Here is a 56672-nt window from a genome sequence, read left to right as displayed (position 1 = left end):
GGGAGTTGCCCGACCTTCCGGTCGCCGCCGACGCCGGATACGGCGACGCCACCGGCTTTCGCGAGGGCCTGACCGAGCGCGGCCTGACCTACGCGGTCGCGGTCAAAGCCACCACGACCGCGCACCCCGGCAATGCCACACCCCAACGCCCGCCGTACTCCGGGCAGGGCCGCCCTCCCGTGTCCGCCTACCCCCAACCGCACACCACCCTGCGCGCCCTGGCCCTGGCCGTCGGCCGAGCGGCCACCCGCACCGTCACCTGGCGCCAGGGCAGCAAGGCCACCAGACGCAACCCGAACGCCGAGATGCGCTCGCAGTTCCTGGCCCTGCGGGTCCGACCGGCCAACCGCACCATCCGCCGCGCCGCCGACGGCTCCCTGCCCGACTGCTGGCTGCTCGTCGAGTGGCCACCCGACTCCGCCGAGCCAACCGACTACTGGCTCTCGACGCTTCCCGCCGACACCCCACTGCGCGAACTGGTACGAATCGCCAAGATCCGATGGCGAGTTGAGCACGACTACCGCGAGCTCAAGGACGGTCTGGGCCTGGACCACTTCGAGGGCCGCAACTACCTCGGCTGGCACCGCCACGTCACCCTCGCGTCCCTCGCCCAGGCCTTCTGCACCATGCTCAGGCTCGACCCAAAAGCCCCTGCGCCGGCCTGACCCTCTACGCGGTCCTCCGCGAACTCCAGGCCCTCCTGGCCACCTGGACCGGCGCCTGCTCGATATGCGGCCAACCCGCACCAGCACCCGAACCCCACCACAGGACCTAACAAAGCCCTACTAGTAGGGCTTTGTTAGGTACCCCGATTGATCATCGTCAGGTAGATTGTGATGTTCTGTCAGGTGTGACACCTGAGGAGATGGAGACGGTCCGCCCGCGCCTGGAGGCGTTCGCGGCGGAGATGCTCGGTTCGCTGGCGCGTCGGGACCAGCGGGCCAAGGGCGAGCTGTATCTGCGCGGGCTGATGCTGGACGGCAAGCGCAAGTCCATGCAGCCGATGGCCGAGCGCCTGGGCGTGGACCACCAGCAGCTGCAGCAGTTCGTCTCATCGTCCACCTGGGACTACTCCAAGGTCCGTGAGCGGCTGGCCCGTTGGGCTGCCGCGCACATTTCTCCCGAGGCGTACGCGATCGATGATGTCGGCTTCCCCAAGGACGGCTACGACTCACCGGGGGTGGCGCGGATGTACTGCGGCGCCCTGGGTAAGCGCGGCAACTGCCAGGTCGGCGTCAGTGTGAACCTGGTCAGTGACCGTGCGTCATCGGCTGTCGACTGGCGCCTGTTCCTGCCCGAGAGCTGGGACGACACCAAGTACGGCGAGGACGCGCTGATGGCCGAGGCGATCCGGCGCCGCCGCGCCAAGGCGGGAATCCCGGACACCGAGCGGCACCGGGAGAAGTGGCGCCTGGCGCTGGACATGCTCGACGAGGTGCGCGACAACTGGGAGTTGCCCGACCTTCCGGTCGCCGCCGACGCCGGATACGGCGACGCCACCGGCTTTCGCGAGGGCCTGACCGAGCGCGGCCTGACCTACGCGGTCGCGGTCAAAGCCACCACGACCGCGCACCCCGGCAATGCCACACCCCAACGCCCGCCGTACTCCGGGCAGGGCCGCCCTCCCGTGTCCGCCTACCCCCAACCGCACACCACCCTGCGCGCCCTGGCCCTGGCCGTCGGCCGAGCGGCCACCCGCACCGTCACCTGGCGCCAGGGCAGCAAGGCCACCAGACGCAACCCGAACGCCGAGATGCGCTCGCAGTTCCTGGCCCTGCGGGTCCGACCGGCCAACCGCACCATCCGCCGCGCCGCCGACGGCTCCCTGCCCGACTGCTGGCTGCTCGTCGAGTGGCCACCCGACTCCGCCGAGCCAACCGACTACTGGCTCTCGACGCTTCCCGCCGACACCCCACTGCGCGAACTGGTACGAATCGCCAAGATCCGATGGCGAGTTGAGCACGACTACCGCGAGCTCAAGGACGGTCTGGGCCTGGACCACTTCGAGGGCCGCAACTACCTCGGCTGGCACCGCCACGTCACCCTCGCGTCCCTCGCCCAGGCCTTCTGCACCATGCTCAGGCTCGACCCAAAAGCCCCTGCGCCGGCCTGACCCTCTACGCGGTCCTCCGCGAACTCCAGGCCCTCCTGGCCACCTGGACCGGCGCCTGCTCGATATGCGGCCAACCCGCACCAGCACCCGAACCCCACCACAGGACCTAACAAAGCCCTACTAGTGCTGTGACCGCATAGGTTCGCCGTGTTGGTCGTCGTTGATTGAGTTCCCTGGAGATCCCTTCCAGGGTGTGGAGCGTCGGCATGCGCTCGGGCGCCGCAGCCCCAGATGCCCGGCCCCTGGCTGGCGAGCAATCCGGGGCGGACCCTTCCTATTCCGGGCCCTCCGCGTCGGGTGCGGCGCGGCTGGCCAGTCGTTCGTATCGCTGTCTGGCTGCTTGCGGAGTGCCAAGCCCGAGACCGAAGGCGATCTCTTGCCAAGTCATGCCGCGGCCACGTGCCATCTCGAGGAGTCCGGTTTCCAGTTCGTCCATCTCCCCGCGAACCAGCGGGACGAGGCTCAACGCGGCGGTGATGTCGGCGTGGTCCACCTCCGGCTCAGCGTCGTCGAGCTGTGCGGCCCCACTGAGCAGGAACGACACGAGCCTGACGGCTTCGTGCGGCCCGATGACCGAGGGATGAACCTGTCGGTGGCGTTGCTCGTCGGTAGTCGCGTGTCGCTCGGCGATGCGAAACAGGGACGCGTAGACGCGGTGCACTCGCGCCTGCTCCGGCTGTGGGGGCGTGAACGGGTCGGTGTGCTGTTCAGGAGTCGACGGCATAAGAAGGTGGATCGCCGAGGTAAGCCCGAAAGGGGCCACAGGATGATCTTGAAGCCGTGAGGCGGTGCGGGTGGTTGCAGGGTCGGCCCCGGACTCCCAGCTCTGTCCCCAAGGGCAAAGTAACCGACAGGTAGCTTTCGGGTAGTCAGATGACTCGTTTCCTCGCTCTCGGGCGCTTCGTTGGGCCGTCCGAGTGAAGCCCGAGACCCGCAGCGTGGCCGGCATTCCGGGCGGCATCTCGGAGTTCGACTACTTCGGTACGACGGTGCGCCTGCGCGACGGCAACCGGGACGGCTACGCCGACCTGTACGTGGTGGGCCGCATGGGCGGCAACCTGCGGCTGCTGGGCTCCAAGGCGGGCATCACGACGGCAGGCATCACGACCGTGGACTGGGCGACCATCGAGGGGATGGGTCAGTAGCGGCCGATCCAGTCACGCGGGCCGGGGGCAGGGTGGGGTAACGACACACCAGCCCCACACCCCAAAAGTTCACCGAACTCCCGTACAACCCTCCCGCCCCTCCAGTGGTCTCCTGCTCGCACACCCTTACGGCAGTTGGGCCCGCGCCCCACTCGGCGCGGGGCCCTCCCCCCTCCTGGAGACGCCTTGCGCACACGCCCGCTCCTGATGGCCGCTTGCCTCCTCGCCTCCGGCCTGACTCCGCTCGCTCTGGCGGTGCCCGCCGCCCACGCGGCGACCCCAGCGGCTCCGTACGACTTCAACGGCGACGGGTACCGCGACCTCGCGGTCGGCGCGCCGGGTGCCACGGTCGGCGGCAAGACGAAGGCGGGGGCGGTGTCCGTCGTCTACGGCTCGTCCACCGGCCTGAGGACGACGAAGTACCAGACCATCACCCAGAACTCGACCGGTGTCCCCGGCAGCGCGGAGACCGCGGACGTCTTCGGCAAGGCGGTCACGTCGGCGGACCTGGACCGCGACGGCTACGCGGACCTGGTCGTCGGCGCCCCGGGCGAGGACATCGGCTACGAGGTCAATCCCGACCCCGACGACGGCACGGTCGTGATCGTCTGGGGCGGCTCGGCGGGGCTGTCCGGCGCCTCGACCGTCGAGAACATCATCTCCAACGACCGCGACCACTACGGACAGGCCCTGACCGCTGGGGACTTCGACGGCGACGGGGACGACGACGTCGCGGTGGGCGCCACAGGGAACTCCAACATCCAGATCATGAAGGGCCCGTTCGCCCGGTCCGGCGAGCATATGAGCGGTTCCACGTCCGCGGGCATGGGCCACGGGTCGCGGCCGTTCGACGACACGTACGGCGTCGAGTACCTGTCCTCGGGCGATGTGCTGGGCGCCGGCTTCGACAGTCTCATCGTCCACGGCCGCGCCAAGGGCACCGACGACGCGATCACGGCCTGGGCCGACGGCCGGATCACCAACTTCACCGACTGGCTGGAGTACCTCCCGGGCGGCTACGTCTCCTCGGTCGCCGACGTCAACAAGGACGGTTACGCCGACATCGTGGCCGGCAACCACCGGGAGAGCGCGGCCGATCCCTCGGGCGCACTCGGCGGCAAGGTCACCCTCGTGTACGGCGCTCCGGAGGCCCAGTTCACCGAGACCCGCAAGACCGCCTCGTACACCCAGGCCACGACGGGCGTCCCCGGCACCTCGGAGTCCGGCGACGGCTTCGGCGGAGGTGTCTCGCTCGGCGACATCAACGCCGACGGACACGCAGACCTCGCGGTCGGGGCGACGTACGAGTCCTTCGGCACCTCGGAGGACACCGGCACGGTGACGATCCTCTACGGCAGCAAGACCGGATTCTCGGCGACCGGCGCGCTCACCCTCTCCCAGTCCACGTCAGGCGTCTCCGGCACCTCGGAGGACAACGACCGCTTCGGCGGCCGCGTCCTGCTCGCCGACACGGTCAAGGACGGCAAGGCGGACCTCACGGTCGCGGGCCCGGGCGAGGACGGGGGCGACGGCGCGGTCTGGTTCTTCAAGGGCCTGACGAACGGTTCGGTGTTCGGCCCGTCCGCCACCGGTGTCTCCACCTCGGGCGCCCCGGCGTTCGGCACGACCCTGGGCAGCTGAGCCCTCTGGCAGCGCAGGCAATTCCTTTTGATCCAGTGCCGGCGCGCCACCTGCTCGTGCCGCATCGGCGGCGGCGTCCCCAGCGCAGGAGCAGGACGGGCGGTCTGCGCTGGCGGCCTGCTGATGTCGGCCCTGTAGTCCTAGCTCAGACACCAGGGAGCAAGTAACCCACCGGTAGGTTCTGGAGGTTCACCGACTACGTCGGGCGGCGGGGTCGCGTTCGGCGACGTGCCGGGCGACGGCGTCGACACCGGGGCGAGCGTATCGCTCCAGGGAGCGGACGGAGGCGTGGCGGGAGCGCGCCAGCAGCATCGGGGTGGAGGTGCCGCCCTCGGCGTCGTGTGTGAGGGCGCTGTGGCGAAGCCGGTGGAGGGTCCAGCCATCCAGGTCCTCGATGTCCTCGGGTGAGGCGAGCGGGTTGGCCAGCAGCCGGGTGTTCTCCTCGAAGATCTCCTCGGCCCGTCGGTAGGAGAGCCGGGCCCGGCCGGTCTCCGGGCACACGTCGAGCGTCGGTGTCCCGGCCGGGGCCTTGCGGTCGGTGAGGAACAGGGGCCCGCGGGTGCGGCGGGCGATGAGGCGGGGCAGGAGCTGGGCGGTGCCGGACTGCCAGTGGATCCACTCGGTTGCCCCGCCCTTGGCGGTGATCTTCCCACGCTTGTCCTGCGGGTACAGGTCCTCCACGTTCAGGCACAGCACCTCATCGGCCCTGGCCGCGGACTCGTAGAGCATCTTCCAGAACGTCTTCTCCCGCAGGGCGACGTCCAGGCGCCACAGGGCGGCGATCTGGTTCTCGGCCAGCGCCTTGGTGCGGTCGGGCGGTGCCGGCCGCCGCTCGATGCCGATCGTCGGGTCGCAGTCGATCCAGCCCTGGCGCTGCCACCAGCCGATCGCCTTGCGCGCGATGGACAGCTCCCGGTTGACGGTGTCGGCGTCCATCTCGTCCGCCCGCGCCGCCGCCAGTTCGGCCAGCACCTCGGGCAGCGCCGGGTCGTCGATCGCCGTGACAGGGAAGACGGGCGGCTTCGCGCCCCGGCGGGCGGGTCCGGTCGGCGCGGGCTCGCCGGCGAGCATCCACCCCCACGTCGTCAGCGAGATCCGGTAGATCCGCGCGGACGACTTCGCGATGCCCGCACCGGTGAGGTACCGCTCGACCGCCGCGGTGTACGACGACGGCGGGGCGGACAGCGGCACGACTCGGGCGCGCGGCAGGCGGAGCGCGCCCCCGCTCCCGAGTTCGGTCACCGGTTCGATCGCCACGTCCGCCCTGCCCTTCCGGCACTGCCGCAGTAAATGCGTACACCTCGCCTGCGGCGCCCGGAGAACCCGCCGCAGGTAAAGGCTCCGTCGCAGTAAATCCGGTATTTACTGCGGCAGTTGCGAACGCGTCTCCGCGGTCGAGCATCCGCCCGAATGTGGTTCTGCTATGGGGACTTGAGGGGAGGGGACTGTGAGTGCCCGACGCGGACCAGGCCTGGCGCCAGGCTGTTTGCCTGGGTCATGCCCGCAGATCTTCCGTCACGGGCAGGCACTCGGCGAGCAGGTCGACGACGTCGCGCCAGGCTCGCTGCGCGTGCTGTGGGTGGTAGCCGACGCCGGGGACCGTGGGGTGGTCGACCGGCGGGTGGTGGAAGGCGTGCAAGGCGCCGCCGTAGACCGCGAGGCGCCAATCGACGCCTGCGGCCTGCATCTCGGCGGTGAACGCGTTCCGTTGTGCGGGCGGCATGATCGGGTCTTCCGACCCGACGCCGGCCCACACCGGGCAGCGAATGCGCGCTGCCTCGCCCGGTCGGCCCGTGGTCAGTGCGTTGACTGTCCCGATCGCGCGCAGGTTGACGCCGTCGCGCCCGAGTTCCAGCCCGACGGCGCCTCCGGTGCCGTAGCCGATGGCGGCGATCCGGTCGGGGTCGGCCCGCGATTCGGTGCGCAACACGTCGAGCGCCGCATGGCCGATGCCCCGCATCCGGTCGGGATCAGCGAGCAGCGGCAGGCAACGGGCCAGCATCTCCTCGGGGTCGCCCAAATAGCGCCCGCCGTGAAGGTCGAAGGCCAGCGCTACGTATCCCAGCTCGGCGAGAGCATCGGCCCGGCGGCGCTCGACGTCGCTGAGCCCCATGCCCTCTGGTCCGAGCAGCACCGCGGGCCGCCGGTCGACACCGGCCGGGAGCGCGAGGTGCCCGATCATCGTCAAACCGTCGGCCGGATACTCGACCGTACGCGTCGTAATCGTCGTCATGAGACTGGACTGTAGTGATCGTCGAGCCCGGTCCGGCCGGTGTTCTGCCGCTGGCAGAACAGTGCGCGTGTCCCTCTGAAATACGGGGGCCGAGCGCTCAGGGCTTCAAGATCATCCCGTGGTCCCTTTGGCGCGTACCTCGGAACCGGCCTACGGCTGGGCCGCCGAGTGCGAGCGCCGTTTCGGTACTCATCCGATCCAGGTGTGTCACGAGTGGAACACCGCCGTGCACATGCAGGAGTGCGAGGCCGAGTCCCCGAAACGGGCCTTCACCCGGGATGAGTTGCAGGCGTTCTTCGACCACGCCGACGACGAGGTGAGCCGGGTCCGCGGACGCGGCCGCAAGGGATGGCTGCCCGCCTTCCGCGACGCAATGCTGTTCAAGACCGCGTACGCCTATGGGCTGCGGCGCAACGAGACGAGGATGCTGGATGTCGCCGACTTCGGCCGCAACCCCGAAGGGGCGGAGTTCGGCGAGTACGGCGTCTGCTACGTCCGCCACGGCAAGGCCAAGAAGGGCTCACCCCCCAAGCGCCGCAGCGTACTGACCGTGTGGGACTGGTCGGCCGAGATCCTTGACCAGTGGGTCAGCGAGGTGAGACCCGCCATGCGCCACGCGGACGGGCCCGCCCTGTGGCCGTCTGAACGCGGCCGTCGCGTCGGCCTGCAACGGCTGGACTCCCGCTTCGCCGCCTATCGCGACGACCTCGCTCTGGACCCGGTCCTGGACTTTCACTCGCTACGAAGGTCCTACGTCACCCACCTGATCGAAGACGGCTGGGACGCCCTATTTGTCCAGCAGCAAGCCGGTCACGACCATGCCAGCACGACCTCGATCTACACCTGCGTCTCCTCCGACTTCCGCACCCGCACGCTGCGGCGGGCGCTGGACGGCACGGTCGAGGCCGCGCTCAGACCCGTCAGGAGGGCGTGATGAAACGCCAGGTCAGCTACCAGTGGCGACTGCGGGAGCGGATGGCCGCCGCCGGTATGTTCACCACCAACGAGCTGGCCCCGCCGCTGGCCGAGCGGGGCATCAACCTGTCGCTCTCCCAGGTCCACCGGCTGGTCACCGGCACCCCCGAGCGGCTGTCGCTGCCGGTGCTGGCCGCACTCTGCGACATCTTCGAGTGCACCCCGGCCGACCTGATCGCCACCAAGGCCGAGAACGCCGCCATCCGCAAGGTCGCCACCGGCGACGCGGTCGTCGACCTGTCGGCGGTCCGTCCCAAGCGCGCCCGGATCCGGCCCGAAGGGTGAGCCGCACCCGAGTGCCGGCGAGCGCACGGTTCTGCGCCCGCTGCGGCCGGGCGGTGCGGCCCGAGGCGAACCACTGGCCGGAGGGCTACATCTGCCAAAGCTGCATGACCAGAGCCCTGGAGACCTACGGAACGTGCGTCGGCTGTGGCGTCGATCGGCTCACCCCTGGCCTCGCGCCGGACGGCGGCACGCTCTGCACTGACTGCGCAGGCGGGCTCGGTGACTTCACCTGTGAACGCTGCGGCCGGGAAGCCAGGCGCTACCGGCGCGGGATCTGCGGCCGATGCGTCCTGACCGAACGTCTCCATGACTTACTCGACGACGGCTCCGGCTCCGTCCGCACCGAACTGCTCCCGCTGTTCGATGCCTTGCGACTGATGCGCCGCCCCTGGGGCGGACTGACCTGGACGAGCCATTCCCACGTCCAGCGCAACCTGCGGGCCCTGGCCCGAGGTGAAGTCCCGCTCACCCACGACGGACTGAGCCAGCTCACACCCTGGCGGTCGGTCGCCTACCTGCGCGACCTGCTCATGCAGAGCGGCGTCCTGCCCCCGGCTGACCGGCAGCTACTGCTGTTCCAGCGGTGGCTCGCCGAAAAACTGTCCGCCATTGACGACCCCGGGCACCGGCGCCTGCTGGAGCTCTTCGCCACCTGGCACGTTCAGCGCCGCCTGCACACCCGGGCCGACCGCTGCCCGCTCACCAGCAAACAGATCCACCAGGCCCGCAACGAGATCCACCTCGCGACCGCCTTCCTCGCTCACCTCGCCGAGCGCGGACGAACCCTCGCCGACTGCACACAGGCCGATGTCGACGACTGGTACGCAGGCGGCTACACCGCCCGGCGCCTCACCCACGCCTTCCTGCGATGGGCGATGCGGTCCAGCCACATGCCCACGGTCACCATTCCGCACCGCTCCACCAACAACCCAACTCCGCTCGCTCAGCACCAACGGCTCACCCTGCTACGGCAGGCTGTCAACCGCGACGACATCCCTGTCCAGGACCGCGTGGCCGCCGCGCTCGTCCTCCTCTACGCGCAACCGCTCACCCGGATCGCGCGGCTCACCATCGACGATGTCCTGCGTGAGGACGGCGAGGTCCAGATCCGGCTCGGCGACCCACCGTCGCCCGTCCCTGAGCCCTTCGCCGGCATGCTGCTGGACTACCTGGGCCAGCGGCCGAACACCATGACCGCAACCAATCCGAGCGCCCGATGGCTCTTTCCAGGCCGCCGGGCCGGACAGCCCACGACCCCGGACACCCTCGAAATCCGCCTCCGCAATCTGGGCTTCCCCACCCAGCGAGGACGCACGTCGGCGATCCGCCACCTCGTGCTCCAGGCCCCCGCCCCCGTGGTCGCCCGCATGCTCGGCTACCACGACGACACGACCGCCCAACTCGCCGCCGAGGCCGGAGGAACCTGGAAACGCTATGCCCCCGGAGATCACGCGCGGTGACCCGCGCTCAGCGACGGATGCGGGAAGCCGGTCACGCACGACCTTCGCCGCCCGGCAGGTACGCTCCCGCACGCGCCGCAGCCGCGGCGGCCTCGGCAGCCTGGTCTGCGGCGGCTTCGTCGAGGCGGTCGCCGGTGGTCAACAGGCGGTAGTAAAGCGGGGCGGAGACAGCACGGATCACCTCGTGGACATCGGTGCCCTCGGGCACCTCGCCCCGGTCGATGGCCTGCTGGACGCAGGGCGCCCACTCCTTGATGCGGATGTCGTAGAAGCGATGCAGGGCCTCGGCCGTCTTCGCCTCACAGGTGGCGGCCGCGATCACTGCCTTGAACAGAGCCCCCTGCCGCGGGTCGGCCAAGGTGCGCTGCACGAGCCGAGCATTGGCCTTGAGGTCGCCGAGCAGCGAGCCGGTCTCGGTCCGTGGCAGTGACTGCTCGGCCATGTCCATCAGCAGGTCGGCCACCAGGCTGGTCACCGTTCCCCAGCGGCGGTAGACGGTGGTCTTGCCCACCTCGGCACGGCGCGCGATGTCGGCGAGGTCCAGGTGGGCAAAGCCATGCTCCGCCAAAGCGTCCCCAGCCGCTTGCAGCACCGACGCCCGCACCCGCGCCGTGCGCCCTCCAGGACGGACGGTCCCCGGATCCGCACCCTCAAACCCCATAACGGGACTCCAGTTTCGTTAACCACTCGCACCTGCTACGTTGAGGTCCACACTAACGGAACTCCAAGACCATTAGTTATGGCCGGGCGACGAGAGAGGAACAGCCATGGAACACAGGCGGCTGGGCACATCCGGACTCAGGGTCCCCGCACTGAGCTTCGGCGCCGGCACCTTCGGCGGCCAAGGGCCGCTGTTCGGCGCCTGGGGCAACACCGATGCGCGAGAGGCACGCCGTCTCGTGGACATCTGCCTGGACGCCGGGATCACGATGTTCGACACCGCCGACGTCTACTCCGGCGGCGCCTCTGAGCAGGTGCTGGGCGAAGCGATCAAAGGCCGCAGGGACCAGGTGATCGTGTCCACCAAGACCAGCCTGCCGATGGGTGACGGCCCAGGCGATGCGGGCTCCTCCCGTTCGCGCCTGATCACCGCATGCGAGGACGCCCTGCGCCGACTCGGCACCGACTACATCGATCTGTTCCAGCTGCACGCCTTTGACGCCGGCACGCCGATCGAGGAAGTCCTGTCCACACTCGACGACCTCGTACGAGCAGGGAAGGTCCGCTATCTCGGCATCTCCAACTTCTCCGGCTGGCAGGCGATGAAGTCCCTCGCGAACGCGGAGAGATATGGCCACCCGCGCTATGTCGCACATCAGGTCTACTACTCCCTCATCGGCCGCGACTACGAATGGGAGCTGATGCCCCTCGGGCTCGATCAGGGCCTCGGAGCCCTCGTCTGGAGCCCGCTCGGCTGGGGACGGCTCACCGGCAAAGTCCGCCGCGGCCAGCCGCTACCGGCCAACAGCCGACTGCACCACACCGCGGCCTACGGCCCGCCGGTCGAGGACGAACACCTCTACCGCGTGGTCGACGCCCTCGATGAGATCGCGCAGGAGACCGGCAAAAGCATTCCGCAGATCGCCATCAACTGGCTGCTGCAGCGACCGACCGTCTCCTCCGTCATCATCGGCGCCCGCGACGAGGACCAGCTTCGCCAGAACCTCGGTGCCGTCGGCTGGACGCTCACGCCCGACCAGATGGCGAAACTCGATGCGGCGAGCGGCAAGACAGCGCCCTACCCGTACTTCCCATACCAGCGCCAGGAAGGCTTCGCCCGCCTCAACCCACCAGTTGTCTCGCCTCCGCCTGCTGCATGAGACCGGCGTCAACTAGCAGGAGCGTATAGCCGCGTGTCCCGGACTCGGGCTGGCAGGGTGCTGCCTCGCCCAACGCCTGCCCGGGGCCTGGACAACTGCAGTGACAGCCTCTCCTCCCGTCCGTCAACTTGCCGGAACGACCACATACGGTCACCGCTGAACCACACGCACAGAGGAATAGGCGACAGTCGATTACGCGAGGTCGCCAGTTTCACACCCCTCCCCGGCGCGAAACGGCATCGTCGTGGTGCAGACCGGTCGCGCCAGGGAGCAACGGGGTTGTGGTCAAAGGCTGCTGTCCGGTGGGGGGGTCCTGGGGTCCCAGTAGTTCTCGCCGAAAAAGCAACGCTAAGGACTGAGCCGCAGGTCAGCGTGCGGGTTCCCCCGGGGGCGTAGCAGTCTGCGCGTCGTACTCGCGGAGCATCCGCATGATGGTGGCGGGTGAGGGGTGTTGGCCGCGCTTCTTGCCGGTGCGGATGACGAGTCGGGAGGCGATCTCCCGCAGAGACAGGTGTTCGGTGTCCCGCAGGCGCACGGCGGTGGCGAGCATGTCGTCGTCGGAGACTGGCACCCCGCCGATGGCCTTGCCCTTCGTACGGGCGGTCTCCTGCCCCTCCAGGGTCTTGTCGCGGATGTAGTCGCGCTCGGACTCCGCCATGGCGGCGAAGAATGCGAACAGGGCGGCGCCGTGCCCGGCCGGGTCGTGCCTGCCCGCGAGGGGACCGGTGAGGAACTCCAGCTCGATCCCGGCGTCGCGCAGTTCCTCGGCGGCCTTCAGCAGCTCCAGGGCGCCACGCCCGAGCCGCTTCATCTCGTGCACGACGAGGGTCACCTTCGCCCCCAGGGAGCGGTAGTCGCGGGCGGCGGCGAGGGCGGCCTTCATCTCGGGCCGTTCGCGCACGCGGGTGCTGATGCACTCCTGGAACAGCCGGTGCACGCCGGAGGCTTCGAGGGCGTCGACCTGGGACTGGATCTCCTGGCTCCGGCTGGAGACGCGGGCGTACCCGAGGCGGATCTCCATCGCGACGGCTGGCGCCGCGGTCTTCTGGACCGGCAGGGCCTGCCAGGTGGAGCCGGGGTGGCGTACGGCGGGGGTGGCGACGTGGAGTTCGGAGCGCAGGGCGGGGACGAGTTGGAAACGAGCGGTGTGGTACTTCGCCGTGACTTTGTTCGAGGTGGTGCGGCAGGGCGAGCCGGCTGGGGCCTGGCAGGTGGACATCGGGCAGACGTGCGATTCCACCAGCTTATGTGGGTCGTTGATCACGCCTCGACTGTTCCAGGAGTGCGTTTCATCGGTCAAGAGCAAGGAAACGACCTGTGAAACAAAATCACCTGCGCGGATGGCGCGGCGGCGCGGTGTTGAAACGGGGGCCACCTATGAAACGCGGGAGGGAAGAGTAACTACGCGCGCCCTCCAAGCTGCCGTGGCCGCTGCGCGGGAGACACCCGCGCCCTGGACCATGCCGCCCACGCGCTCTATGCAGGAGCCGGCGTGGCCGTGAGGACGACCTGCTGGCGCCGCTCCGACTGGGGCGACCCCTCCGGCGTGCACCGGAGGGGCTATGGAAGGACAAAGACTTGACGCGGTTCGGCCTCGTCTCGGCTGCGCTCAGTGGCGTGGGCGGCTGAACCAGGCCACGCCGTCCTTCTGAACCATGAAGACGATCAGCAGAACACCGGCAGCCAACTCTACGAGGGCTGCCATGACGATGGCCGCGGGGGCGGTGCTGGCAGTGAGGCCGAGGGTGAAGGTGCCGACGATGCAGTGCCAGGCGCCGTAGACGATTGTGCCGATGCGGAGGGCGTTGCCGCCCTTGCCGAATCGTGCGGCGAGCACGATCGCGATAAGGGCGTAGATGACACCCCCGACCATCCCGGACCGTGCGGCCTCTGCCTGCGCTGCCGCCTCCTGCTTCGCTTCATAGAAGACCGAGCCAAGGGGCCCCGAAGACCCGCTGTAGGGGCTGTAGGGGTCATTGAGGGCGATCTGCGCTGCCTCGGCCTGAACGAGCGCAGCCAGGCCCAAAATGATCAGGAAGCCCGCCAGCAGGAACAAGACGATGCGAGTCGCCTTGACCCGCTGCGGCATTTCCAGGGAGCCGCTGACGTAACCCGGCTGCTGCACGTATCCGAAGCTGGGCGACATCTGAGGTCGCGGAGGGTAACTCGGCGGGGGCGGCATGTGCGAGAAGCCGAATCCCGGCTGCTGGCCTGGGAGGTTGCTCTGCCCGGGCTCCGGGTGAGGCGACTCGTTCATGAGGACCGTTCTCCTTCGGTCTTGAAGTGGCGGGGTCAGATGTCAATCTGGTCGGCATGGCGGTCGAACCTCTACCAGGCCTGGGTGGGAGGGGGGAGGCTTCCGCCGGGTTCATCCGGCGGAAGCCTCGGCTGAGCTGGTCGCGGAGGTGGCGGTCAGCTGACGTGGAGTGTCTTGGGCCAGCCGACGGTGTCAAGTCGGTTGAACAGGTCCTTGATGTCCGGTGGGCTGAGCTTGATGCAACCGAGCGACTTGTAGTCGTCCTCGCCGTTCCACTGCGTGGGTTCGGAGCTGCCCCTGCCGCCGTTCACGGCCATCTCGCTGTGGACAAACAGCGCGCTGCGCAGGGTGCCGTTCGGGCTGCACCGCTTGTTGGAGAGGCCGATCGCGTAGCCCTTGATGATGCTGTTGCGGTTCTTTTGGTGGCCCGTGATCTGGTAGACGCCGTTGGGCAGCCAGCCCTTCTGGGAGGCGCAGGGGTTGGTGGTGACGCCGGAGCCGGCGCGGTACTTCTTGATCGCTTTGCCGTTCCGCATGATGTACAGGGTCGAGGCGGCCGGCTTGTGCTGGTTCTTGCTGAACAGGAGGTAGTAGCCGCCGGCGTTCGGCCTGGGGGTAGCCGCCGATGTCGCCATGAGGGCTCGCCATGTGTTGGGGCCGACGACGCCGTCCACGGCCAGGTGCCGGTCACGCTGGAACGCCTTGACGGCTGCGGTGGTGCGCGGACCGAAGACCCCGTCGGCAGCCGCGGGGTGGCCGTGGCCGGTCAGTAGGCGTTGCGCGGCGGTGACGGCCTGGCCGTGGCTGCCGGGGCGCAGGTTGAAGATGAGAGCGGACCACGTCTTGGGGCCGACGGTGCCGTCGGGGGCAAGACGGTGGGCGCGCTGGAACGCCTTGACGGCGTTCGTGGTGGCGGGGCCGAAGACGCCGTCAGCGGCCAGGCGGTGTCCGCGGGCGGCCAGCAAACTCTGGACCGCGGTAACGCGCACACCGCGCTGTCCGCGGCTGACCACGGGCCACCGTGCGGCCAAGGGGTTCCAACGTGTGGCCAGAGGGGTCCCGTGCTGGCCGTGGTGGGCTGACGACCCGCCAGTGGCCGTGGTGAGCTTGGCGGTCACGGGCGATGTCGACTGTGCGGAGTGCTCGGCGGGCGTGTAGGCGGTTCCGGCTACGAAGGCCAGCACAGTGCAGGCGATGGCGGCCGGTGCGAGCACGCGGCCCAGTCGACTGGCGTTTTCGGTGGTGTTCATGGGCGTCTGACTCCTTTTCGGGTGATGCTGTGGTGTTCTTCGGGCACGACGGCATGGCTCTTCGAGGACGAAGCGAGGGGTGAGCCGACGGTCGATCGCCTGCCGGCGGCAGAACCCTGCGTGCGCCGCAGGCGGTTGTGGACGGTGCGCTCTCGCCCGTCCCGCAGCCTGTGGCGCGCGGGACCGGCGGGCTGGAACGGTTCGGGGGCTAGCGGCTCGCTACTGGGTGATCACCAACCGAAGGTCGAGCCTTTGCCCTTGCAGGGGTGGCACACGCCATCCCCGCCGCAGGCATCGCAGTTGCGCCGGCCGAGGAAGCCGTGGAGCTCTCCGGTGCCGTCGCACTTGCGGCACTCACCGCTTCCGTCACAGGACTTGCATTGAGGCATCAGTACAGTTCCTTTCTCTAGATCCTTAGGTCCGTTGAACCAACCGCTCGCGGGTGACCGCGCCGCTAAGCTCGGCGGATGCCGATGCCGCGTGGCAGGGGGTTACCTGCGAGCTCAACAACCCCCGTGGGGGTTCGCGAGACCCAGGATTGAGGGACATCGGGCACCGTGACCAGAGCTGTCGGAGGGCACGGTTTCCCATGTGCGTCCCGCTCCGATCCCGCCAGCGTCACACGGCATTTACCTGCGGAAACGTCGGAATCTGGGATGACGGAGGGACAGTGGCGGGAAGCGGGGACACGCTCGACGGTGCGGACGTCGAACCGGGCGATGCGCCTGACGCGGCGAGGGTGGTGCTTGCTCAGAAGCTGCGCGCAGCGTGGGAAGCGTCGGAATCCAAGCTGCCGTTGGAGCGGCTCGAAGCGAAGCTCAAGGAAGTGCTGCACGGCCAGAACGTCAAAGGACTGGGCCGCTCGTCTATCGGCCGGTATATGGATCCGGAGCACACGACCCTGCCCGACAAGGCTGTGCTCGCGGCGCTGGCGAAGATCTTCGAGGTCAGCGACGAAGAACTGGCGGAGTGGCACAGGCTGCACACGGAGGCGAAGGCCGGCCAGAGGCGACGTCAGCTACAGCGTCCGGTTTCTGACCAGCCAGCCGCTGCCCCGGTTCATGACGCAGCTGCCGAAGGCCGGTCCCAGCAGGATGCCGCCGACACGTCCGAGACACTGGCCCACAGGCCACGAGTACTGTGGCGCCGCCCTACCCTCGTCGCTGTTGCTGCCGTGGGCCTTGCAGTGCTGGCGGTCACAGGGGTCACCACCTTGCTCGGCGACAGAGACAAAACGCCCTCTGCAGCCACCACGCCTGAGCCCCTCGCCCAGGAATGCCGCACCAATTGGGAGCCGGTGCGGCAAGCCTCTCTGTACGTGATGCCGTGCATCGGACACGACAACGACAGAGTCACGATCTCCGTCAAGTACAAGGCGATCCCGCAGGACGGAATTCCGGGCGAAGCAACCGTGTGGCTCTGGCTCATGAACACGGACCTGATCAAGAACCACACTTTCCAGATGACCCGGAACGAGTCGACGCTGCGCCGCTGCCGGATCCACCTTGACGACGGAGACCAGGTCAAGACCTGTGGCCCGTTCCCACTCGCCCCTCCGACCAAGGAAGGGGTGTACACGACCTCCAGCAGCGCCCGTATCAATGACTCCGTCTACCCGCCCGGCTGGGACGATCCTGGATTCGCCGGTACTCAGGGCGGCTCCCTGCCCTGGAAAGGGAAAAGCTGATCGGCGAAGTCGGTTGGTGCAAAGGCGCCCTGTGGCCCGGCTGGCTCCCAGGATGAAGGGGTCGTCTCCCCCCAGCTCGTAGCGGGGGAGACGACCCTTCGCCGTACAGGCGTACCCAACGCCCGCGGCCCGATGCTCTCGGTCCCGCCCTACAGCCCGTCTACGGGGTCGGCGGCGGCCGCCGTCCGCAACGGCCGGTGGCCCCGCTCGTCGAGCTGGGCGAGTTCGCGCTCGTAGTCGACGGTGATGGACCCGTAGTAGTTCACGGCCGAGCTGCGGGCCGGGGAGATGTGCGCCAGCACCTGGGCGTCTACCTTCCGGCCGGCCTCGCGCAGCTGGTCGACGGCCAGGCCCATGTGCGCTCCTTCCAGCGGGACCGCTCCCTTGCCGCCGACGGCATCGTCGGCCCCGACACATGGCACGCCCTCATCATCAACGTCCGCTCAGGAGACCGCCGCCCCGCAGTCACAGCTGTACAACGCCTGCTCACCACACACGGCCACCCCCGTCGACAACGACGGGATCTTCTTCGGTACGTCAACGGCGAAGGCGGTTGAAGCTCTTCAGCAAGAGCACCATCTGGCCACAGACAGCGTCGTGGGCCCGGACACCTGGGCAGCTCTCCTCAGTCGGGCATGACCCGCACCCGCCCTCGACTGGGTGGTCTCTGACAGAATCTCCGATCCCCGCACATTCGGCTCGCGGCCACACCGGTCGGCAGCTTTGGACAACGGCAGGAGACGCATGACCGCGCACGCCGGACTCGACCGCAGCGACCCGTCGAAGGTCGGTCCTTACCGCATCCGCGGGCGCCTCGGAGCAGGCGGCATGGGGGTCGTGTATGCCGCCGACGACACACAGAACCGCCGCCCTGTCGCCGTCAAGGTGGTCCGCAAGGAGTTCGCCGACGACCCTGCGTTCCGGGCCCGGTTCGCCCGCGAGGTCGCCGTCATGAGCCGGGTACACGGACCGTGCCTGCTGCCGCTGCTGGCCGCCGACACTCAGTCCGCTCAGCCCTGGCTAGCCACCCCGTACGCACCGGGGCCGACTCTGGCCAAGCACATCAGCATGTCCGGGCCGTTGCACGGTGCCAACCTGTATGGGCTTGCGGCGGGCGTCGCCGGCGCACTCCAGGCCGTGCACGCCGCTGGCATCATCCATCGCGACCTCAAGCCGTCGAACGTGATCCTCACGCCTGCCGGGCCTCGCGTGCTGGACTTCGGCATCGCGCATGCCCTGGACGAGACCGCCATCACGCGTACCGGAATGTGGTCAGGGACGCCGGGCTGGACCGCACCCGAGCAGTACAAGGGGATCTCCGCTAACTCCGCCTCCGACATCTTCGCCTGGGGCGCACTGCTCGCCTACGCCGCGACCGGGCGGCAGCCATTCGGCGTGGGGGCCCCCGACGTGGTGGCCTGGCAGATCATGGAGGGCGAGCCGGACCTTGAGGGGCTACCTGGCGAGTTGATGCCGCACGTGGTCGCCGCCCTCGCGAAGGATCCTGGCGACCGGCCAGATGCAGCCGACCTGGTTAGCCGCTTGGCGCCGCTGCTGGCTGACCAGCCCACGCTGGCCGGGCATCCTCCCACCTTGGTTGACGCGCCTTTGGAAGCCTCAGTTGCGGCGCACTGGACCGCATCACCCGCAGATGCACCGTCGTGGCCCACACCGCCGGCCCCACGTGCCCGACAGATGCGCACTGCCGTGATCGCCGCCGCGGCGGCAGTCGTGGCCATCGCGGGCGGCATCGCTGGCTACACCGCACTCCACCAGTCCGCAGCCAGGTCCGATCACACGCCGCCCCACAAGACCAGTACCAAGAAGAGTGTGGTCGCCGCCGGCGGGAGCCCCAGCTCCACCCCGAGCGCGAGTCCGAGTGCTCGCGCGACGTCATGGGCCACCGAGCCGGCGATGAGCATCGACACCGCCGCCGCCTACACGGCCACGATCAAGCTGCGCCAGGGCACGCTCGCCATCAAGCTGGACGCGCAGGACGCCCCGCGCACAGTCAACTCCCTGAAGTTCCTCGCCGACCAGGGCTACTTCAACAACACCACGTGCCACCGGATCACCACCCAAGGCATCTATGTGCTCCAGTGCGGCGACCCCACCGGCACCGGTTCCGGCGGCCCCGGCTACACCATCCCAGACGAAAACCTGAAAGCGGCATCCATTGCGAAGGGCACCTACCCAGCGGGCACAGTGGCGATGGCCAACGCAGGTCCAAACACCAACGGCTCCCAGTTCTTCCTCGTCTACAAGGACAGCGCCCTTCCGCCCAACTACACCCCCTTCGGAACCATGACCACCGGCCTCAACGTGGTCCGGGCCATCGCCGCCAAAGGCACGGCGAACGGCAGCGGCGACGGCACTCCGCGGGAACGCGTCGTCATACGATCGTTCACTGTCACGCGTCAGTGAACGCGGCGCCCACGACGAGCCTCCGCGTCCGACGGGGCTTTCGACCCCAACGCCCCGTCGGTACCATCGTCGAACAGCTGCTGGGGAGCGGGGGGACGTGGCGTGTGACCGCACTGAACGACGAGCCTGACGCGGGTTTCACCCCGGGCACGGTGCCGCTGCACGCCGACCGGCTCAAGCATCTTGAGTTCGTCCAGGCGGTCATCACCCGCCTGGGCAACAACTCGTTCCTTATCAAGGGCTGGGCGCTCACCCTGGCTGCCGGTTTCCTTGCACTGTCGGCAAACGAGAAGAGCTGGCAGGTGGCGGGGGCCGGTGTGGTGCCTCTGTTCGGTTTCTGGTTCCTCGACGGGTACTTCCTGCGGCAGGAGCGGCTGTACCGGCGGCTATACGACGCCGTACGCCGACCGGGCAGCACGGTCGATGTCCTGTCCATGAACGTGGGCCCGTTTCTCGCGGAGATCCCGCTGCGCGGCGCCGTCCTGTCGCAGACCCTCGTTCTGTTCTACGGGGCGCTGGTGGCGGCGGACCTTGTGCTCATCGTCCTTTGGCTCTGATCTGGCGGGCCAGCTCGTCCAGTGCGGCCTCGTCCCTGGCCGGCTCCCGCGGCGGCCAAATGTTGCCCACGGCATCCCCATCCCAACGCGGGACCAGATGCACGTGCGCGTGAAACACGGTCTGCGAAGCGGCCCGCCCCGCCGAGTGGATGATGTTCATGCCAGCGGGATCGAGGACCACGCGCAGCGTCCTGCCAACCGCCAGCAGGGAGCACATCAAGCGTTGTACTTCGGCGTCCTCCATGTCCCAGAGATCCGCGGCATGAGTCCTGGGCACGACCAGGGTGTGCCCCCAGGTGGCCGGGGTCAGCGGGAAGAAGGCGACCGTGTGGGCGTCCTCGTGGACGACACGCGCACGGCCGTGGTGCGCAACGATGTTGCAGAAGGCGCAGGTTTCCATAGGGTGCTCTCTCCTCGTTCGCCACGTGTAGCGCGGCGTCTTCTGATACGACCGTGCCATGGGTGGGGTCTTCATCAACTACCGCAGAGGCCAGCACGAAGGCGCAGTCTGGGCCGTGTACGAGCGCTTGGTCCAGCACTTCGGCGCCGACCAGGTGTTCCTCGACAAGCCGTCGATCGTGCCGGGCGAGCGGTATCCGAACGTGTTGCGCGAACGGGTGGCCGACTGCGACGTCCTGCTCGCCGTGATCCACGCAGGCTGGGCGGCCGAGAAGAAGAACGAACGCGGTGACCGGCTGCTGTACCGCGAGGACGACTGGGTCCGGCTGGAGATCGAGACGGCATTGCGGACCGGCAAAACCGTAATCCCTTTGGTACTGCACGGGGGGAAGCCGCCGTTGGCGAGTGAACTTCCTGAGTCTCTGCGCGAGTTCGCCCTCAAGAACGCTCACTTCATGACACGCATGGGCGACGAGCGATGGGTTCCCACGCTGGAAGAGCTGATCCGTGTGCTCGAAGCGCACGTCGCTCCCACCTGGCAGCCGTATCCGATGCCGGAGCCGGATCGGCGCCGGCACGGTGGTCACCTGCTGGCTGTAGCCACAGCCGTGGCGGCGGTCGCGTTGCCGCTAGTGGCCGCCTGGCTGACCCGGACCGGTGTGGGAAATGCCGGTCCCCTTCGCTCGCTCACCATGGGGTCGATCGGGTCGATGTCCGTCGTACTTCTTCTCAGCTGCGCTTTCTGCGGCCCACTGCGGCACCAGTTCAACCGCGCAGAGCAATGGCTACACCGCGCCTCGGAGCGGAAGTACCTCCTCCTGACGTCCGCTCTGCCCCTCCTGCTGATCCTCTTGGTGTTGTTCACCGCCTTCTCCCTGTGGAACGGCCGACTGAAATTCGGGGGCGTGGTCCTGATCATGGCCGTCGCTTGGGCCGTGATGCAGATGGCCGTGAGAATCCTGAAGGCCGACAAGAAGGAGCAGAACCTGCGGACCCGGTGGCCAGTCCTTCTGCCCAAACGGGTGCCCCGGCGGGTGCTGCGGCGCGCCATCGCCCGGCTGGAAGAGCGGGCGGACCAATGGAAACACCCGCTCACTCGCGAGCAGCGCGACAAAGCGACGCTGGAGCTCGAGCAATTCGAGCGGGCGGTGGCGACGATGAAGAAGGAAGCGGAGCGGTCACGGCTGCGATGGCTGTCCGAGGATATGCCCTTGCAGTTCAGCGTGTATGTGCTGTGGATCTCGGTGAACACTGCGCTGGCCTGGGTGTCCGCCCCCAGCACAACCGTACGGGTGGTGGTGGGGGTGAGCGCCTGCCTCGCGCTGGGGACGATGGAGACGCTCTACCGGCATCAGCGCTGGCTCCGGCAGACCGTGTCGACTGAGATCGCGCTGCAGAAAACCGCGCTTGGGAAGCAATTCGCTGAGCTGAGCTCCCCCGCCCGTACCAAGCCGTCTGAGCCCTCCGACGAAGGCGTCCGGTGAACTGTCTGCCCTGGCTGCCCTCCCCCGTAGGGCGTCGCGGGGCCGATGCGTCCTACAGCCCGGCTGCGGGGTCGTCGGCGGCCACGGTCCGCAGCGGCCGGTGTCCCTTCTCGTCGAGCTGGGCGAGTTCGTGCTCGTAGTCGACAGTGATGGAGCCGTAGTAGTTGACCACCGAGCTGCGGGCCGGGGAGATGTGCGCCAGGACCTCGGCGTCCACCTCGCGGCCGGCGCCGCGCAGTTCGCTGACGGCCAGGCCCATGTACTCGGTGTGCCAGCAGATCACCGCGTTCGTCACGACGGTCAGGCACCACGCCTGTTCGTTCTGCTGCTCGGGCTGACGGCGGGTGACCTTGCCTTCACGGGCGTAGTGGAGCTGGCGGCGCAGGGCATGGAGAGACTCGCCCTTGTTCAGTTGCCGGGCGATCTTGCGGCGGTAGCCCTCGTCCGACAGGTACTTATCAGTTACGTGGAATCTGACCGCAGCGGAGATCATCTCCCTGCGGTACGACCACGGACTGAGGAGATGTGTTGGGCACGGTGGTGCTGGACGAGAAGTGGCCGGTGCTCGGCAGGCACGAGCAGGCCGCCGGGTGGTTGCAGGTGTGGAGCGACCTGGGTCGGGCTCCCCGGACGATCGACGCCTATGCCCGGGGGCTGGCCGAGTACCTGGAGATGTGCGAGCGGGAGAATGTCGACCCACTGACTGCGAACCGGGCACACATCGCCGTCTACGTACGGGAGTTGACATCTCGGCCGAGCCGCCGGGGCGCGAATGTGGTCTCGATCGACTCGGGCTCGGGCCTGGCCAATGCCACGATTCAGCAGCGTCTGGTGCCGGTCCGGCTGTTCTACGACTTCCTTATGGAGGACGGTCAGCGCGACTCCAACCCGGTCGGCCGGGGCCGCTACACGCCCGGCCGCCGACACCGTGGCGGGCACGAGCGCGGCCTCGTTCCGAGGCTGACGAAGCTGCCGTGGATACCCACCGAGCAGCAGTGGCTGGACATCCTCGCGGTCGCCGCCGCGGAGCCGGTCCGCAACCGGGTCATGCTCGCTCTCGCCTACGACGCCGCACTGCGCCGCGAGGAGCTGTGCTCGCTGCGGACCGACGACCTCGACCCGGCCCACCGAACCTTGCGGGTACGGGCTGAGACGACCAAGAACCGGCTGGAGCGCGTCGTCCCGTACTCCGCGCCGACCGGCGTCCTGCTCTCGGGCTACCTCGCGCACCGGGCGACGATCAGCCGGGCCCGCGGACCGCTGTTCCTCTCGGAATCGCGGCGCAACCACGCCCAGCCGCTGAGCCTGTGGACCTGGTCGAAGGTCGTCCGCCGGATCGCATTGGCCGCCGATGTCCCGCGATTCTCCACGCACACGACGCGGCACCTCTGCTTGACCGACCTGGCCCGGATGGGCTGGGAACTGCACGCCATCGCCACCTTCGCCGGCCACCGGCACACCGACTCCACACTCACCTACATCCACCTGTCGGGCCGGGACCTGGCCGACAAGCTCAGCCGCGGCATGGAACAGATCCACGGCTGGCGGGTGCAGATGCTGGCCCGCCTCGGCGAGCAGGCGACCGGGACGGTCGCGCTGTGACCGCGGCGATATCGGCGGCCGCTTCCGAGACGGCCACGGCTCCTTCCTGGCCTTGGCCCATTGACCTGGCCCGATACGACCGTCGACCCGAACTCACCGAACGCGAGCGTGCAGCACTGACCAGTCTGGGCTGGGAAGTCCGCCGGCGCCGCGGCTATGCCCCGGACCGGGTCGAGTGGCGGGCGATCTCCCGTCTGCTCCGCCCGCTCGACGACGCACGAGCCGCGCTTCGGTGGTGCCCGTACACGCCCTCCCACCGCCGGGCCGTGACCGACGCCATCGGCCTCGTCCTGCGGCGCTGCCTGGAAGACGGCACGTCGTTCTGGTCGTGGTCGGCAGACGACTGGGTCCGCCTCATCGCCCCTGGCCACAAGGAGTTCGAGGACGCCTGGCCCGGGTGGATTGACGGCTCGGTCCGGCCCTACGTGGCCGCGTTCGCCTACCTGCTCGGCGACTTCACCGACTTCCACCGAATCGGCGGGTTCATCCGCCGCTCACTCGCCTGGCGCGTCTTCGGCCAGGAACCGGTCGAGGAGACGATCGCCCAGGTGGCGGCCACCCTCCAGGGCTGGGGCTACCACCCCTCGAACGGCGCCTTCGGCCAGTTCCGCACCGTGCTGGTCCAGATCATGCTGATCAACCGAAGCCCGCTCCTGCAGGACATGACCACCGATGCCCTGCAACGGGCCCGCGAGAGCCCCGCGCTCCCGTCCGGGGCCCGGCGCGGAAACCTCCACGGTGTTCACCGGGCGATCGCCGCCCTCGGCCACGCCGCCCCACCGCCCAAGCCCATCCACGCCGTGATGCCCGATCTCGAAGGCGTTCCCGAGCCCTGGGCCGCGATGGTGGAGCGCTGGCACGACACCTCAACGCTCACGCCGAAGGTCAGAGGCGGGTTCCGGTCCATCGTGGCCAAGGCAGGCCGGTGGCTGGCCGCCGAGCACCCCGAGATCGTCGAACCCGCCCAGTGGACCCGCGAGACCTGCGCGGCCTGGGTCGCGGCGCTGGACCGGATGACCGTCGGCGAGTACGTGCAGCGCCGGGCGGGACTCGACAAGCGCGGCGGCAAACCGCTGTCCCCTCGCACGAAGGCCGGCTACCTCACCGCGACCAGGACGTTCTTCAGGGACTGCCAGGAATGGGAGTGGATTCCCCGTCGCTTCGACCCCGTTCGCGCGCTGGCCACGCCCAGGAGCGTCGCGGCGCTGATCGGCCCCAACCCCCGGGTGATCGCCGACGACATATGGGCGAAGCTGCTGTGGGCCGGGCTCAACGTCGATCCCGAGGACTTCCCGACCAACACCTACGGACTGTGCTACCCGATCGAACTCATCCGGGCCGTCACCCTGACCTGGCTGTTCGGCGGCCTGCGCAGGGACGAGATATCCCGCCTCCGCACGGGCTGCATCCGCTGGCAGCACGACGGCTTCCCCATTCCTGGCGACTCCGACGAGGTGCTGGCGCGCGACGCCGTTTGCCTGCTGGACGTCCCCACCCACAAGACCGGTACCTCCTTCACCAAGCCCATCGATCCCCTGCTGGGCAAGGCGATCGAGGCATGGCAGGATGCACGGCCGCAGCAGCCGAAGATGCTGGACCGCAAGACGGGTGAGCAGGTGGACTTCCTGTTCGCGCACCGGGCCAAACGACTCGCGAACACCTACATCAACACCGCGGTCATCCCCTCGCTCTGCCGCAAGGCCGGCGTCCCGACCGCCGATGTCCGGGGCAACATCACCAGCCACCGGGCCCGGTCCACGATCGCCAGCCAGCTCTACAACGCCAAGGAGCCGATGACGCTGTTCGAGCTGCAAGCCTGGCTCGGTCACCGGAGCCCGGAGGCCACTCAGCATTACGCCAAGATCACCCCGAACACGCTGGCCAGGGCCTACAACGATGCCGGGTACTTCGAGCGCAACGTCCGGACAATCGAGGTCCTGGTCGACCGGGACGCGGTTACCTCCGGAGCGGCCGCGTCGGGTGAGCCGTGGCAGTACTACGACCTCGGTCACGGGTTCTGCACCTACACGTTCTTCGAGCAGTGCCCGCACCGGATGGCCTGCGCTCGCTGCGACTTCTACACACCGAAGGGCTCCAGCAAGGGTCAGCTTCTGGAAGCCAAGGACAACCTTCAGCGCATGCTGGCAAGCGTCCCGCTCAGCGACGAGGAACGCGCCGCTGTTGACGATGGTCAGGCTGCGCTTGACCAGCTGCTGGAACGGCTGGTCGACATCCCCACGCCAGCTGGGGCGACACCCCGAGAGATCGGCGTTCCGGCGACCGCGACGCTCCTACCGATCGTCGCCGTCAACCAGGGCAAAGGCTGAACTACTTGACAAATCAGATTCCACAGAATGCCGGTTTTTCGGTGCTCGAATCGGTGGCGGACGTGCGCTTCCTGACCAGTGACAGGCGAGACTCCGACGCCATGGTGTTCGGCCACAGAGCCTCCACAAAAACCCGTTGGCGGAACCACGGCAGCCACTGCTACGTTTCCGGAGGCCGTGCAAGAGAGCGAGGAGGTGGTACCCGTGAACGTATCGACATGGGTGCTCCCCTCCGGGGTCACGGTCGGGCGATAGGTCGTCCGGGAGCGCCGTTCAATGGCACTCCCGAAAGGCACGACCATGCACTTCACTTCTGAACAGCGTCTCGACGACGCTGTCCTCGAGCGCGAATTCACCCTCGGTGAGATCCCCGGCATCCTGTGGACGCCCGCATCCGCGTCCGCACCGGCGCCGCTGATCCTGCTCAGTCCCCCTCCTCTCGGGCTGCGCAAGACGTACCCCCGGCTGGTGGCCCGGGCCCGGCACGCTGCGGCGGACGGCTTCGCCACGGCTACCATCGAGCTCCCCGGAAGCGGCGACCGGCCCCGTTGGCCCGCCGCTGAGCAGGCCCGCGCCGACCTGCGCCGGGCCATGGAGGCCGGCGAGCCGGTCAGCGACGAGATCATCGACGCCCTCATCCTCCCGCTCGTCGACAAGTCGGTCCCGGAATGGCAGGCCGCCCTGGACGCCCTCCTGTCGCTGCCCGAGATCGGCGGCCCGGTCGGGTACTCGGGGGGGAGTGATCTCCATCGGGACCCGGCTGGCGGTGGTCGAGCCGCGCATCTCGGCCCCGTTCTGTTCGCCGGGAGTTTCGTCCCCCGGGCCATGTTCGAGGAGGCCCGCCAGGTCACCATTCCGCTGCACGTCCTGCTGCAGTGGGACGACGAAGGGAACGACCGGCAGGCGGCCCTGGACCTGTTCGACGCCTTCGGCTCCAAGGAGAAGACCCTGCACGCCAACATGGGCGGGCACACCGGCGTCCCGCAGTCCGCAGGCGACGAAGCGGCCGATTCCTCGCCCGGCACCTGAAGTGACGCCGGGCCGTCAAGCCACCAGCAGACGGTAAGCCGTGTCGGCCAGGATGCTGCCCATCTAGGGACAGGTCCCGGCCCTCCTCGGCTCTCTACACCACGGGCCCCTGCCAGACACCTCGGCAGGGGCCCGCGCTGCCCGAAGCCATGAACTGCTCGACGTCTGCAGAGCTTCGCAGGCTGCGCTCGACCAGCTGCTGGAACGGCTGGTCGATGTCCCCACGCCAGCCGGGAGGACACCTCGCGAGATCGGAGTCCCGGCGACCGCGACGCTCCTGCCGATCGTCGCCGTCAACCAGGGCAAAGGCTGAACTACTTGACAAATCTGATTCCACAGAAGAGCGGCGTAGATGGTGCGGCGAAGCGCCCCGTACTCCTTCAGTGCCGCCGCCAGAGTGTTCTGACGGGAGGAGGCGGACAGCTTGCCGACGATCAGGGAGGCGGTGGCGTGCCCGAACTTGATCGACCCGGCCAGCCGCAGCAGATCGTCCCAGTTCTCCTCGATCAGCCTCATATTGATCTTCTGGGTGAGCAGCGGTCCCGCCACCGGCCACAGGCTGTTGACGTCCCGCTGCGGGTCCATCCGGTACAGCGTGATCTTCCCCAGGTCGCGGATGCGCGGGGACAACTGCATGCCCACCAGGTCGAAGAGCGCGAAATTGACCAAGGTCACGCCGTGCGTGTCGGTGGCGTGCTCGGCGACGGGCAGGTCGGTCTTGTTGCCCATGATCTCGTCCAGCACGTAGTGCGCCTCGCGGCGGGTGACCACGATGACCTTCGTGCCGAACGTGGTGTGCTGGTCCGAGACGTGCGTGTACGTCGACAGGCCCTGACCGGCGAAGTACTTCTTCATCGCCCGCGCTGTGGTCGACTTGCCCTTCACCGGGAACCGTTGCCCGTCCGAAGAGGACAGCGTGCCGCCGCCGAATGCCTGGGTCAACGGCAGGCGGTGGTGGTAGTTGACTACCGCGGCGTTCGCCGCGGCCAGGGTCTCCTCGCGGATATACCACTCCTGGGTCCAGGCCAGGATGTCGTACGAGATCCCGCACGCGTCCGCCATCCGGACCAGGCCCAGATTCGTCGCGTTCGCGATCAGCACCGCCAGCAGGTTGCGCTTCAGCTCCGGCGAGCGGGTCTGCTTGCCGCCTGCATGGGTGAGGCAGTCCAGGAAACCGGTGCGGCGGTCGAGTTCGACCAGTAGCGAGGCGATCGGGGCCAGCGGCAGCAACTCCGAGAGTTCTTCCTTCAGCCCGGCGGCCTCGGCCGGGATGTCCTCCGCCGACAGGGGCGGGATGACGAGCTCCCCTTCCGGCGACAGCCGCACCTCGCCGGTGCCCGCCTTCCGGTTGGCCAGCACTTTCTCCAGGTCGCCCATCGCGGCCGCCAGTTCCTCCTTGCACGCCTGAAGCGCGAGGCGGGCGTCGGTCGGCTTGCCGACCAGCTGGCAGAACTGTTCCCGCTGCCCCTCCCACTGCTCGGGCGTGAACAGGTACGACGCCGGGTCGGCGTACCGGCGTGAGGACGGTACGTACACGTCCCCGCTGCGCAGCCCGTCCCGCAGGCTCAGCAGCACCGTCAGCTCCCAGAAGTGCCGGTACGCCGTGACGTCCCGGTCCCTGGTGGCCTGTTCCAGGTAGCCGGCCCACTTGGCGGGCACGAAGTCCGTCGGTGCGTGGTCGGGGACCTTCCGGGCACCGTCCGCGTTCAGCTTCTTTAGAATCGTCACGGCCTCCATGAGGGCCTCGGAGCCCGTGCCGCCGGTGAAGCTGATCGCCTTCAGGACGTCCGGGGTGAACTGCCGCAGGTAGGAGTAGGAGTTGTCGAGCATCGCCAGATGCCCGTTGTCGCGGGGCAGTCTGCCGGTGGCCTGTGCGACAGCGGCGCGCAGCCGCTCCATGCCGATGGTGTTCCGCAGCAGGCCGCCGACCATCTCGTCCTCGATCCCGGCGTCGACCAGGACCGGCAGGATCTCGTCCAGCAGCGCCTGCCGGCTCTCCCCGGCCGCGGCGCGGGCGGCCAGCGCGTCACGCATCTTGATGCGCGCCCGGCTCTCCCTCGCCGAGACGGCCTGGTCGAACAGGCTGATGACCTCGTCCAGCACATCGGCGGCGGACTGCGAGAGCACCGTCAAAAGGATCGGATGACGGCGCTGCGGCTCGCGCCGGTCCAGCGACTGCGCGGGCAGCCGACGCCCGACCGTCGCCAGGAACCGGCGCCGCTCCGCGGGCAGACTCGTCAGGTCCAGGGTGTGGGCGTCCATGCCGCGCAGGAACCCTAGCTTGTCCAACTCGGCTTTCACCGCGTTCGCCGAGTCCCCGGTCGCGCCCTTGGACAGCCAGTTCAGCCGTGTCGTTCCGATCGCCGAGTCCACGGCCAACAGCCCGTCGAGCTCGCTCATCAGCTTCGGCGTCAGCAGATGCCGCACCCGCTGGTACGTCTCCCGCCCGGCCTCCGCCCGCGCCGTGGCCACTCGCTCCAGCAGCTTCACCACCCCGGGCCTCACCACCCGCGAGGAAGCCAGATGCTCGCAGGCCAGGCGGAACAGCAGCGACGGGGAATCGTGTTCCATCGCGCGGGCGAGCAGGAACTCGTCCAACTCCTTCAGCTCCAGCGTCTTCGCGGGTTTCCAGTTCAGATATCGGGTCACCTCGCGCAGGTGCCCGGTGCGGGTCTGCTTCCGCTCGCCGTAGAACCGCAGCTCACCCACGGGAATCTGAAGGTGCTCGGAGAGCCGGGCAACTGCCGCCGGTGGCGCCGAGGCGACGTCGTCCGGGACGAACCCGAGCCATGGCAGCGTGCACAGCTGGACCGCCAGCCCCAGCCGGTCCTTCGGACTACGGCCGCGTCCCGGGTCGATGAACCCCACATCCGCCGGCGTCAGGGTGAAGAACCGGATCAGCTCTTCCGTGTTGATCTCCGGAAAGCCACGCAACCGTTCCAGCTCGTCATCCGCGAACACACGGGTCGCCACCGAGAACCCCCACCACAACCACTCGCGTGCGGGCCGCACCGTCATATCGGCGGCTTACCGCATTTCATGGTGAACGACCCGGCCACTCCTCAAGACACGGCGCTATGCGAGCTGCTGATCGTCAGCGGCCGCGCGGCGCCCAGCGTTCGGCGAGGTCTCCGCCGGTACGAGCGCGCCCGACACCCCTGCGCCCCGAGCGGCATCGTCCCAGGTCAGCGATATCCGTTGTTTTTGCGGCCATTACTACGGGGCCCCCGAGAGAGCAAGTGATCAGCGAAGGTACGGCGTTCACGTTCGCGGTGATCTTCGGGATCATCACCGTCCTCCTCGTCCGCTCCCGCGACGTACGCGCCTGGGAAGCGGTCTGCGTCGGCCTCTTCGGCCTCTACCTCGGCCAGACCCCCGTGATCTACACCGTCCACGGCCTCGTCACCTGGCTGATCAACGGCTTCTCCCACACCTGAGCAGAAAGGACACGACGGCATGCCCATGCCTCGCGTGAGGTGCCCCCACTGCAAGGGCGACGGAGCCCGCAAGACCTGGACCGGACGGCTGCGGCGCTGCCGCGTCTGCCGGGGCACCGGAACCATCCGCTGAACCCGCGCACCACACCGACCACGCAACGGAGGCGATCCCCATGGCCCACAGCGCACCACCACCCATCCACCGTGCCGCCTCGGCGGCCCACGCCGGAAGGTCACCACCATCACCCCGGAGTCCACCACTGCGGCTGACCGGCGCGCCGTCCTTACCCGCACGGCGCGCCTGCGTCAGCTCCCCGAAGCCGATCGCGACGCCATCCGCCTTGCCCAAGACCCCAAATTCCCGCGCTGGCTGGAACAGGTCACCTCCACCGGCGGCTGTGCCCACCTGGTCCACCTGTCCGGCTCGACCACCACCCTGGACGCCGAAACCGGCGAGATCCTCCACCACTACGACACCCGCAACGAACCCGGCGAACGCCTCCTCGTCCGCTGCCGCAACCGTCGCGCCACCGTCTGCCCGGCCTGTTCCCGTCTCCACGCGGGCGACACCTTCCACCTCGTCCGCGCGGGCCTGATCGGCGGCAAGAACATCCCCACCACCGTCCGCCACCGGCCCCGGCTCTTCGTCACCCTGACCGCCCCGTCCTTCGGCCCGGTCCACCGCGCCGGGGAAGTGTGCCGCCCCCGCCGTGACGGCGGCCAATGCGAACACGGACGACCCTTCGGCTGCGGCGCGGTCCACGCCCCGGACGCGCCGGTTGTCGGTCAACCGCTCTGCCCCGACTGCTACGACTACACCGCCCACGTGCTGTGGCACGCGCACGCCTCCAAGCTGTGGGACCGGTTCGTCATCGACGTCCGGCGGCGCCTGGCCTCCTCGGTGGGCCTCGTACAGTCGCACTTCGCCCGGCACGCCCGGCTGTCCTTCGCCCGCGTGGCCGAGTACCAGAAGCGGGCGGCCGTCCACGTGCATGCCGTCGTTCGCCTCGACGGCCCGAACGGGCCCAACGACGAACCTCCGGCCTGGGGCACGGCGGAACTGCTCATCAGCGCCGTACGCGCCTCCGCCCGGCGGGTCCTGGTCCACACGCCCTACAGCCCGGCTGTGGGTGAGCTGGCACTGCGCTGGGGCGCCCAGGTCGACGCCGGCCGCTGCGTGCCAACGGCGATGGCCCGGACGATGACGCGGTCGCCGCATACGTGGCCAAGTACGTCACCAAGGGAGCGAGCGAGACAGGCGCCGGCATCGACCACCCGCTCACCACCTGGGGCGACGTCGAGTCGGCACCCGTGAGCGAACACGTCCGCACCCTTATGCGGGCCTGCTGGCGTCTCGGCGGCCTCCCCGAGTACGCGTCCCTGCGCCTTCGGGACTGGACTCACACGGTTGGCTACCGGGGTCACATCCTTACCAAGTCCCGTGCCTACTCGACGACGTACGCAGCGCTCCGCGCCGAACGCGCCGACCACATGGGCCACACGGACGTGCCCGACGCGGTCACGGAACGGCACTGGCGTTACGTCGGCTCCGGCCACACCCCCGGCGCTGCACTCATCGCTGCGGGAATTGCTGCGGACCTGGCGGAGAACAGGGAGGAAGCACGTTCCTATCGGGGCTCTTATGGCTGATAAGCCCTTACAGCCGGTTCCACTGGATTGCTGAGATCCTCCATCGCTGGGTACCGCCCAAGGACTATGACATCCGCATGAGTGCTGTCGTCGATAGCTACGTTGCCGACCGCTTCGAGCCGGTTACTCCGGCGAAGCCTCATGCGACGCACCAACCGGCGTGATCTTGATTGAGGTGATCTCGGGCGGCTTGCGCCTACCACGGCCGATGCTGAAAACGTCAACGTGGTCGATTACGGTCGCCACGATGGCGCGGCGGCGTTCGAGGTTCTCGGGCTCGTCGTCCTTCCAGACTGCAAGTACATCCGTCTCGGCGCGGGATCGACGGATCACCGTGGTGGCTTCGCGCGTGCGTAGGCTCTGGAGCTCTGTGCGAAGGTGAGCCAAGGAATCGAAGTAGTCTTCGTCCTCCATGTCTCCTTCCTTCCAGCGACCTCGAAGTGCCCGGATACGCTTCTCCAACAGGTCGATCTCACCGGTGAGATCCTCTGCGGGCACCTCTTCCTTCCGAGGCATACGGGATTGCAGCGCTGCCTCGATCACCTCGTTGAGTCGCTCCTCGATCCACTCGTACTTGCGGCTCACCTTGCCGCAGCCCAGGCGGCCGTTCCTGCCTCGCTGCCCCGAGTGACAGAACGTCCGCCGGAAGGTCCGTCCCTGGATGGTCGCCCACTGGACGCGCATGACGGACCCGCAATACCCGCACCGCAGGAACCCGGAGTACAGGTGCTTCCGCTTGCCCGACCCTTGCGCCGCCGGTGTGGCTCGCCCATCGAGCAGGGTCTGGACGTTCTCCCACTGCTCGCGGGTCAGAGGGGCGCCATAGATGCTGTCTCCGATGTCCTGGCCCTGGTAGGTGACGATCCCCCCGGTCCGTTCCGACCGGTACACGCGCTTCACTGACTGGATCGTCCAGGCACCACCCTGCGGAGTCGTAGAGCCCTCGGAGTTCCAGTACCGGGCCACATCGCCGGGTGTCTTCGGGTTCCGGTCCATCAGCATGCGATAGCCCTTGCGAATCAGCTCGGCTTCGCCTTCGTCCAGCTCCTTGAAGTACGAGCCCTCCTTGAAGCCGAACTGTCTCTTCCCGCCGGCGTGCGGCTTGCCCTGCTCTCTGCGCTGCAAGAGGGAGTTGTTCACCCGCTCCGACATGCGCTCGGTCTCCTGCTGAGCCACCGCGCCCTTGATCGTGAGGATCATGCGGCCGTTGGCTGTCGACGTGTCCTCGCCCTCCGTCGTGGCGAACGCGAACCCGTGTTCCTTCTGCTCTTCGAGGAAGCTGGTCAGTTCGCTGATCCGACGCGTCAGGCGGTCGATGGAGTAGACGACGATCCCGTCAATGAGGCCGTCGCGGGCGTCTCGGAGCATCTCCGTGTACTGCGGGCGTCGGCGCTTGCTTGTGGTGGACGCCGATACGTCGTTTTCCGGGTAGACCTTGAGAACACCCCACCCCATGCGTTCGCACAGCTCCCGGCAGGCCTTCTCCTGGCGCTGGATGCCGAGTTCCTGGCCCTTGCGGTCCTTGCTGATTCGTACGTAGATCCCCACACGCTTCGGCTTGGCCATGTCTCCCCCCGGGGCACAGATGGTGTGCCTGCGCCATGGACAACGTGCATACAGACAATACGGTTACGAACGTCGCCGGGCAGGCCCTGGTGCCGGTGCTCGTCTCCGCCCGCGAGGGGCTGCTCGACCGCAATGCCTATGACAAGGCGGCGAGTTCCCCGGTGGACGAGCCGCAGCAGGTGACGGTCGCCGCCTGACCGGGAGCCGCCGGTGCTGCGCGGACCGTACGCTGATCCCCATGGGTGCCGTGAAGACCAAGCGGATGCCGCGTGCGGTCCGTGAGCAGCAGATGCTGGACGCCGCCGTGCAGACCTTCGGACAGCGGGGGTACATGGCCGCGTCGATGGACGACATCGCCGAACTCGCGGGCGTGTCCAAGCCGTTGGTGTACCTCTACCTCAACTCCAAGGACGACCTCTTCACCGCCTGCATCCGCCGCGAGGCCAAGGCGCTCACCGCCGCCGTCCGGGCCGGCGTGCACCCCGAACTGCCCGCCGACCGCCGGCTCTGGGAAGGCCTGCTGGCGTTCTTCACCCACACCGCCCGGCACCCCGACGGCTGGTCCGTACTGCACCTCCAGGCCCGCACCCACGGTGAGGCCTTCGCCGCCGAGGTCACCGCGATGCGCACGGAGATCGTCACGTTCGTGACGCAGCTGATCGCCGACGCCGCCCGCGAGGCCCACCGGGACCCGGACCTGCCCGACAAGGAGGTCGCCGGGCTGGCCGAGGCCCTGGTCGGCGCCGCCGAGTCGCTCGCGACCTGGGCCAACGCCACCCCCGGCGTCACGGCCCGGCAGGCGGCGGCGACCCTGATGAACTTCGCCTGGGCGGGGCTGGGCGGCCTGATGGCGGGGCGGGCCTGGTCACCGCCGCCCGCGTGAGGTGAGCGGGAGCACCTCGCCGGTCACACACCGGCGTTCCCCGCTCCGGAGCTCGAACCGCCCGCCGTCCGCCGCGTACTCCACCGTCCCCGGCAGCAGCACCGGCGCCCGGAACTGGGCCCGTACCAGCACCGCCTCGGGCGTCCCGTGCGCGGCGAGGCAGCGGGCCACCGTCCACATGCCGTGCGCGACGGCCCGGCGGAAGCCGAACAGGCGGGCGGTGAGCGGATACAGGTGGATCGGGTTTCGGTCGCCGGAGACGGCACCGTACCGCCGCCCGATGTCACCGCCGAGCCGCCACTCGGCGCTGACCGGCAGCGGGGCGTGCTCGGTCCCGTGCGAGGGCCGGGCATCAGTGCGGTGCCGCGCGAGATAGGTGCTTCTCGACTCCCATACGACCTCCCCGCCGGCCCGCGCCTCGGTCACGACCGTCGCCTCCGTCCCGCGCCGGTGCGGAGCCAGTCCGTCGACGCACACGGCGAGTTCGTACTCCCCGGTGGCAGGGAGCGCCGTGTAGCGGCTGATCTCCACCGAGGTGTGGACCAGGCCGAGCAGCGGCAGCGGGAAGCGCCGGTCGCTCATCAGCCGCATGGCGAGCGGGAAGCCGAGGACGTGCGGATACGTGAGGGGCAGGGCGTCCTCCCCGGTCGGGAAGCCGCACACCCGCTCGTAGGCGGCGAGCCGGGCCAGGTCGACGCGTACGCCGGACAGGACGAGGCGGGTGCGGGGGAAGCGGGCGTCCGGGCGGGGCTGTTTGAAGGGGGAGAGCAGCGCGCCTCGCGCGAGGGAGCGGACCTGGCCGGGTGCGGTGCCGGTGCGGCTCAGGTGGCGGTCGGCCATGGGTAACCCCTGTCCTCGCTGTTTACTCTGGAGTAAGGTTACCGCAGGTAAGCCCAAGTCCTGTCCGGCCCCGAGCTGCACACCCCCGTCCCCGGACCACCTCGGAAGCACCCCCGGACCCGCGCAATCTCCCCACGCGGGCCCCGTAGGATCTCCGCCCACCGGCGGACGACGGACGAGCCGCGCCGCCGCCGGTGAACGCCTTCGTGCGCACCACGCGTACCTCATGCAGCGAGCAGTGCCGAAGTGCGTCGCTGCAGGCCCCAGGAGCTGCCCATGCCCATCTCGTACTCGTCCTCACCTTTACCGCCTGAGTCGTCCGACCCGTCCACGGCCGCATCGCTCGATTACGACCCCGACGGCGGGCCGGTCCTCGTCGAGCCCGAGATACGGCGGCTGGACGGGGCGGTGCGGGAAGTGGCCGTACCGCCGCTGGTGCCGCCGGTGTCGCACGGTTCGCTGGCCGACCTGCCGTTCGAGAACGCGGACGCGGCGCCCGGACATCCGGTGCTCAGCCGCCGTACCGGGGACGGGCGTTGGGCGGACGTGACCGCGGCGGAGTTCGCCGCGCAGGTGCTGGCCGTGGCGAAGGGGATGATCGCCGAGGGGCTGATGCCGGGCGATCGGATCGCGGTCATGGCCCGCACGTCGTACGAGTGGACGCTCCTCGACTTCGCCGCCTGGGCGGCCGGCCTGGTGACCGTCCCGGTGTACCCGACCTCGTCCGTCTTCCAGACCCGCTGGATCCTCCAGGACTCCGGCGCGGTGGCGCTGGCCACGGAGACGGTCGGGCAGGCGGCCGCGCTCGGCCCCGAGCGGGAGCACCTGACCGAGCTGAAGCACATGTGGGTCATCGAGAAGGGCCATGTGGACCGCCTGGCGGAGCTCGGCCAGTCAGTGCCGGACACCGAAGTGGACGTACGGCGCGGAATGCTGGGCCCGGACACCCTGGCCACCCTCGTCTACACCTCGGGCACCACCGGCCGCCCCAAGGGCTGCGCGCTCACGCACGGCAACTTCCTGGCGGAGGTCGACAACGCGATCGAACTCCTCTACCCCGTCTTCAAGGCCCGCACCGACGCGGAGCCCTGCACCCTTCTCTTCCTCCCCCTCTCGCACGTCTTCGGCCGCATGGTGTCGGTGGCCTGCGTCCGCGCGCGAGTGCGGATCGGTCACGCGCCCAGCCTGAAGTCGGAGGACCTGTTGGTCGACCTGGCGAGCTTCCGGCCGACCTTCCTCATCGCCATCCCGTACATGCTCGAGAAGATCTACAACAACGCGCGCGCGACGGCCGAACGGGGCGGCAAGGCCCCCGCCTTCGACCGTGCGGCGAAGGTGGCACGCCGCTACGGCGAGGCGGCGGAGGCCCGAGCGAGCGGCACCGGCCCCGGTCCCGGCGCCTCCCTCAAGGCGGCCCGCGCCCTCTACGACACCCTCGTCTACCGCCGGATCCGCAACGCACTGGGCGGCAGGGTCCGTTACGTCATCTGCGGAGGCTCGCCCCTGGGTCGCAACCTGGCCGCGTTCTACGCGGGCGCGGGCATCGACGTCTACGAGGGCTACGGCCTGACCGAGACGACCGGTGCGGCGACCGTGACGCCGCCGCTCAAACCCCGCCTCGGCACGGTCGGTTGGCCCCTGCCCGGCACGCGCGTCCGCATCGCCGCGGACGGCGAGGTGCTCCTCGCCGGCGGCCAGGTCCTCCGCGGCTACTGGGACCCGTACGCGGGCGGCGTCGTCCCGGCAACGCCCGACGGCTGGTTCCCCACCGGCGACATCGGCCGGCTGGACGACGAGGGCTACCTCACCATCACCGGCCGGAAGAAGGAGATCCTGATCACGGCGGGCGGCAAGAACGTGGCCCCGGCCCCGCTGGAGAACTGGCTGCGCTCGCACCCCCTGATCTCCCAGTGCATCGTCCTGGGCGACCGCCGCCCCTACGTCACCGCCCTGATCACCCTCGACACCGACGGCATCACCCACTGGCGCCAGATGAACGGCAAGCACCCCGTACCGCCGGAACTCCTCGTGACCGACGACGAGTTGCACGCGGTGTTGCAGCGTGCGGTGGACGAGGCCAACAAGCTGGTGTCCCGCCCGGAGTCCATCCGCCGCTTCGCCGTCCTCCCCGTCGACTTCACCGAGGCCGCCGGCCATCTGACCCCGTCGATGAAGCTGCGCCGGGAGGCGATCCTGCGGGACTTCGCCGGGGAGGTGGAGGCGCTGTACGGAGCCGACCGGGCTCACGGCTGAGCAGTGGGCGGCGAGGTGAGCTCCGCCACCGTGTCCGCGAACGCGCGGGCCGGCGGCGTGAGCGCGTCCCAGTGCCGGACGGCCCACCCCACCGTCAGTGGCCGCAGCGCGGGCAACGGCACCAGGCGCAGATCGCCCCCGTCGCCGCCCGCCCGCAGCCCCGGCAACGCGGGCACCACGGCCCGGCCCAGCCCCAACTCGGCCAGCAGCAGGGCCGTGTCCCAGTCGGCGACACTCGTGTCGTAGCCGAAGCTCACCCCCAACTCGGCGCAGGCCACGTCGAGATGGGCGGCGGACGTGGAGTTCGGAGGCAGCCGGATCAGCCGGAGGCCGGCCAGGTCGGAGACGTCGGCGTGCGGGCGGTCGGCGAGCGGGTCGCCGGCTCGTACCGCCAGCACCCACGGCAGGTCGACCACCGGCCGCTGCTCGATGCCGCGCACCGGCGGGCCGAGGGTGATCCAGGCCAGGTCCAGGTCGCTGTCGGCCAGCGCGCCGAAGCAGGCGCGGCTCGAACTCTCGGTACGGAACTCGAGGTTGACCTTGGGATGCCGCTGCCGGAACGCCACCACGGCGTCCGCCATGAAGTGCCGTACGGTCGTCGCCCCGGTGGCCACCCGTACCGACCCGCTCTCCCCGTCGACGAGATCCCGCAGCCGCCGCAACGCCAGATCCAGCCCGGCGATGCCCTCGGCCGCAGCGGCCTCCAGCACCCGCCCCGCCTGCGTCGGCACGATCCCGCGCGGCCGCCGCTCCAGCAGACCGACCCCCGTCTCCCGCTCCAGCCGCTTCACGTGCTGGCTGACCGCCGACTGCGTACACCCCAGATCACGGGCCACCGCACTGAGACTCCCGGCCCGGCAGACGGCCACGAACACACGCAGATCCTCGAGGGTCACAACCCCCAAGCTATCACTTGGATTTGGCGACTGATCCTTAGGATTGACTGGCCCCACGGGGTGTACGACGATCTCCACAGGGCCCGGGCGGCAACCCGCTCCGCGCCTCCGCGGGGGTCCGGACCGACAGCGGGGGAGGGGGCGGGTGCCGACCCACACTCCCCACTCTCGCGGCGAAGGGATGCCCGTGCCGACCTCCACCGACCAAGCCCTGGCGTTACTACGGCAGTTGGGTGCCGAGTCCATGGCCCACCCGGGCGGCACCCTCCTCACCCACCTCGACCGCGTACGCACACGACTGGCCGGCTGGGGCGCCCGCCCCGCCCTCCGGCTGGCCGGCCTCTGCCACGCCTGCTACGGCACCGACGGCTTCCCCGAACCTCTCCTCCCCCCGGACCGCCGTACCGACCTGGCGACCGTGATCGGCGCGGAGGCCGAGGCGATCGTGTACCTCTACGCCGCCTGCGACCGCACGGCGACGTACCCGTCCCTCGCCGACCCCGCCGCCCCCTTCCACGACCGCTTCACCGGCGCCGCCCACACACCGTCCCCCGGCCTGCGCCGGGACTTTGCCGAACTCACCGCCGCGAACGAGCTCGACCTTGCGGACCATGACGCGGCGTTCCGTGAGCGGTGGGGAGCCGAGCTGCTGGCCCTGTTCACGCGAATCCGGCCGCTGCTGAGTGAGGCGGCCTGGGACGACTGCCGCACGGTGCTCGGCGACGGCTAGGACAGGTGCTAGCGACTAGGGTCGGCTGCGGGCGATCAGATAGGCCTGCGCGGACGACTCCCCGAGTTCCTCCTCCGCCTCCCGCACCGTCCGCGACCGGATCTCGAAACCGGCCCCGGCCAGCAGCTCGGCGATCCGATCCGGCTGTCGGCGTTCGAAATCCAGGGACACCGGGTGGCCGAAGGGCCGGTCGATGCGGAGTGGGTGGTCGCCGACCTGGAAGGCGAGGAACAGATGGCCGCCCGGGGTCAGGACACGGGCGAACTCCGCGAAAAGGTCGGGCAGCCGGTCCACAGGGGTGTGGATGGACGAGTAGTAGGACACGACACCCGCGAGGTGGCCGTCGGGCAGGTCCAGGTCCAGCATCGAACCCTGCTCGAAGCGCAGGCCGGGATTCTCACGCCGGGCGATCGCGAGCATCGACGCCGACAGGTCGAGCCCGAACACCGACAGGCCGAGCGAGGCGAGGCACGCCGTCACCTCCCCCGGTCCGCACCCCAGATCGGCCACCTCACCGCCACCGCCCACGAGTTCCGCGTAGGCGGCCAGCAGGGCCCGGTCCACCGGCCTGGCCGCCAGCCCGTCCCGGAACCGGTCGGCGTAGTCCTCGGCAATGGTGTCGTAGAAGTCCTGGGTGGTGGTCAGGAAGTCGCTGTCAGCCATGGTCGGCGACCCTATCCACTCCCACTGACAACCGGCCGCGCGCCTGAGGCCACTCCCCTCAAGGAGTGTGGGGAGTGCGGGGGAAGGAATTCTCGGAGAATTCACCTCGGGATACTCGGGAAAAGGCAGGAGCCCCGTCGCCGAAGGCGTGGGGCTCCTTGGGTACTGCGCTCGATCCGGATCGGAGGATCAGATCATCAGATCAGACCGGGGTGACGTTCTCCGCCTGCGGGCCCTTCGGGCCCTGGGTGACGTCGAAGGACACCTGCTGGTTCTCCTCGAGGGAGCGGAAGCCGCTCGCGTTGATCGCGGAGTAGTGGACGAAGACGTCGGGGCCGCCGCCTTCCTGGGCGATGAAACCAAAGCCCTTTTCGGCGTTGAACCACTTCACGGTTCCGGTAGCCATAAGCCCTCCTTGGGCTCAAAGGGTTGCCCTGCTCCAGAACCAGCAAGTGTGAAGATCGAGATTCTGCACAACTGCACCCGTCTGAGAACGACGAGAGCCCGCGGTCACATGCTCCGCAGGCTCTGTACTGCAAGGGAAACCAAACTGCAACTTGCGGCGAGCCTAGCACGCGGGAAGCCGAAAGCAATAGAGGTCAAGATCACGTCACCCGAACGTTTGACATCCATGCCTCCGGATGGCGGAGGGGCCCGGACCGGCACGTCACCCCCGCAGGGTCAGCGCCCGCCCGGCGGACGCTAGCCTCCGGATGTGGACATTTCTCGCACCCGGCCGCGCGTCGGCCACATCCAGTTCCTGAACTGCCTGCCCCTGTACTGGGGGCTCGCGAGAACGGGCACGCTCCTCGACTTCGAGCTGACCAAGGACACCCCCGAAAAGCTCAGCGAGCAGCTGGTGCAGGGCGACCTCGACATCGGGCCGATCACCCTCGTCGAGTTCCTGCGCAACGCCGACGACCTGGTCGCCTTCCCCGACATCGCGGTCGGCTGCGACGGGCCGGTGATGTCCTGCGTGATCGTCTCGCAGGTCCCGCTGGAGCGGCTGGACGGCGCCCGGGTCGCCCTCGGCTCCACCTCGCGCACCTCCGTACGCCTCGCGCAGCTGCTGCTCGCGGACCGTTTCGGCGTACGGCCCGACTACTACACGTGCCCGCCCGACCTCAGCCTGATGATGCAGGAGGCGGAGGCGGCGGTGCTGATCGGGGACGCGGCGCTGCGGGCCAACCTGCTCGACGGGCCGCGCTTCGGACTGGAGGTGCACGATCTCGGCGCGCTGTGGAAGGAGTGGACCGGACTGCCGTTCGTCTTCGCCGTCTGGGCGGCCCGCCGCGACTACCTGGAGCGCGAGCCCGTGATCACCCGCAAGGTGCACGAGGCCTTCCTCGCCTCCCGCAACCTCTCCCTGGAGGAGGTCGGCAAGGTCGCCGAGCAGGCCGCCCGCTGGGAGGCCTTCGACGAGCAGGTCCTGGAGCAGTACTTCACCACCCTCGACTTCCGCCTCGGCGAGCCCCAGCTGGCGGCGGTCGCGGAGTTCGCGCGCAGGGTGGGCCCGACGACCGGCTTCCCGGCGGACGTGAAGGTGGATCTGCTCCAGCCGTAGGGGATCTGCTCCAGCCGTGGGGATCTGGAGCGGGCGGCGGGACTATACGCTGCGGGACAGTGGAGGCGTACGGGGGAAGGGGGCGCGCCATGCAGCCGCTCGGAGTCGACGAGCCCGCGAGCGTGGGGCCCTACCGGCTGCTCGGCCGGCTCGGTGCGGGCGGCATGGGCCGGGTGTATCTCGGCCGCAGCGCAGGGGGCCGTACCGTCGCGGTGAAGGTCGTACACCCGCACTTCGCGCTCGACGAGGAGTTCCGCGCCCGGTTCCGCCGCGAGGTCGAGGCCGCGCGGCGGGTGGGCGGCGCCTGGACCGCGCCGGTGCTCGACGCGGACCCGGAGGCGCCGGTGCCGTGGGTCGCCACGGCGTACGCGGCGGGCCCGTCGTTGACCGCGGCGGTCACGGACGGCGGTCCGCTGCCCACGCATTCCGTACGAGTGCTGGGTGCGGGCCTCGCCGAGGCGCTCGCGGCGGTGCACGAACTGGGCCTGGTGCACCGGGACGTGAAACCGTCCAACGTCCTGCTGACGCTGGACGGCCCCCTGCTGATCGACTTCGGCATCGCCCGCGCCACGGACGGCACGGCCTCCCTGACCTCCACCGGCGTCTCGGTCGGCTCGCCCGGCTACATGGCGCCCGAGCAGATCCTGGGCAAGGGGGTCACCGGAGCCGCCGACGTCTTCTCCCTGGGCGCGGTACTGGCGTACGCGGCGACCGGAGAGCCGCCCTTCCCCGGGGACTCCTCGGCCGCCCTGCTCTACAAGGTCGTCCACGAGGAGCCGCAGCTCGCCGCCCTGGAGGGCGGGCTGTTGCGGGAGATCGTCGAGGCATGCCTGGCGAAGGAACCGCGGGAGCGGCCGACCCCGGCGGAGGTGGCCCGGTGGCTCGCGCCCGAGGGGGCGGCGCGGCTGGTCGCGGGCGGGTGGCTGCCGGGGGTGCTGGTGGAGCAGGTCAGCCGTACTGCCGTGGAGCTGCTGAACCTGGAGACGGCGGTGGACGTGGCCCCTTCGGGGCCGGTGGAATTCGGCAAGCCGGCCGTGGGGGAGGCGCCGTCGGGGCCGGTGGAATTCGGCAAGCCGGCCGTGGGAGAGACACCGCCGGGGCCGGTGGAATTCGGCAAGCCGGCCGTCGGGGAGGCGCCGCTGGGGGCCGTGGGCTTCGGCAGTCCGGCGGTGAGTCCGCCCTCGGCCGTGGGGGAGTTCGGGCCGCCTCCCGTGATGCCGGGCGTCGTGTCCGAGCCGCGCCCGGCGGAGCCGGAGGATGCATCAGCGCCGGGCAACCGGCCCGGCAAGCTCTCCGTCACGTTCGCCTCGACGGCGGCACCGGAGGCCGGTGGGCGGGGCCGCCGGCTGAGCTGCACGGTCGCGCTCGCGGTCGCCGGGGCGCTGGCGGTGGTGACGGTGGGGTCGGTGTTCGTGTTCGACCTGTTGCCGGACGACCGTCGGGACAGTGCGGATGGGGCCGCCCCGCCTCAGTCCGCAACGCCGGGCGACTCCGCCACGGGCACCGCGTCCGCCGTCCCCGCCCGCTACCTCGGCACCTGGGAGGGCCAGGGCACTGCCCTCGACGGCAACCTGCCCCTCGGCACGTTCCGTATCACCGTCCGGGACGCGGAGGTCGGCGAGGAGCTGGGGCGGCTCCGGCAGACCGACCAGCTGGGCGGCGTCTGTGTCGACGTACTGACCCTGGAGCAGGCGACGGAGAAGCAGCTCGTCGCGACGTCGGTGGGTGCCAAGGACAACCACAGCGGGTGCAATCCGGCGGCGACGACGGTGCGGCTGATTCCGACGGGCGATGACCTGACGTACGAGTCGGACAGCAAGGAGTCGGGGAATCCCGAGGCGCGGATGTCGAAGGTCAAGTAGCGGCGGGAGCCCCCCTCATCCTTGCTCACCCTCACATCGGCGTGGTGACCGTGATGTGCTCCCCGCTGCCCAGATGCAGCATCCCCTTGCCCGGCGCGATCGGGCCGCCGACCATGCTGCGGGTCGTGCGGATGCCGATGAGCTCGCCCGAGGACGTCTCCTGCGGCGACAGCAGGACACCGCGGCGGGCCTTCTTCGCGTCGACCTGCCAGCCGGAGAAGCCGTCGCAGATCTCCTCCTCGTCACCGGCGATGACGACCGCGAGACCCTCCTCGGTGCCGCTCTGCAGGATGCGCTTGAAGACGTCCTCGGCGTCGCAGTCGTCCAGCACCTCGGCGTCGTCGACCAGGACGGCGATCGGCTGGTCCGGCGTGGCCGGCTTGATGGCCTCCTCCAGCTCGTCCTCGTCGATGTCCCGTCCGGTGAAGACCTGCAGCACGTCTTCCTGGCCCTCCAGTTCACGCAGCGGGGACTGGCGCGGGGCCGCGATGACCAGGCGTACACCCTGGGCGAGGTACGAGCGGGCGAAGTTGAGCAGCACCGTACTGCGGCCGGACTTCGCCGGTCCGCCGATGACGAACGCCGGGACGCCCTCGCTCAGGTCCGGGCCGAACGCGGTGAGTTCGTCGCCGCCGACGCCGACCATCGCCCAGAGGGGGGAGCCGGCCGTCTGCGGGTCGCGCATCGCGTAGGCGTCGGCGAAGGAGATGCGGTTGGGCAGGACGTCGACACGGAAGGGGCGGCGGGAGCGCGGCACGTCCGCGTCGCGGGCCGTCGCCGCGTCGCCGATGGCGATCAGCGCGGCCGCCTGGCCCTGACCGGTCGTGTCCTCGGAGAGCAGCGCGAACTGCGTCTCCGTCGCCGTCTCGTTGCGGAAGGCACGGCCCGGCGGGATCTCCTCCGGCACCTTGCGGGAGTTGATGTCCAGCATGGAGAAGTCACCGCGGTCGGCGAGCCGCAGACCGTACTTGTCCTCGGTGAGCGAGCTGATCCGGCCCGCGAGCACCTGCCGGTCACCGGTGATGATCACGTGGATGCCGACGCTCGCGCCCTCGCGCATCATCGTCATCAGCTGGTCGGTGAGGTCGCCGTGGTCGTACTCGCCGAGCGTGGGCAGCCAGCCCTCCCAGCGGTCCAGCAGCAGCACGATGTGCGGCAGCCGCTCGTCCTCCGACCCGGCCGCCGCCCGCTGCTCGCCGATGTCGGCGAAGCCCTTCTCGGCCAACAGGTCCTGACGGCGGGTGACTTCACCGGAGAGCCGGGCGAAGAGGCGGACGACCCGCTCCGTCTGGTTGCGTCCGACGACCGCGCCGCAGTGCGGCAGCCGGGTCAGTGCGTTGAGGGCGCCGTTGCCGCAGTCGATGCCGTAGAGGTGCACGTCGGCGCAGGAGTTGGTCCGGGCGAGCGAGCCGGCGATGGTGCGCAGCAGCTGCGAACGGCCGGTGCGCGGGGCGCCGCCGACGAGCAGATGCCCGAACGTGGCGAAGTCGACGGCGACCGGGCGGCGGGCCTGGTCGGCGGGCAGGTCCTCGACGCCGTACGGGGCCGCGGGCAGGGCGCCCTGGGCACGGACGGCCGGGATGTCGTCGAGCAGGAGGGTCTCCTCCAGGGCGGGCAGCCACGGGGAGTGCTGGGCCGGGATGGCGAGCGCCGTGTTCGCCTCCCGTACCGCGTCCACCAGCACCTTCAGGTCGGTGATCTCCTCCTCCTCGCGCGCCTCGGTCTTGGGCTTGCGCAGCGCGGCCCGCCCGAGGTCCTGCCAGGCCAGCTCACCGGCCCAGGGCGCGAGCGTCTGCGGATCGGCCGCACCGGGCCGGCGACCGCCCACGCGTCCCGACTGGAACGGGATGAGGGACGCATGCCCCAGGCGTACGTACGCCCGACCCGGCGTGCTCTTCGAGATGTGCCCGGCGTCCGGCGCGTCGATGACGTCGCTGGACTCGCCGGCGTCGGTCACACGCAGCGCGATGCGCAGGTTGGTGTTGGCGCGGATCTCGGGGGAGACGACACCGCTGGGCCGCTGGGTGGCGAGCAGCAGATGGATACCGAGGGAACGGCCTCGCTGGGCGATGTTGACCAGGCCCGTGACGAAGTCCGGCAGGTCACGCACCATGGACGCGAACTCGTCGATGACGATGAGGAGTCGGGGCACGGGCGGGTGGGACGGATCCCGGCGCACGAGATCCTGATAGTCCTCGATGTCCTTGGCGTCGGCGGCGGCGAGGATGTGCTCGCGCCGCTTCAGCTCGGCACCCAGCGACTCCAGGGCCCGTTCGACGAGGTGGGCGTCGAGGTCGGTGACCATACCGACGGTGTGCGGCAGCTTGACGCAGTCCTTGAACGCCGAACCGCCCTTGTAGTCGACGAGGACGAAGGTCATGTTCTCCGGCGTGTTCGCGACCGCGAGCGCCGCCACGATGGTCTGCAGCAGCTCCGACTTACCGGAACCGGTCGTACCGGCGATCAGACCGTGCGGGCCGTCCTTGCGCAGGTCGATGCCGAAGGGACCGTCGTACGACTCACCGATCACGGCCATCGTCGACTGGCCGCCCATCCGCCACCGCGCGCCGATCGCATCGCTCGTCGGCGGCTCCAGCTGGAGGACGTCGAGGAGGCGGCTGGAGGCGGGCAGTGCCGAGTCCTCGGTCTCACCGCTGATGTCCCGCAGCGGAGACAGCGACCGCGACAGCCGTGCGCACCAGGCGGGCGAGACGAAGTCGGGCCGTACGTCGGTGATCCGCCGGGCGCCGCTCTGCTCGACGCGCAGCCGCAGCTCGGGGGCCTGGTCGGGGTTCTCGTCCGGCTGCTGGGCGGTCTGGTGCCAGGCGTGGAAGGAGGGAAAGCCGCCGGGAGCGGTGGGCTGTGGGCTGACCGTCTCGTGGGTGGACTGCCGGAGGGGCTCGGCGACGACGACCGCCTGGCACTCGCCGGGCAGGAACCGCTCCTCCTCGTCGAGGCAGATGGCGTACATGCTGACGCCCGGCCCCTCGCGCAGCAGCCGTACGACACCCGGCATGGACCGCAGCCGACGCGACCCGTCCCACACGACCACGATGTCCGGGTCGGAGAAGGCCGGCCCACCGTCGGCGCGACCGCCGGACTCCTTCAGGGCCTTCTGACGGGCGTCCAGCACCTGCGTGAGCTCGCCGACGCGGGCGCCGACGGTCTCGGAGTCCGTGCCGATCAGCACGTTGACGTCCTGGCCGCCGGAGGGCCGGGAGTGCGGCAGCCAGCGCACCCAGTCCCAACGGGGGTGGGCCTCGTTCTCGGTCAGCACGTAGAACTGCACGTCCATCGGGCTGTGCAGGACGGCAGTCTGGGCCACCGCCCAACGCCCCAGCGCCTGCGCCGAGTCGCCGGGCCCGGCGAGGCCGATGACGCCGAGGTCCTTCAGCGGCAGCGCGACCGGGGCGTCCTCGATGTGCCAGGTGACCTCACGCTTGTGGTCGTCCTGCTCGGGATCGTCGAGAACGACCTCGGACGGTACGCGGCCGGTGCCGACCCGCAGCAGGAGGTGGTCGGCGTCGGTGCGGCGCCGCTCCCACAGGCGGGTCCGGGGACCCGTACCGAAGGTGAGGACGGCGGCCGGGTCGGGTATGGTCTGCCGCCGGTCGGACCGCTCGGTGACGAGGGCGTCCTGGGCGTCCTTCTCGATCCGCTCCTTGGTCTCCTTGTACTCCTTCATCTGCTTGGCATGCGACTTGCGGCCGTGCTTCTTGTCCATGAAGTAGTTGCCGAAGAGCATGATCGGGCTCAGCACGGCCATGATGAGGTAGTACCACTTCTGGAATATCAGCACCATGACGACGGCGCTGACCAGCGGGAACAGCGCCATCAGCCAGGGCAGCGGACGGGCCTCGAACTCGCCGGGCGGGGAGGGCAGCCGGAACCGGGTCTGCCGCTCGGCGGGCCGCAGGCGCGGGGGCCGGTTGTAGTCCAGACCCGTGCCGTCCTCGGACCACTTGAGGGCGGCGTTGGGCGGGCTGTACGCGACGATCTCCAACAGGCTGTTGGCTATCGCCAGTTGCGCGCCGAGGGGCCAGGAATCGCCGTCGAGGGGTTCGCCGTCGAGACGGGCGCTGTCCTCTTTGTCGGAGCTTTTGTCATGAACGGCGATCCGGCAGGTGCCGTCGATGGCGATGGACAAGGTGGCGGCACGATCGGCGAGTTCGGGATCGTCGATACGAATGTGCGCCGCGGGCCCGCCGCCGATGTCGTACCGCCCGACCCCGAGCCGATGCACCGCACCGGCGGCGGGCCCGCCGACGACACGGAACTCCACGACTCCGGTCGGCTCGCCGAGCAAACACCCCGCAGGATCATGCAGGCTGACGACGGCGCCTTCGCGCAGGGGCGATCCGGCAACGGTGGCGCCGGGATCGAGTGCGTACCCGTCGACGTACGCCTGCGGCGCGTTGCTGCCCCCGGGAAGGCGCTGCCCCCCGATGGGAATGATCTGCGCACCGTCGCCATCACCGCCGAGACCGACCTGCCGGGCCAACTCCCGCGTGATATCGCCGACGCTCGACTCCGGATCGGCATCGAGCACCACATCGGCGGCGGCCCCGCCGATCGGATCGACGACGGTCAGACTCAGGCGCACGTTCGTCCTCCTCGCTGGGCTGAGGCCGCCCCCCGGAACGCTTCAAACAACGGAGTGACCTTAGCCGCCCCACCTTTCACCCCGGCAACGGGATGTGCACCAGTTCACGCTTCGCTCCCACAACTCCCCTGGGATCCCAACGGCCCCACCCGTAAGATCTTTGCTCACGCGGATGTCCGGGCGGCTGTGCCGTCGGTCCGCGCCACCAGAGCCACGGGGGCAGGCCCTGCGGCGACAAAACGGGAGGGAGCCGTCATGGCCAAGGGCAAAGACGCAGATATCACATATGCCGAGATGGACAAGGAAGCCGGCAAGCTTCTGAAGGACATGCACCGGCTGCACGGCGAGCTCGACAGCATCGACGACCGCATCAGGGCCCTCGTCGAGAACGGCTACACCACCCAGAAGGGCTCCGCCGCCTTCGAGGAGTCCTTCAAGGACTTCACCAAGGGCGCGAAGAAGGCCATGGAGGGGCTCGAGGGCATGTCCGAGTTCCTGAAGAAGGCCAAGGAGGCTTACGAGCAGCTGGATGAGCAGCTGGCGAAGAGCGCCAAGGGCTAGTGCTGCTCCGCAGAAGTTCGTGGAGGGGTCAGGCCGCTTCCTTGAGTGGGGTGCCGTCGTAGGTCCAGCGGAAGGGACGAGCGTGGTCGTTCCGCTGGATCGTCCAGGTGTCCATCTTCTCGATCAGGTCGTTTCGGCTGGTGAAGTCGCCGTGTCGTAGGACGGCGCGGGTCAGCGCGGAGAAGACGAGTTCGTCGGGTAGGACCGCTGCATTGCTGCAGCGGTCCCCCCTCAGAACCGGCCGTGCCCGCTTTCCAGGCAACCGGCTCAAGCAAGCCCCTTGGGCTCGCGGGCGAACAGAAGTGCTGGTCACCGGCCGGGGCCAGTGGCCAGCCGACGCCGGCAGTGGGTGTGTATCAGGCGTGAGGCGGCGGGTTTGTCCGGCTTGCCGTTGCCCGCTTCGGCGGTGACCGCGTGTTTGCGGATCGCGATGCGGGTGACCTTGAGCCACTGCTCCCACTGGTCGGGAGTTTGCGGCTCGTGGTCGGCGTGCAGCAGCAGCCCTCCGCAGAGCGGACATCGGCCGTCTTGCATCTGCAACAGATGCAAGGTGCCCTTGCCCAGCGGGAGTTTGCCGCGGCGGCACCGCTTGGCCCAGAAGTCGGCCAGGGCGGGATCGTCGGTTGACGCCCTCCCTGGCACCATCCGGTGCCGGACGATCGGCGTCCAGGCGAACTTGTAGAGGTAGAAACCGCTGGTGCGGTCCCCGAATACCCATGTGTCCTGCCTGAACGGGTTGAACATGGCGAAGTACCGGGCAGTCACCCAGCGCATCGGCTTGTTCGGGTGGGAGAACTTGGCCCACTTGTAGACCAGTCTCCACACGTAGGCGTCCAGCGAGTTGAACGCCCGCTTGGACACCCCGATCCGGTAGTAGGCAGCCCAGCCCTTGATGATCGGGTTGAGCTTGGCGATCACCGCGTCGGCGTTGGCCCCTCGCAGGGCCAGCACCTCGGCGGCAAGCCGTTCCCGGATCCGCCGCAAGGCCGCGTTGCTCGGTTTGGTCAGCAGCTTGCTGCGGTAGCGTCGGATGTTGAACCCCAGGAAGTCGCAGCCCTCATCGAGGTGGACAATGCGCGTCTTGTCCTCGTTGAAGGCCAGGCCCCGGGGCGCGAGCCACACAGTCAGCCGCGCCTTGACCTGCTCGGCCTGTTCCCGAGAATGACACAGGGCGAGAAGGTCGTCGGCGTAGACGACCAGAACCGGAGAATCGCGCGCCAGAATCGTGGCATCACTGCCGAGATTCTGGTAGCGGACTCCAGCAGCCTTTCCCATGCCGTGCAAGGCGATGTTCAACAACGCGGGACTGATCACCCCGCCCTGGGGAGTTCCCTCCACCGTGGGGGTGAACCAACCTTTCTCGACCACACCCGCCTTCAGCCATCCGGCGATCATTCCCCTCCCGGGAAAGGAGCCCAATGACGCGAGCAGGTGATCGTGGTCGATTCGGTCGAATGCCGCTTTCAAGTCCGCGTCGAGCACCCACAAGCGTTTGGCGTTCTTGCCGCTCGCCGTCGTGTGGATGGCAACGATCGCGTCATGACAGCCACGGCCTGGACGGAAACCGTAGACCTTCGGTTCCAGCCGTGCCTCCCACTCGGGCTCCAGTGCATTCAGCGTCAGAGCTTGAAGGCATCTGTCGGCGATCACAGGAATTCCAAGTGGGCGCTGCTTCCCATTCGCCTTGGCTATATACACCCGCTTGACGGGCTTGGGCTTCCACGGGGCCGCGCCATGCTGGACCCAGTCGGCCAACTCGGCCTTTCCCTGGGGCAGCAGGACGACTTTCCCGTCGATGCCCGCCGTCTTGCGGCCAGCGTTGACTTCCGTGACCCGCCGCACACTCGCGAGTGTGTTGGCGCGGGAGCGGAGCATCAACTTCTGCAGATTCCTGACCTTGGCCAGGTCTCCTGCCTGCGATGCCGTGAAGATGCGTTGCCGCAGACGCCGTACGTCGTCCTCGACGGTCCGCCAGTCGATCGACGGCCAGTCGGTGATCTCGTCCTCCGGTCCGTTCGCCATGCCGGCTGCGGTCGCAGCGGCTTGCGCCGCCCCAGCCACGTGTGTCGTCACGGCGTCCAACTTGCCCTTCGGTTCAGGTGTCTTTGGTCATCGTTTCTTCACGGGCTCACCAGACCCACGTCAGCGCCCTTTCAGGCCGGGACATCGGCCCCTATCCGGCCAGTTATGCGGGGACCACCGACGGAGGTGTCAGCGCATGGTTCCCGGTTTCCTGTTGCCTTTCGGCGACCGGCATTCGCTTGCTGGGTCTTCCTGCGCCCGCTGGAGAGTTGGGCCTTCCTTGCGGTTGGCTTACCAGGTCAGAATTGCATTGCCTGGACTCCATCGGGGTTGTCACGTTCCGCATGAGAGAGATGCTGCCGGTGAGGGGGCCCTCTGCACCCCGGGGACGGCGGTGCACTCCCGACTGGCCAGATTTCCCCAGTCGGCGCCTGCCGATTTCCAGCGGCCAGTCCCTATCTCTCGCTGAAACGACCCATCGGCGAGAGTGCTCATGACGAGGAATCATCAAGGGTTCATTCGCATTCACCCGTCCGGCATTTCCCAGCCTGTAACCCCCGGATGGAACGAGGATCCTTGGGCATTTCCCCAGGCTTCGCACCCCGCGATTACTCACGACGCACGCTGAGGCGGGAACGAGCCCTGTGCACTGGCTCGGGAGCTACACCTTCGACATCAGTCGATCCTCCTTCGGTGAGTCCGCTCTTCTCAAGCGGCTTTCGTGTCGCACGACCTGGTTGAGCCAGGAGGCGTGGGGTGGGGTCCAGTGGATGTGCCAGCGTTGGTGGGCCGCGAGCCACTCTTTGGTGTGCTTCGCGGTGCGGGAGGAGCCGTTGTCGAGAACCACGTGGATTTCCTTGTCGCGTGGCAGGAGCCGGTCGAGGCGGTCCAGGAAGGCGGTGAAGGTTGCGGCGTTGTTGCGTTCTATGGTCTCGATCAGGGTCTGTCCGGTGGTGACCTCCAGCGCGGCGACGATCGAGGCGGTGCCGTGGCGTCGGTACTCGAACTCGTGCCGGGCCGCTCGGCCTGGTCGGACGTGCTGTGAGGGGTAGCGGCGCTCGCGGGCTTGGATCGCGGTCTTCTCGTCGATGGACAGCACGATCGCCCCGGTCGGCGGGTTGCGGTACAGCTCGCAAATGTCCTTGACCCGCTCCCAGAAGTCGGGGGTGTCGCGGCGTGTGAGCCAGCCGCGCACCTTGTGCGGCTTGAGGTCCAGGTCGGCCAGGATCCGGCCGACCTGGGAGGCGGAGATCGGTGCGAACACCGTGCCCGCGACCTGAGCGGCGATGGACACGTGGGTCCAGGTCGCGGCGGGGACGGGCGGGGCGCTGGTGGCCGCGGCGACCACCGCGACGCGCACCAGGTCGTCGTAGCGGCGCGGTCGGCCCGAGCGAGCGGCGTCCTTGAGTCCCGCCAAACCCAGCCCGGCGAACCGCCCGCGCCACTTGCGGACCGTGTGCACGCTCACCGCCAGCCGACGTGCGATCGCCGCGTTGCCCACTCCGTCGGCTGCCGCCAGCACGATCCTGGCCCGAAGCACCTGCCGCACCTGCGCTTTCGTCGAGGACACGATCCGCTCCAGCACGCCGCGCACCTCCTCGTCCACCACCACGGCCGCCGCCGCACACCGCCCCGAGCCCTCCGCCATGAGCAGTGATCATGGCGCAGGCGCCGGTCGGGGCGGCAGGATGGGGCTGTGCCGAAGAACCCACCCGAGTCCATGCAGCACCACCTGCGCCAGCGGCTGAACGCCCGCGCCAGCGAGCGCTGGCCGCAGCTCGCCCGGGTCCGAGTCCGCTTTCGAGCCGGATTCGCCTATGTGGACGGCGAGTTGAAGGACGGCGAACAGCTGCCGCTGTGCCGCCTGCGCTTCGCGGGCGTCCTGCACTCCTGGGGCTTCGCTCTCTACCTCGCCAGCCGAGGCGGCTACCAGGACAACGTGCTACCCAGCGGCCTCCCCGTCGGCAGCCCCGAGGAATGCCTGGACTGCGCCTGCGGCCTCTACCTCGACAGCCCGGCGGCCTGACCCCTCCACGAACTTCTGCGGAGCAGCACTAGTGACGTCTGCGGCCATTGTGCTGCTCGGGTGAGCGGTGGGGCACTTTGCGTGTCCCACCGCCCCGGTGCTGGTGGCCCTTGATGAAGAAAGTCTGAACGGGTGGCAGACAAAACTCGGTACGACCTCGAACTGATCAAGGACTGTTCGGACTCGCTCTACCGCATCCACCGGGAGTTCAAGGACAACGGCAACCCGGCGGACGAGTACGGCGAGGCCCTCGGCAGCGAGAAACTCCGGGACATCTTCGACGACTTCTCCCAAACGTGGAAGAAGAACCGCAAGAAGCTCATGGAAGACATCGAGAACCTCGCCAAGTACACCGCGAACGCGGCCAAGGCGTACGAGGACATCGACCATGAGCTCGCGAACGCGCTCCGGGAAGCCAAGAAGAGCGGGAAAAGGAGAAGTAGCAGTGACAGCCCGTCCGAAGGACTGGTCACCGATGTACGACTCCGACCCGGTGCCCGGTGACCCGTACGAGGTGGCGCGGCTCGGCAAGAAGCTGCGCGGCATGGCCGACGAGATCGACAAGCAGGCGCGGAACATCAAGGCGCTGGCCTCGGTCGACGGCTGGGACAGCGACGCAGGCCGCGCCTTCCACGAGATCGCGGGCGACACGTCCGGCCGCCTGAAGAAGGCATACGACCGCTACGACGAGGCCGCGACCGCACTCGGCACGAAGGTCCAGGCGGGCGACGGCGAGTCGGCGGAGTACGCCAGCGAACTGCACCGTGCGCAGCGCATGGCGGACAAGGGACTGGAGGAGTTCCGCGCCGCCGAGGTCGATCACAAGGCAGCCCTCAAGGCACTGGAGCCGTTCGAGGGTACGGTCCCGTCCAGGGAGGACCACACCGAGCGTACGAAGCAGGGGAAGAAACGGGACGACGCCGCGCTCCTCATGGCGAAGGCTCGCAGCAAGATCGAGCGGGCGAAGGACATCCGTGACGACGCGGCGGACCGAGCCGCCAAGAAGATCAAGAACGTGATCCACCATGACGGCGTCCGGGATCCGGGCGGGATCATGAACTGGATCGCGGACAACGCGGACTGGATCTCGACGGCTGCCACGGTCGTGGCGGTGCTCGCGCTGGTGGCGGCGGTCGTCCTGACGGGTGGCCTGGCCGCGGTGCTCCTCGTGGGCTTGGCCTCCGCCTTGAGCGCCACCGCCTTGGCGGGCCGCCTCTACGACGTCTTCGCCCGCGGCGGCAAGTTCGACTGGCTGAAGATCACGTTCGACGTCCTGGGCATCATCCCCGGACTGGGCGCTCTGAAGGGGCTCTCGGCGGCGGCCAAGGGCTCGCGGTTGCTGGTCGCGAGGCAGGCCGTGTGGGCGGGCTTCACCAACGGTTTCGCCGTGAAGAACTTCAACAAGGGTGTTGTCTGGGCCTCCAAATATCTGACCAGCAAGGGCATCACCAAGGTGAGGCTGCCCGCCGGAGGCTTCGACCCCGAGCTTGTCACGCGTTACATCAAGGGCGCCGCTCTGGGCAACGCGTACGTGCAGAGCCTGGTCAGACTGCGGCACTACATAAACCCTGACGACTCACCGAACCAGGTGAGCCCGCCGCCCGGTGAGGCCAGGCCCACGCCCACGCCGGCCCCGACGCCCAGCCCTTCCGACCGGACCCGCACCCCGTCCCCGACACCGCAGCCCAGCCCGTCGTCGACGTCGTTCCATGGCGCGTTGGCGCCCGCCGGATGACCCGACCGGATAGAAGGAGAGCCAGCTCATGGGTGACTACCACGCGCTAGAGTTCGGAAAGTTCGTCGATGACCAGGGGACCGTCCACAACATGGTCCCCTCCTCGGCCATCGCCGCGGTTCCCGCCGCCAAAGCGGCGGCTGAACGCTATGGGCGCGAGGTCCGCTTCGACTTCCTCGACGACCGGGCAGTCCACTGGCTGCTGTTCCAGCGGCGGGAGGAAACCTCGAAGGCCGGTATCCAGGGCTGCCTTCTGGCTGTTCCGATTTTCGTCCTCGGCTTCGGCGCCTGGCCGTTCTGGGATCTGGTCGCTTCCCAGAAGTCCCGGCAGTTCCAGATCGGCTTCATCGTCGTGGACGCGCTGCTGCTCGGTGTCCTCGCCGGGCTGATCTTCCTCTGGAGACTGCGCGATCTGCGCGACAAGACCCTGCGGAACACTCGCTGCCGAGCCCGCCTCTACCGCAAGATCGTCGGCATCGCCCGCAGCGGTGGTGCCGACATCCCGCGCCTCTACCCCTACTACGGGATGTACGCCACCTCCCGAAAGTTCTTCCCCGAGGCTCCCGATCGTCCCATCCCCGAAAAGGACCAGGCTCCGTGACGACCGAGCTCGAACTGTCGGAGTTCATCCCCACTCACCTCGCACCGCCTGCCCTGCGCGCTGACGACATCCATGTCCGCTGGGTGATGCCGGAGGTCTTCCACGACATCCCCATCCACGAAGAGGACGACGACAAGGCCGTAGAGCTGCTGGGGGAACTCGCGGACAAGGTCCTGCCGGGTGCGCCGGAGGAGGAGAAGACGAAGTTCGCCGTCATGTGCGCGCTCGGCGTCGACGACCTGCTGGCCGCCGGTGCCGAGTTCGCCGGCATCTGCCTGACCGCGGTCGACGGCAATCCCTGCACGGCGACAGTCTTCGTCAGCCTGGTCGACAGCCCGGAAGTCGAAGGAGTCCCGGCCGCGGTCAAGGCGATCTGGGCCAGCCTTCGCCGGATCGAGGTCGGCGAGGTCTCCCGGATTCAGCTGCCCTGCGGACCCGCCGTGTCGTGCATCGGCACCCGGGAGTCGAAACTCACCGGCGACCTCACCGAGTCCGGCGAAGCCCTTGTGTTCCCGACGGCGTACATACGCGTCTACGTCCCCCTCCCGAACGGCACCACGGTCGTCACGGAGATGGGCACCCCGACGATGGACGGCTGGGACGTCTTCTCCACCATGTTCGGCAACATCGTCAGCAGCATCCGGCTGTTCGAAGCGGACGGCACGCCACTGGTCACCTCGGAGGACGGGGCGTGACCGCGGAAACGCCGCCCTCGGACTACCGCCTCCTCGTCCCCCGTGACTGGTTCCGTATCGACCTCACGCAGGAGCGCTGGCGCGGTCAGCTGAAGACCTTCGTGGACAAGGAGTTCGCCGCCGGCGGCACCCCCGCGGAGGTCGCTCGCAGCGTCTGGGTCACTCTCCGCAACACCGCAGAGAACGGACTCACCCGCGGTGCACTGGAGTTCTTCCTCCGGACGGAGGCGCCCGAGGCATCGGCCATGCCGGCCTCACTCCTGATCTCCTGGCCACCGATGCCCCGCGGACTGGCGCCGACGCCAGATGAGTTCGCCGAGGTGCTCACCCAACGCTGGGGCCAAGCCGAGGTGGACGTCATCGACCTGCCCGCGGGCCGGACGGTCCGCTCCCGCACGGACACGAACATGGACTTCCACGTCCACATGCCCGGCGGCGCGGGGTATCTCCATCTGGCTTTCTCCGCACCTCTGAGCGGCACGCACGGTCCCATGGGGAACCTGTGCGAAGCCATGGCTCACTCCGTGCGCTGGGTGTGAGGCGCGGCACCAAGACGCGGCTGCCGCATCAGGTGCATGTGGACCTCACTTCGGGGCTCGTCAGTTATGACCGTGAGCCACGACCCGTCGCCGAACCTGACGCGCAGCCTGTCACTCGGGCACAGGCCGACGAGAGGGTCCTCCACGGTCGCTTCCGTCGCGGGGATCTCGGCGACGATCCGCATCCGCTCCTCTTCCCGGACGGACACCCGCTTCGGCGGTGCGGCGAGGACAAGACGGTCCGGAGCGAGTATGAGCAGCCGCCTGTGATGGGATGAGTGCCCGTACCAGCGCAGCAGGAACTGACCCGCCGCCCCGGTCCAGCCACCGTCGAAGACCTGGTCCAGGCCATGTGCGGCAATGGCCGCCTTCTGCTCCTTGGCCTCCTGAGCCTTGGAGCGGGTTCTGGCACGATCCGCCTTCGATCCCAGCATCCGCTCCACCCATTCCTCGGCCGCCGACAGGAGGGCGAGAATCATCACCAGGGGTGCGAACAGCCAAGCCACCAGGACACCGAGGATGCCCAACGGCCTGATCAGCGCGGGCCGTAGGGGTCCCGCGCCGACCCCACGGTGAATCTCCTCGGGCGGCTTGGGGATTCTGTCGATTCTGCACCATGCGGCGGCGTCCACCGGGACGCCGAGTCGATCCTGGACGCGACGGGCGGTGGTCTTTCTGCTCATGGTCGGTGACGGCTCGGCTCTCTCAGTCAAAGGTCATTGCTGGCGCACTCGGTAGGCGCAAGGTATGTCTCCTGCTGCCCATTTCCAGTTGTCAGTTGAGGTCTACAGTTCAGGACAAGAACTGCCGCTCGTACGAGTCGGATTGCGCGTACATCCCCGGCAGTGGGACCGCCCT

General features: G+C 69.0%; 51 protein-coding genes and 3 pseudogenes (2 of these 54 only partly in view). 33 read left to right on the top strand and 21 right to left on the bottom strand.

Translation table 11 applies throughout. The features are described 5' to 3' along the window. Nucleotides 1-665, top strand: partial view of an IS701 family transposase gene (locus ACKTSN_RS20145; RefSeq protein ID WP_409467247.1) — the 3' portion only. Its footprint begins 598 nt before the window's first position; only the last 665 of its 1263 coding nucleotides appear in the window; its start codon lies off the left edge, out of view; its stop codon occupies nucleotides 663-665. Nucleotides 666-850: 185 nt separating this feature from the next. Continuing rightward, entirely contained in the window at nucleotides 851-2113 is a 1263-nt protein-coding gene (locus ACKTSN_RS20140; RefSeq protein ID WP_409467247.1) for an IS701 family transposase, read from the top strand. Between the two features lie 274 nt (nucleotides 2114-2387). On the opposite strand, the gene ACKTSN_RS20135 is transcribed toward ACKTSN_RS20140, so the two are convergent. Further along, nucleotides 2388-2837: a DNA-binding protein gene (locus ACKTSN_RS20135; RefSeq protein WP_409474873.1), complete on the bottom strand. Its 450-nt coding sequence runs from the start codon at nucleotides 2835-2837 to the stop codon at nucleotides 2388-2390. A gap of 193 nt (nucleotides 2838-3030) precedes the next feature. Here ACKTSN_RS20135 and ACKTSN_RS20130 point away from each other — a divergent pair, with 193 nt between their 5' ends. Both ACKTSN_RS20130 and ACKTSN_RS20125 read left to right on the top strand, forming a co-directional pair. After that, on the top strand, nucleotides 3031-3258 hold the full coding sequence (locus tag ACKTSN_RS20130) for a hypothetical protein (RefSeq protein ID WP_409470386.1): 228 nt from the start codon (nucleotides 3031-3033) through the stop codon (nucleotides 3256-3258). Between the two features lie 186 nt (nucleotides 3259-3444). After that, a complete protein-coding gene (locus tag ACKTSN_RS20125) occupies nucleotides 3445-4899 on the top strand; it encodes a hypothetical protein (protein WP_409470385.1) in 1455 nt (484 codons plus the stop codon). Between the two features lie 189 nt (nucleotides 4900-5088). On the opposite strand, the gene ACKTSN_RS20120 is transcribed toward ACKTSN_RS20125, so the two are convergent. Together ACKTSN_RS20120 and ACKTSN_RS20115 are read right to left on the bottom strand one after the other, a co-directional pair. After that, a complete protein-coding gene (locus tag ACKTSN_RS20120) occupies nucleotides 5089-6156 on the bottom strand; it encodes a tyrosine-type recombinase/integrase (RefSeq protein WP_409470384.1) in 1068 nt (355 codons plus the stop codon). Nucleotides 6157-6394: 238 nt separating this feature from the next. Continuing rightward, a complete protein-coding gene (locus tag ACKTSN_RS20115; RefSeq protein WP_356620439.1) occupies nucleotides 6395-7132 on the bottom strand; it encodes a dienelactone hydrolase family protein in 738 nt (245 codons plus the stop codon). A 127-nt stretch (nucleotides 7133-7259) separates the two neighbouring features. Here ACKTSN_RS20115 and ACKTSN_RS20110 point away from each other — a divergent pair, with 127 nt between their 5' ends. The 3 genes from ACKTSN_RS20110 to ACKTSN_RS20100 all read left to right on the top strand — a co-directional run bounded on the left by ACKTSN_RS20110 (nucleotide 7260) and on the right by ACKTSN_RS20100 (nucleotide 9852). Further along, the gene (locus ACKTSN_RS20110; RefSeq protein WP_409470383.1) at nucleotides 7260-8066 is read left to right on the top strand and encodes a tyrosine-type recombinase/integrase; all 807 of its coding nucleotides are present in this window, start codon (nucleotides 7260-7262) and stop codon (nucleotides 8064-8066) included. Next, complete coding sequence (locus ACKTSN_RS20105; RefSeq protein WP_409470382.1) at nucleotides 8066-8392, top strand: helix-turn-helix domain-containing protein; 327 nt, start codon at nucleotides 8066-8068, stop codon at nucleotides 8390-8392. Before ACKTSN_RS20110 ends, ACKTSN_RS20105 begins: the two co-directional genes overlap by 1 nt. Nucleotides 8393-8496: 104 nt before the next feature. Next, nucleotides 8497-9852, top strand: coding sequence for a hypothetical protein (locus ACKTSN_RS20100; protein WP_409470381.1), 1356 nt, complete (start codon nucleotides 8497-8499; stop codon nucleotides 9850-9852). 31 nt (nucleotides 9853-9883) lie between these two features. Here ACKTSN_RS20100 and ACKTSN_RS20095 read toward each other — a convergent pair whose 3' ends face one another. Continuing rightward, nucleotides 9884-10513 (bottom strand): TetR/AcrR family transcriptional regulator, encoded by a 630-nt coding sequence (locus tag ACKTSN_RS20095; RefSeq protein ID WP_409470380.1) that lies wholly within the window; start codon nucleotides 10511-10513, stop codon nucleotides 9884-9886. A gap of 106 nt (nucleotides 10514-10619) precedes the next feature. Between ACKTSN_RS20095 and ACKTSN_RS20090 the strand changes: the two genes are divergently transcribed. After that, nucleotides 10620-11672 carry an aldo/keto reductase gene (locus tag ACKTSN_RS20090; RefSeq protein ID WP_409470379.1) on the top strand — a complete coding sequence of 351 codons (1053 nt, stop codon included), beginning with the start codon at nucleotides 10620-10622 and terminating at the stop codon, nucleotides 11670-11672. Nucleotides 11673-12039: 367 nt separating this feature from the next. Here ACKTSN_RS20090 and ACKTSN_RS20085 read toward each other — a convergent pair whose 3' ends face one another. The 3 genes from ACKTSN_RS20085 to ACKTSN_RS20075 form a co-directional block, all read right to left on the bottom strand. Then, nucleotides 12040-12891, bottom strand: coding sequence for a recombinase family protein (locus ACKTSN_RS20085; RefSeq protein WP_409470378.1), 852 nt, complete (start codon nucleotides 12889-12891; stop codon nucleotides 12040-12042). Between the two features lie 390 nt (nucleotides 12892-13281). After that, complete coding sequence (locus ACKTSN_RS20080; protein WP_409470377.1) at nucleotides 13282-13818, bottom strand: hypothetical protein; 537 nt, start codon at nucleotides 13816-13818, stop codon at nucleotides 13282-13284. Nucleotides 13819-14084: 266 nt separating this feature from the next. Continuing rightward, entirely contained in the window at nucleotides 14085-15179 is a 1095-nt protein-coding gene (locus tag ACKTSN_RS20075) for a L,D-transpeptidase family protein (RefSeq protein ID WP_409470376.1), read from the bottom strand. Between the two features lie 670 nt (nucleotides 15180-15849). Here ACKTSN_RS20075 and ACKTSN_RS20070 point away from each other — a divergent pair. Next, complete coding sequence (locus ACKTSN_RS20070) at nucleotides 15850-16866, top strand: hypothetical protein (RefSeq protein ID WP_409470375.1); 1017 nt, start codon at nucleotides 15850-15852, stop codon at nucleotides 16864-16866. Between the two features lie 149 nt (nucleotides 16867-17015). Here ACKTSN_RS20070 and ACKTSN_RS20065 read toward each other — a convergent pair whose 3' ends face one another. Then, nucleotides 17016-17288 carry a hypothetical protein gene (locus ACKTSN_RS20065; protein WP_409475126.1) on the bottom strand — a complete coding sequence of 91 codons (273 nt, stop codon included), beginning with the start codon at nucleotides 17286-17288 and terminating at the stop codon, nucleotides 17016-17018. Between ACKTSN_RS20065 and ACKTSN_RS20060 the strand changes: the two genes are divergently transcribed. From ACKTSN_RS20060 to ACKTSN_RS20045, 4 genes are all read left to right on the top strand, one after another. Further along, entirely contained in the window at nucleotides 17223-17423 is a 201-nt protein-coding gene (locus ACKTSN_RS20060) for a peptidoglycan-binding domain-containing protein (protein ID WP_409470374.1), read from the top strand. The genes ACKTSN_RS20065 and ACKTSN_RS20060 overlap by 66 nt on opposite strands. Then, a complete protein-coding gene (locus ACKTSN_RS20055) occupies nucleotides 17389-17505 on the top strand; it encodes a peptidoglycan-binding domain-containing protein (protein WP_409474872.1) in 117 nt (38 codons plus the stop codon). The genes ACKTSN_RS20060 and ACKTSN_RS20055 overlap by 35 nt, the downstream gene beginning before the upstream one ends. 105 nt (nucleotides 17506-17610) lie before the next feature. Continuing rightward, nucleotides 17611-19290, top strand: a complete 1680-nt coding sequence (locus ACKTSN_RS20050; RefSeq protein WP_409470373.1) for a protein kinase domain-containing protein — start codon at nucleotides 17611-17613, stop codon at nucleotides 19288-19290. 104 nt (nucleotides 19291-19394) lie between these two features. After that, complete coding sequence (locus ACKTSN_RS20045) at nucleotides 19395-19847, top strand: hypothetical protein (RefSeq protein WP_409470372.1); 453 nt, start codon at nucleotides 19395-19397, stop codon at nucleotides 19845-19847. Here ACKTSN_RS20045 and ACKTSN_RS20040 read toward each other — a convergent pair. Continuing rightward, a complete protein-coding gene (locus ACKTSN_RS20040) occupies nucleotides 19828-20247 on the bottom strand; it encodes an HIT family protein (RefSeq protein WP_409470371.1) in 420 nt (139 codons plus the stop codon). The two genes, ACKTSN_RS20045 and ACKTSN_RS20040, sit on opposite strands and share 20 nt — an antisense overlap. Before the next feature lie 58 nt (nucleotides 20248-20305). Here ACKTSN_RS20040 and ACKTSN_RS20035 point away from each other — a divergent pair, with 58 nt between their 5' ends. Further along, nucleotides 20306-21730 (top strand): toll/interleukin-1 receptor domain-containing protein, encoded by a 1425-nt coding sequence (locus tag ACKTSN_RS20035; RefSeq protein WP_409470370.1) that lies wholly within the window; start codon nucleotides 20306-20308, stop codon nucleotides 21728-21730. Nucleotides 21731-21782: 52 nt separating this feature from the next. Here the strand turns inward: ACKTSN_RS20035 and ACKTSN_RS20030 are convergent, their stop codons facing one another. After that, a complete protein-coding gene (locus ACKTSN_RS20030; RefSeq protein ID WP_409470369.1) occupies nucleotides 21783-22223 on the bottom strand; it encodes a Tn3 family transposase in 441 nt (146 codons plus the stop codon). A 44-nt stretch (nucleotides 22224-22267) separates the two neighbouring features. On the opposite strand from ACKTSN_RS20030, the gene ACKTSN_RS20025 reads away from it, so the two are divergent. The 3 genes and pseudogenes from ACKTSN_RS20025 to ACKTSN_RS20015 all read left to right on the top strand — a co-directional run bounded on the left by ACKTSN_RS20025 (nucleotide 22268) and on the right by ACKTSN_RS20015 (nucleotide 26693). Next, complete coding sequence (locus ACKTSN_RS20025; RefSeq protein ID WP_409474871.1) at nucleotides 22268-23332, top strand: tyrosine-type recombinase/integrase; 1065 nt, start codon at nucleotides 22268-22270, stop codon at nucleotides 23330-23332. Continuing rightward, the gene (locus ACKTSN_RS20020; RefSeq protein WP_409470368.1) at nucleotides 23329-25659 is read left to right on the top strand and encodes a tyrosine-type recombinase/integrase; all 2331 of its coding nucleotides are present in this window, start codon (nucleotides 23329-23331) and stop codon (nucleotides 25657-25659) included. Before ACKTSN_RS20025 ends, ACKTSN_RS20020 begins: the two co-directional genes overlap by 4 nt. A gap of 300 nt (nucleotides 25660-25959) precedes the next feature. Continuing rightward, a pseudogene (locus ACKTSN_RS20015) lies at nucleotides 25960-26693 on the top strand (alpha/beta hydrolase). A 58-nt stretch (nucleotides 26694-26751) separates the two neighbouring features. On the opposite strand, the gene ACKTSN_RS20010 reads toward ACKTSN_RS20015, so the two are convergent. Further along, nucleotides 26752-29706, bottom strand: a complete 2955-nt coding sequence (locus ACKTSN_RS20010) for a Tn3 family transposase (RefSeq protein WP_409470367.1) — start codon at nucleotides 29704-29706, stop codon at nucleotides 26752-26754. 221 nt (nucleotides 29707-29927) lie between these two features. Here ACKTSN_RS20010 and ACKTSN_RS20005 point away from each other — a divergent pair, with 221 nt between their 5' ends. Both ACKTSN_RS20005 and ACKTSN_RS20000 read left to right on the top strand, forming a co-directional pair. Beyond that, nucleotides 29928-30125: a hypothetical protein gene (locus ACKTSN_RS20005; protein ID WP_409470366.1), complete on the top strand. Its 198-nt coding sequence runs from the start codon at nucleotides 29928-29930 to the stop codon at nucleotides 30123-30125. 301 nt (nucleotides 30126-30426) lie between these two features. Next, nucleotides 30427-31775, top strand: a pseudogene (locus ACKTSN_RS20000) (replication initiator). 123 nt (nucleotides 31776-31898) lie between these two features. Here the strand turns inward: ACKTSN_RS20000 and ACKTSN_RS19995 are convergent. Beyond that, nucleotides 31899-33341 (bottom strand): recombinase family protein, encoded by a 1443-nt coding sequence (locus tag ACKTSN_RS19995; protein WP_409470365.1) that lies wholly within the window; start codon nucleotides 33339-33341, stop codon nucleotides 31899-31901. A gap of 59 nt (nucleotides 33342-33400) precedes the next feature. Here ACKTSN_RS19995 and ACKTSN_RS19990 point away from each other — a divergent pair. Next, nucleotides 33401-33538 (top strand): annotated as a pseudogene (locus ACKTSN_RS19990) (dicarboxylate/amino acid:cation symporter); the annotation flags it as partial. Nucleotides 33539-33579: 41 nt separating this feature from the next. Next, on the top strand, nucleotides 33580-34224 hold the full coding sequence (locus ACKTSN_RS19985; protein WP_409470364.1) for a TetR/AcrR family transcriptional regulator: 645 nt from the start codon (nucleotides 33580-33582) through the stop codon (nucleotides 34222-34224). On the opposite strand, the gene ACKTSN_RS19980 is transcribed toward ACKTSN_RS19985, so the two are convergent. Further along, nucleotides 34207-35064 carry a MaoC family dehydratase gene (locus ACKTSN_RS19980; protein WP_409470363.1) on the bottom strand — a complete coding sequence of 286 codons (858 nt, stop codon included), beginning with the start codon at nucleotides 35062-35064 and terminating at the stop codon, nucleotides 34207-34209. The two genes, ACKTSN_RS19985 and ACKTSN_RS19980, sit on opposite strands and share 18 nt — an antisense overlap. A 276-nt stretch (nucleotides 35065-35340) precedes the next feature. Between ACKTSN_RS19980 and ACKTSN_RS19975 the strand changes: the two genes are divergently transcribed. Beyond that, nucleotides 35341-37317, top strand: coding sequence for an AMP-dependent synthetase/ligase (locus tag ACKTSN_RS19975; RefSeq protein ID WP_409470362.1), 1977 nt, complete (start codon nucleotides 35341-35343; stop codon nucleotides 37315-37317). Here ACKTSN_RS19975 and ACKTSN_RS19970 read toward each other — a convergent pair. Next, nucleotides 37308-38213 carry a LysR family transcriptional regulator gene (locus ACKTSN_RS19970; protein WP_409470361.1) on the bottom strand — a complete coding sequence of 302 codons (906 nt, stop codon included), beginning with the start codon at nucleotides 38211-38213 and terminating at the stop codon, nucleotides 37308-37310. The two genes, ACKTSN_RS19975 and ACKTSN_RS19970, sit on opposite strands and share 10 nt — an antisense overlap. Nucleotides 38214-38394: 181 nt before the next feature. Between ACKTSN_RS19970 and ACKTSN_RS19965 the strand changes: the two genes are divergently transcribed. Then, nucleotides 38395-38943, top strand: coding sequence for a DUF6817 domain-containing protein (locus ACKTSN_RS19965; protein WP_409470360.1), 549 nt, complete (start codon nucleotides 38395-38397; stop codon nucleotides 38941-38943). Between the two features lie 15 nt (nucleotides 38944-38958). Here the strand turns inward: ACKTSN_RS19965 and ACKTSN_RS19960 are convergent, their stop codons facing one another. Further along, entirely contained in the window at nucleotides 38959-39606 is a 648-nt protein-coding gene (locus tag ACKTSN_RS19960) for a class I SAM-dependent DNA methyltransferase (protein ID WP_409470359.1), read from the bottom strand. Between the two features lie 202 nt (nucleotides 39607-39808). After that, nucleotides 39809-40012, bottom strand: coding sequence for a cold-shock protein (locus ACKTSN_RS19955; protein ID WP_003992177.1), 204 nt, complete (start codon nucleotides 40010-40012; stop codon nucleotides 39809-39811). 309 nt (nucleotides 40013-40321) lie between these two features. Here ACKTSN_RS19955 and ACKTSN_RS19950 point away from each other — a divergent pair, with 309 nt between their 5' ends. Both ACKTSN_RS19950 and ACKTSN_RS19945 read left to right on the top strand, forming a co-directional pair. Then, a complete protein-coding gene (locus ACKTSN_RS19950; protein ID WP_409470358.1) occupies nucleotides 40322-41170 on the top strand; it encodes a menaquinone biosynthetic enzyme MqnA/MqnD family protein in 849 nt (282 codons plus the stop codon). Between the two features lie 89 nt (nucleotides 41171-41259). Next, the gene (locus tag ACKTSN_RS19945) at nucleotides 41260-43032 is read left to right on the top strand and encodes a serine/threonine-protein kinase (protein ID WP_409470357.1); all 1773 of its coding nucleotides are present in this window, start codon (nucleotides 41260-41262) and stop codon (nucleotides 43030-43032) included. Between the two features lie 31 nt (nucleotides 43033-43063). Here ACKTSN_RS19945 and ACKTSN_RS19940 read toward each other — a convergent pair whose 3' ends face one another. Continuing rightward, the gene (locus ACKTSN_RS19940) at nucleotides 43064-47635 is read right to left on the bottom strand and encodes an FtsK/SpoIIIE domain-containing protein (RefSeq protein ID WP_409470356.1); all 4572 of its coding nucleotides are present in this window, start codon (nucleotides 47633-47635) and stop codon (nucleotides 43064-43066) included. 255 nt (nucleotides 47636-47890) lie between these two features. Here ACKTSN_RS19940 and ACKTSN_RS19935 point away from each other — a divergent pair, with 255 nt between their 5' ends. Then, complete coding sequence (locus tag ACKTSN_RS19935; protein WP_409470355.1) at nucleotides 47891-48196, top strand: WXG100 family type VII secretion target; 306 nt, start codon at nucleotides 47891-47893, stop codon at nucleotides 48194-48196. A 28-nt stretch (nucleotides 48197-48224) separates the two neighbouring features. Here the strand turns inward: ACKTSN_RS19935 and ACKTSN_RS19930 are convergent, their stop codons facing one another. From ACKTSN_RS19930 to ACKTSN_RS19920, 3 genes are all read right to left on the bottom strand, one after another. Then, a complete protein-coding gene (locus ACKTSN_RS19930) occupies nucleotides 48225-48467 on the bottom strand; it encodes a hypothetical protein (RefSeq protein ID WP_409470354.1) in 243 nt (80 codons plus the stop codon). Between the two features lie 38 nt (nucleotides 48468-48505). Continuing rightward, entirely contained in the window at nucleotides 48506-50218 is a 1713-nt protein-coding gene (ltrA, locus tag ACKTSN_RS19925; protein ID WP_409467920.1) for a group II intron reverse transcriptase/maturase, read from the bottom strand. A gap of 661 nt (nucleotides 50219-50879) precedes the next feature. After that, nucleotides 50880-51866: an IS630 family transposase gene (locus ACKTSN_RS19920; RefSeq protein WP_409470353.1), complete on the bottom strand. Its 987-nt coding sequence runs from the start codon at nucleotides 51864-51866 to the stop codon at nucleotides 50880-50882. Nucleotides 51867-51914: 48 nt separating this feature from the next. Between ACKTSN_RS19920 and ACKTSN_RS19915 the strand changes: the two genes are divergently transcribed. The 6 genes from ACKTSN_RS19915 to ACKTSN_RS19890 all read left to right on the top strand — a co-directional run bounded on the left by ACKTSN_RS19915 (nucleotide 51915) and on the right by ACKTSN_RS19890 (nucleotide 55814). Beyond that, nucleotides 51915-52244: a hypothetical protein gene (locus ACKTSN_RS19915; RefSeq protein WP_409470352.1), complete on the top strand. Its 330-nt coding sequence runs from the start codon at nucleotides 51915-51917 to the stop codon at nucleotides 52242-52244. A 132-nt stretch (nucleotides 52245-52376) separates the two neighbouring features. Further along, the gene (locus tag ACKTSN_RS19910; protein WP_409470351.1) at nucleotides 52377-52748 is read left to right on the top strand and encodes a hypothetical protein; all 372 of its coding nucleotides are present in this window, start codon (nucleotides 52377-52379) and stop codon (nucleotides 52746-52748) included. Beyond that, nucleotides 52690-53979 carry a putative T7SS-secreted protein gene (locus ACKTSN_RS19905; RefSeq protein ID WP_409470350.1) on the top strand — a complete coding sequence of 430 codons (1290 nt, stop codon included), beginning with the start codon at nucleotides 52690-52692 and terminating at the stop codon, nucleotides 53977-53979. The genes ACKTSN_RS19910 and ACKTSN_RS19905 overlap by 59 nt, the downstream gene beginning before the upstream one ends. A 28-nt stretch (nucleotides 53980-54007) precedes the next feature. Next, nucleotides 54008-54580: a hypothetical protein gene (locus ACKTSN_RS19900; RefSeq protein WP_409470349.1), complete on the top strand. Its 573-nt coding sequence runs from the start codon at nucleotides 54008-54010 to the stop codon at nucleotides 54578-54580. After that, nucleotides 54577-55275: a hypothetical protein gene (locus ACKTSN_RS19895; RefSeq protein WP_409470348.1), complete on the top strand. Its 699-nt coding sequence runs from the start codon at nucleotides 54577-54579 to the stop codon at nucleotides 55273-55275. The genes ACKTSN_RS19900 and ACKTSN_RS19895 overlap by 4 nt, the downstream gene beginning before the upstream one ends. After that, nucleotides 55272-55814, top strand: a complete 543-nt coding sequence (locus ACKTSN_RS19890; protein WP_409470347.1) for a hypothetical protein — start codon at nucleotides 55272-55274, stop codon at nucleotides 55812-55814. Before ACKTSN_RS19895 ends, ACKTSN_RS19890 begins: the two co-directional genes overlap by 4 nt. Here the strand turns inward: ACKTSN_RS19890 and ACKTSN_RS19885 are convergent. Next, nucleotides 55793-56497 carry a hypothetical protein gene (locus ACKTSN_RS19885; protein WP_409470346.1) on the bottom strand — a complete coding sequence of 235 codons (705 nt, stop codon included), beginning with the start codon at nucleotides 56495-56497 and terminating at the stop codon, nucleotides 55793-55795. The genes ACKTSN_RS19890 and ACKTSN_RS19885 overlap by 22 nt on opposite strands. Nucleotides 56498-56592: 95 nt before the next feature. Between ACKTSN_RS19885 and ACKTSN_RS19880 the strand changes: the two genes are divergently transcribed. Beyond that, nucleotides 56593-56672, top strand: the 5' portion of a protein-coding gene (locus ACKTSN_RS19880; protein WP_409470345.1) for a hypothetical protein. The gene runs 55 nt beyond the window's last position; only the first 80 of its 135 coding nucleotides appear in the window; its start codon is at nucleotides 56593-56595; its stop codon lies off the right edge, out of view.

Origin of the sequence: Streptomyces flavusporus, assembly GCF_046267975.1 — a bacterium.
Lineage (GTDB): Bacteria > Actinomycetota > Actinomycetes > Streptomycetales > Streptomycetaceae > Streptomyces > Streptomyces flavusporus.
The sequence above is the reverse complement of the archived record's forward strand: the minus strand, read 5'-3'. Positions and strand labels throughout refer to the sequence as shown.

Bases quoted from the DNA above. Each gene is read 5' to 3' on its own strand.
- ACKTSN_RS20135 (WP_409474873.1), bottom strand. From the start codon at position 2,837: ATGCCGTCGACTCCTGAACAGCACACCGACCCGTTCACGCCCCCACAG.
- ACKTSN_RS20115 (WP_356620439.1), bottom strand. From the start codon at position 7,132: ATGACGACGATTACGACGCGTACGGTCGAGTATCCGGCCGACGGTTTG.
- ACKTSN_RS20105 (WP_409470382.1), top strand. From the start codon at position 8,066: ATGAAACGCCAGGTCAGCTACCAGTGGCGACTGCGGGAGCGGATGGCC.
- ACKTSN_RS20100 (WP_409470381.1), top strand. From the start codon at position 8,497: ATGACCAGAGCCCTGGAGACCTACGGAACGTGCGTCGGCTGTGGCGTC.
- ACKTSN_RS20095 (WP_409470380.1), bottom strand. From the start codon at position 10,513: ATGGGGTTTGAGGGTGCGGATCCGGGGACCGTCCGTCCTGGAGGGCGC.
- ACKTSN_RS20090 (WP_409470379.1), top strand. From the start codon at position 10,620: ATGGAACACAGGCGGCTGGGCACATCCGGACTCAGGGTCCCCGCACTG.
- ACKTSN_RS20085 (WP_409470378.1), bottom strand. From the start codon at position 12,891: ATGTCCACCTGCCAGGCCCCAGCCGGCTCGCCCTGCCGCACCACCTCG.
- ACKTSN_RS20080 (WP_409470377.1), bottom strand. From the start codon at position 13,818: ATGTCGCCCAGCTTCGGATACGTGCAGCAGCCGGGTTACGTCAGCGGC.
- ACKTSN_RS20075 (WP_409470376.1), bottom strand. From the start codon at position 15,179: ATGAACACCACCGAAAACGCCAGTCGACTGGGCCGCGTGCTCGCACCG.
- ACKTSN_RS20050 (WP_409470373.1), top strand. From the start codon at position 17,611: ATGACCGCGCACGCCGGACTCGACCGCAGCGACCCGTCGAAGGTCGGT.
- ACKTSN_RS20040 (WP_409470371.1), bottom strand. From the start codon at position 20,247: ATGGAAACCTGCGCCTTCTGCAACATCGTTGCGCACCACGGCCGTGCG.
- ACKTSN_RS20035 (WP_409470370.1), top strand. From the start codon at position 20,306: ATGGGTGGGGTCTTCATCAACTACCGCAGAGGCCAGCACGAAGGCGCA.
- ACKTSN_RS20030 (WP_409470369.1), bottom strand. From the start codon at position 22,223: ATGATCTCCGCTGCGGTCAGATTCCACGTAACTGATAAGTACCTGTCG.
- ACKTSN_RS20010 (WP_409470367.1), bottom strand. From the start codon at position 29,706: ATGACGGTGCGGCCCGCACGCGAGTGGTTGTGGTGGGGGTTCTCGGTG.
- ACKTSN_RS19995 (WP_409470365.1), bottom strand. From the start codon at position 33,341: ATGGCCAAGCCGAAGCGTGTGGGGATCTACGTACGAATCAGCAAGGAC.
- ACKTSN_RS19985 (WP_409470364.1), top strand. From the start codon at position 33,580: ATGGGTGCCGTGAAGACCAAGCGGATGCCGCGTGCGGTCCGTGAGCAG.
- ACKTSN_RS19980 (WP_409470363.1), bottom strand. From the start codon at position 35,064: ATGGCCGACCGCCACCTGAGCCGCACCGGCACCGCACCCGGCCAGGTC.
- ACKTSN_RS19975 (WP_409470362.1), top strand. From the start codon at position 35,341: ATGCCCATCTCGTACTCGTCCTCACCTTTACCGCCTGAGTCGTCCGAC.
- ACKTSN_RS19965 (WP_409470360.1), top strand. From the start codon at position 38,395: ATGCCCGTGCCGACCTCCACCGACCAAGCCCTGGCGTTACTACGGCAG.
- ACKTSN_RS19960 (WP_409470359.1), bottom strand. From the start codon at position 39,606: ATGGCTGACAGCGACTTCCTGACCACCACCCAGGACTTCTACGACACC.
- ACKTSN_RS19955 (WP_003992177.1), bottom strand. From the start codon at position 40,012: ATGGCTACCGGAACCGTGAAGTGGTTCAACGCCGAAAAGGGCTTTGGT.
- ACKTSN_RS19945 (WP_409470357.1), top strand. From the start codon at position 41,260: ATGCAGCCGCTCGGAGTCGACGAGCCCGCGAGCGTGGGGCCCTACCGG.
- ACKTSN_RS19935 (WP_409470355.1), top strand. From the start codon at position 47,891: ATGGCCAAGGGCAAAGACGCAGATATCACATATGCCGAGATGGACAAG.
- ltrA (WP_409467920.1), bottom strand. From the start codon at position 50,218: ATGGCGAACGGACCGGAGGACGAGATCACCGACTGGCCGTCGATCGAC.
- ACKTSN_RS19920 (WP_409470353.1), bottom strand. From the start codon at position 51,866: ATGGCGGAGGGCTCGGGGCGGTGTGCGGCGGCGGCCGTGGTGGTGGAC.
- ACKTSN_RS19900 (WP_409470349.1), top strand. From the start codon at position 54,008: ATGGGTGACTACCACGCGCTAGAGTTCGGAAAGTTCGTCGATGACCAG.
- ACKTSN_RS19885 (WP_409470346.1), bottom strand. From the start codon at position 56,497: ATGAGCAGAAAGACCACCGCCCGTCGCGTCCAGGATCGACTCGGCGTC.